Annotated in this window: 58 protein-coding genes, 1 tRNA gene, 1 other RNA gene, 1 pseudogene and 1 riboswitch (1 of these 62 running past the window's edge); of the genes and pseudogenes, 8 read left to right on the plus strand and 53 right to left on the minus strand. The window is 43.5% G+C overall.

Annotated elements, in window-relative coordinates; translation table 11 throughout:
* The 7 genes from O3621_RS07710 to dnaG all read right to left on the minus strand — a co-directional run.
* The coding region (locus O3621_RS07710) for an accessory Sec-dependent serine-rich glycoprotein adhesin (protein WP_371514035.1) at positions 1 to 2,792 on the minus strand (2,792 nt) is incomplete at its 3' end.
* A 208-nt stretch (positions 2,793 to 3,000) separates the two neighbouring features.
* Positions 3,001 to 3,088, minus strand: a tRNA-Ser gene (locus O3621_RS07715).
* A 38-nt stretch (positions 3,089 to 3,126) separates the two neighbouring features.
* Positions 3,127 to 3,966 carry a DUF695 domain-containing protein gene (locus O3621_RS07720; protein ID WP_125352060.1) on the minus strand — a complete coding sequence of 280 codons (840 nt, stop codon included), beginning with the start codon at positions 3,964 to 3,966 and terminating at the stop codon, positions 3,127 to 3,129.
* 166 nt (positions 3,967 to 4,132) lie between these two features.
* Positions 4,133 to 4,481: a transfer-messenger RNA gene (gene ssrA / locus O3621_RS07725) on the minus strand.
* An 81-nt stretch (positions 4,482 to 4,562) separates the two neighbouring features.
* Positions 4,563 to 4,901 carry a metal-sulfur cluster assembly factor gene (locus tag O3621_RS07730; RefSeq protein ID WP_002897870.1) on the minus strand — a complete coding sequence of 113 codons (339 nt, stop codon included), beginning with the start codon at positions 4,899 to 4,901 and terminating at the stop codon, positions 4,563 to 4,565.
* Between the two features lie 126 nt (positions 4,902 to 5,027).
* A complete protein-coding gene (gene rpoD, locus O3621_RS07735; RefSeq protein WP_002897871.1) occupies positions 5,028 to 6,140 on the minus strand; it encodes an RNA polymerase sigma factor RpoD in 1,113 nt (370 codons plus the stop codon).
* A gap of 2 nt (positions 6,141 to 6,142) precedes the next feature.
* On the minus strand, positions 6,143 to 7,927 hold the full coding sequence (gene dnaG, locus O3621_RS07740) for a DNA primase (protein WP_371514036.1): 1,785 nt from the start codon (positions 7,925 to 7,927) through the stop codon (positions 6,143 to 6,145).
* Positions 7,928 to 8,081: 154 nt separating this feature from the next.
* On the opposite strand from dnaG, the gene mscL reads away from it, so the two are divergent.
* The gene (gene mscL / locus O3621_RS07745; RefSeq protein WP_371514037.1) at positions 8,082 to 8,465 is read left to right on the plus strand and encodes a large conductance mechanosensitive channel protein MscL; all 384 of its coding nucleotides are present in this window, start codon (positions 8,082 to 8,084) and stop codon (positions 8,463 to 8,465) included.
* Between the two features lie 113 nt (positions 8,466 to 8,578).
* Here mscL and rpsU read toward each other — a convergent pair whose 3' ends face one another.
* From rpsU to O3621_RS07775, 6 genes are all read right to left on the minus strand, one after another.
* Positions 8,579 to 8,755 (minus strand): 30S ribosomal protein S21, encoded by a 177-nt coding sequence (gene rpsU, locus O3621_RS07750; protein ID WP_000048054.1) that lies wholly within the window; start codon positions 8,753 to 8,755, stop codon positions 8,579 to 8,581.
* Positions 8,756 to 8,902: 147 nt separating this feature from the next.
* On the minus strand, positions 8,903 to 9,586 hold the full coding sequence (locus O3621_RS07755; RefSeq protein WP_371514038.1) for a DUF4956 domain-containing protein: 684 nt from the start codon (positions 9,584 to 9,586) through the stop codon (positions 8,903 to 8,905).
* An 11-nt stretch (positions 9,587 to 9,597) separates the two neighbouring features.
* Positions 9,598 to 10,329, minus strand: a complete 732-nt coding sequence (locus tag O3621_RS07760; RefSeq protein ID WP_371514039.1) for a polyphosphate polymerase domain-containing protein — start codon at positions 10,327 to 10,329, stop codon at positions 9,598 to 9,600.
* 377 nt (positions 10,330 to 10,706) lie between these two features.
* Positions 10,707 to 12,176, minus strand: a complete 1,470-nt coding sequence (locus tag O3621_RS07765; protein WP_371514040.1) for a M56 family metallopeptidase — start codon at positions 12,174 to 12,176, stop codon at positions 10,707 to 10,709.
* Positions 12,177 to 12,191: 15 nt separating this feature from the next.
* On the minus strand, positions 12,192 to 12,569 hold the full coding sequence (locus O3621_RS07770) for a BlaI/MecI/CopY family transcriptional regulator (protein ID WP_002910143.1): 378 nt from the start codon (positions 12,567 to 12,569) through the stop codon (positions 12,192 to 12,194).
* A gap of 114 nt (positions 12,570 to 12,683) precedes the next feature.
* A complete protein-coding gene (locus tag O3621_RS07775) occupies positions 12,684 to 13,040 on the minus strand; it encodes a DUF1304 family protein (RefSeq protein ID WP_314449732.1) in 357 nt (118 codons plus the stop codon).
* A gap of 189 nt (positions 13,041 to 13,229) precedes the next feature.
* Between O3621_RS07775 and O3621_RS07780 the strand changes: the two genes are divergently transcribed.
* Positions 13,230 to 14,546, plus strand: a complete 1,317-nt coding sequence (locus O3621_RS07780; protein WP_371514041.1) for an FAD-containing oxidoreductase — start codon at positions 13,230 to 13,232, stop codon at positions 14,544 to 14,546.
* Between the two features lie 111 nt (positions 14,547 to 14,657).
* Positions 14,658 to 15,626: an NAD(P)/FAD-dependent oxidoreductase gene (locus tag O3621_RS07785; RefSeq protein ID WP_314449734.1), complete on the plus strand. Its 969-nt coding sequence runs from the start codon at positions 14,658 to 14,660 to the stop codon at positions 15,624 to 15,626.
* A gap of 33 nt (positions 15,627 to 15,659) precedes the next feature.
* Here the strand turns inward: O3621_RS07785 and whiA are convergent, their stop codons facing one another.
* From whiA to O3621_RS07805, 4 genes are read right to left on the minus strand one after another with little or no spacing between them, the layout of a single operon-like run.
* Complete coding sequence (whiA, locus tag O3621_RS07790; RefSeq protein WP_125338203.1) at positions 15,660 to 16,571, minus strand: DNA-binding protein WhiA; 912 nt, start codon at positions 16,569 to 16,571, stop codon at positions 15,660 to 15,662.
* The gene (locus tag O3621_RS07795; protein ID WP_002895961.1) at positions 16,568 to 17,545 is read right to left on the minus strand and encodes a YvcK family protein; all 978 of its coding nucleotides are present in this window, start codon (positions 17,543 to 17,545) and stop codon (positions 16,568 to 16,570) included. The genes whiA and O3621_RS07795 overlap by 4 nt, the downstream gene beginning before the upstream one ends.
* Entirely contained in the window at positions 17,542 to 18,432 is an 891-nt protein-coding gene (gene rapZ, locus O3621_RS07800) for an RNase adapter RapZ (protein ID WP_002900704.1), read from the minus strand. The genes O3621_RS07795 and rapZ overlap by 4 nt, the downstream gene beginning before the upstream one ends.
* Positions 18,433 to 18,486: 54 nt before the next feature.
* The gene (locus tag O3621_RS07805; protein ID WP_002895964.1) at positions 18,487 to 18,867 is read right to left on the minus strand and encodes a RidA family protein; all 381 of its coding nucleotides are present in this window, start codon (positions 18,865 to 18,867) and stop codon (positions 18,487 to 18,489) included.
* 133 nt (positions 18,868 to 19,000) lie between these two features.
* A riboswitch (PreQ1 riboswitch) is annotated at positions 19,001 to 19,045 on the plus strand.
* Between the two features lie 120 nt (positions 19,046 to 19,165).
* Between O3621_RS07805 and O3621_RS07810 the strand changes: the two genes are divergently transcribed.
* Positions 19,166 to 20,137 (plus strand): nucleoside hydrolase, encoded by a 972-nt coding sequence (locus tag O3621_RS07810; protein WP_314449736.1) that lies wholly within the window; start codon positions 19,166 to 19,168, stop codon positions 20,135 to 20,137.
* Between the two features lie 13 nt (positions 20,138 to 20,150).
* Entirely contained in the window at positions 20,151 to 20,702 is a 552-nt protein-coding gene (locus tag O3621_RS07815; protein WP_314449737.1) for an ECF transporter S component, read from the plus strand.
* Between the two features lie 87 nt (positions 20,703 to 20,789).
* On the opposite strand, the gene O3621_RS07820 is transcribed toward O3621_RS07815, so the two are convergent.
* The 7 genes from O3621_RS07820 to cdaA all read right to left on the minus strand — a co-directional run bounded on the left by O3621_RS07820 (position 20,790) and on the right by cdaA (position 27,464).
* The gene (locus O3621_RS07820) at positions 20,790 to 20,951 is read right to left on the minus strand and encodes a hypothetical protein (protein WP_002912108.1); all 162 of its coding nucleotides are present in this window, start codon (positions 20,949 to 20,951) and stop codon (positions 20,790 to 20,792) included.
* 11 nt (positions 20,952 to 20,962) lie between these two features.
* Positions 20,963 to 22,273, minus strand: a complete 1,311-nt coding sequence (gene obgE / locus O3621_RS07825) for a GTPase ObgE (RefSeq protein WP_314449738.1) — start codon at positions 22,271 to 22,273, stop codon at positions 20,963 to 20,965.
* 50 nt (positions 22,274 to 22,323) lie between these two features.
* Positions 22,324 to 22,452, minus strand: a complete 129-nt coding sequence (locus O3621_RS07830) for a DUF4044 domain-containing protein (RefSeq protein ID WP_002895969.1) — start codon at positions 22,450 to 22,452, stop codon at positions 22,324 to 22,326.
* Between the two features lie 117 nt (positions 22,453 to 22,569).
* A complete protein-coding gene (locus tag O3621_RS07835) occupies positions 22,570 to 24,345 on the minus strand; it encodes an Ig-like domain-containing protein (RefSeq protein ID WP_371514042.1) in 1,776 nt (591 codons plus the stop codon).
* A gap of 66 nt (positions 24,346 to 24,411) precedes the next feature.
* Complete coding sequence (gene glmM, locus O3621_RS07840) at positions 24,412 to 25,764, minus strand: phosphoglucosamine mutase (RefSeq protein WP_009660006.1); 1,353 nt, start codon at positions 25,762 to 25,764, stop codon at positions 24,412 to 24,414.
* A gap of 99 nt (positions 25,765 to 25,863) precedes the next feature.
* Entirely contained in the window at positions 25,864 to 26,628 is a 765-nt protein-coding gene (locus O3621_RS07845) for a YbbR-like domain-containing protein (protein WP_002912103.1), read from the minus strand.
* Positions 26,616 to 27,464, minus strand: a complete 849-nt coding sequence (cdaA, locus tag O3621_RS07850) for a diadenylate cyclase CdaA (protein WP_060976264.1) — start codon at positions 27,462 to 27,464, stop codon at positions 26,616 to 26,618. Before cdaA ends, O3621_RS07845 begins: the two co-directional genes overlap by 13 nt.
* Positions 27,465 to 27,696: 232 nt before the next feature.
* On the opposite strand from cdaA, the gene murT reads away from it, so the two are divergent.
* The 3 genes from murT to O3621_RS07865 are packed head-to-tail and all read left to right on the plus strand — an operon-like array spanning position 27,697 to position 30,101.
* Positions 27,697 to 29,040 (plus strand): lipid II isoglutaminyl synthase subunit MurT, encoded by a 1,344-nt coding sequence (gene murT / locus O3621_RS07855; RefSeq protein ID WP_314449740.1) that lies wholly within the window; start codon positions 27,697 to 27,699, stop codon positions 29,038 to 29,040.
* The gene (gatD, locus tag O3621_RS07860) at positions 29,040 to 29,825 is read left to right on the plus strand and encodes a lipid II isoglutaminyl synthase subunit GatD (RefSeq protein ID WP_314449741.1); all 786 of its coding nucleotides are present in this window, start codon (positions 29,040 to 29,042) and stop codon (positions 29,823 to 29,825) included. The genes murT and gatD overlap by 1 nt, the downstream gene beginning before the upstream one ends.
* Positions 29,826 to 29,843: 18 nt before the next feature.
* The gene (locus O3621_RS07865; protein ID WP_002902722.1) at positions 29,844 to 30,101 is read left to right on the plus strand and encodes a LapA family protein; all 258 of its coding nucleotides are present in this window, start codon (positions 29,844 to 29,846) and stop codon (positions 30,099 to 30,101) included.
* Between the two features lie 18 nt (positions 30,102 to 30,119).
* Here the strand turns inward: O3621_RS07865 and O3621_RS07870 are convergent, their stop codons facing one another.
* The 29 genes and pseudogenes from O3621_RS07870 to glgA form a co-directional block, all read right to left on the minus strand.
* Positions 30,120 to 31,301, minus strand: coding sequence for an MFS transporter (locus O3621_RS07870; protein WP_314449742.1), 1,182 nt, complete (start codon positions 31,299 to 31,301; stop codon positions 30,120 to 30,122).
* A 78-nt stretch (positions 31,302 to 31,379) separates the two neighbouring features.
* A complete protein-coding gene (locus tag O3621_RS07875; protein ID WP_314449743.1) occupies positions 31,380 to 32,243 on the minus strand; it encodes a MutR family transcriptional regulator in 864 nt (287 codons plus the stop codon).
* A 201-nt stretch (positions 32,244 to 32,444) separates the two neighbouring features.
* On the minus strand, positions 32,445 to 33,332 hold the full coding sequence (locus O3621_RS07880; protein ID WP_371514079.1) for a hypothetical protein: 888 nt from the start codon (positions 33,330 to 33,332) through the stop codon (positions 32,445 to 32,447).
* 145 nt (positions 33,333 to 33,477) lie between these two features.
* The gene (locus tag O3621_RS07885; RefSeq protein WP_002902718.1) at positions 33,478 to 34,137 is read right to left on the minus strand and encodes a hypothetical protein; all 660 of its coding nucleotides are present in this window, start codon (positions 34,135 to 34,137) and stop codon (positions 33,478 to 33,480) included.
* A gap of 58 nt (positions 34,138 to 34,195) precedes the next feature.
* Positions 34,196 to 35,092, minus strand: a pseudogene (locus O3621_RS07890) (hypothetical protein).
* Positions 35,093 to 35,307: 215 nt separating this feature from the next.
* Positions 35,308 to 36,012, minus strand: a complete 705-nt coding sequence (locus O3621_RS07895; RefSeq protein ID WP_314449887.1) for a hypothetical protein — start codon at positions 36,010 to 36,012, stop codon at positions 35,308 to 35,310.
* Positions 36,013 to 36,081: 69 nt separating this feature from the next.
* Complete coding sequence (locus O3621_RS07900) at positions 36,082 to 36,987, minus strand: beta-carotene 15,15'-monooxygenase (protein WP_314449888.1); 906 nt, start codon at positions 36,985 to 36,987, stop codon at positions 36,082 to 36,084.
* A 169-nt stretch (positions 36,988 to 37,156) separates the two neighbouring features.
* Positions 37,157 to 37,828 (minus strand): hypothetical protein, encoded by a 672-nt coding sequence (locus O3621_RS07905; RefSeq protein ID WP_314449890.1) that lies wholly within the window; start codon positions 37,826 to 37,828, stop codon positions 37,157 to 37,159.
* A 90-nt stretch (positions 37,829 to 37,918) separates the two neighbouring features.
* Positions 37,919 to 38,656 carry a hypothetical protein gene (locus O3621_RS07910; protein WP_268697845.1) on the minus strand — a complete coding sequence of 246 codons (738 nt, stop codon included), beginning with the start codon at positions 38,654 to 38,656 and terminating at the stop codon, positions 37,919 to 37,921.
* A gap of 146 nt (positions 38,657 to 38,802) precedes the next feature.
* Complete coding sequence (locus O3621_RS07915) at positions 38,803 to 39,360, minus strand: hypothetical protein (RefSeq protein ID WP_314449892.1); 558 nt, start codon at positions 39,358 to 39,360, stop codon at positions 38,803 to 38,805.
* Between the two features lie 136 nt (positions 39,361 to 39,496).
* Entirely contained in the window at positions 39,497 to 41,392 is a 1,896-nt protein-coding gene (locus tag O3621_RS07920) for an ABC-F family ATP-binding cassette domain-containing protein (RefSeq protein ID WP_314449894.1), read from the minus strand.
* Positions 41,393 to 41,644: 252 nt separating this feature from the next.
* Positions 41,645 to 42,010, minus strand: a complete 366-nt coding sequence (locus O3621_RS07925) for a hypothetical protein (RefSeq protein WP_314449896.1) — start codon at positions 42,008 to 42,010, stop codon at positions 41,645 to 41,647.
* 4 nt (positions 42,011 to 42,014) lie between these two features.
* On the minus strand, positions 42,015 to 42,734 hold the full coding sequence (locus tag O3621_RS07930; RefSeq protein WP_314449898.1) for a matrixin family metalloprotease: 720 nt from the start codon (positions 42,732 to 42,734) through the stop codon (positions 42,015 to 42,017).
* 177 nt (positions 42,735 to 42,911) lie between these two features.
* Positions 42,912 to 43,772 carry a DNA/RNA non-specific endonuclease gene (locus tag O3621_RS07935; RefSeq protein ID WP_314449901.1) on the minus strand — a complete coding sequence of 287 codons (861 nt, stop codon included), beginning with the start codon at positions 43,770 to 43,772 and terminating at the stop codon, positions 42,912 to 42,914.
* Between the two features lie 58 nt (positions 43,773 to 43,830).
* Entirely contained in the window at positions 43,831 to 44,013 is a 183-nt protein-coding gene (locus tag O3621_RS07940; RefSeq protein ID WP_314449902.1) for a DNA-directed RNA polymerase subunit beta, read from the minus strand.
* On the minus strand, positions 44,006 to 45,286 hold the full coding sequence (murA, locus tag O3621_RS07945) for a UDP-N-acetylglucosamine 1-carboxyvinyltransferase (RefSeq protein ID WP_314449903.1): 1,281 nt from the start codon (positions 45,284 to 45,286) through the stop codon (positions 44,006 to 44,008). The genes O3621_RS07940 and murA overlap by 8 nt, the downstream gene beginning before the upstream one ends.
* A gap of 67 nt (positions 45,287 to 45,353) precedes the next feature.
* Positions 45,354 to 45,584, minus strand: coding sequence for a DUF1146 family protein (locus O3621_RS07950; RefSeq protein ID WP_314364708.1), 231 nt, complete (start codon positions 45,582 to 45,584; stop codon positions 45,354 to 45,356).
* A gap of 172 nt (positions 45,585 to 45,756) precedes the next feature.
* Positions 45,757 to 46,179 carry a F0F1 ATP synthase subunit epsilon gene (locus tag O3621_RS07955; protein ID WP_223337571.1) on the minus strand — a complete coding sequence of 141 codons (423 nt, stop codon included), beginning with the start codon at positions 46,177 to 46,179 and terminating at the stop codon, positions 45,757 to 45,759.
* 7 nt (positions 46,180 to 46,186) lie between these two features.
* Complete coding sequence (gene atpD / locus O3621_RS07960; protein ID WP_314449906.1) at positions 46,187 to 47,593, minus strand: F0F1 ATP synthase subunit beta; 1,407 nt, start codon at positions 47,591 to 47,593, stop codon at positions 46,187 to 46,189.
* 38 nt (positions 47,594 to 47,631) lie between these two features.
* A complete protein-coding gene (locus O3621_RS07965; protein ID WP_002895995.1) occupies positions 47,632 to 48,513 on the minus strand; it encodes a F0F1 ATP synthase subunit gamma in 882 nt (293 codons plus the stop codon).
* A 15-nt stretch (positions 48,514 to 48,528) separates the two neighbouring features.
* A complete protein-coding gene (atpA, locus tag O3621_RS07970) occupies positions 48,529 to 50,034 on the minus strand; it encodes a F0F1 ATP synthase subunit alpha (protein ID WP_002895997.1) in 1,506 nt (501 codons plus the stop codon).
* 15 nt (positions 50,035 to 50,049) lie between these two features.
* Complete coding sequence (locus O3621_RS07975) at positions 50,050 to 50,586, minus strand: F0F1 ATP synthase subunit delta (protein WP_314449908.1); 537 nt, start codon at positions 50,584 to 50,586, stop codon at positions 50,050 to 50,052.
* Entirely contained in the window at positions 50,586 to 51,080 is a 495-nt protein-coding gene (gene atpF, locus O3621_RS07980) for a F0F1 ATP synthase subunit B (protein ID WP_002906932.1), read from the minus strand. Before atpF ends, O3621_RS07975 begins: the two co-directional genes overlap by 1 nt.
* An 18-nt stretch (positions 51,081 to 51,098) precedes the next feature.
* Complete coding sequence (gene atpB, locus O3621_RS07985; protein ID WP_314364719.1) at positions 51,099 to 51,815, minus strand: F0F1 ATP synthase subunit A; 717 nt, start codon at positions 51,813 to 51,815, stop codon at positions 51,099 to 51,101.
* Positions 51,816 to 51,850: 35 nt separating this feature from the next.
* Positions 51,851 to 52,051: a F0F1 ATP synthase subunit C gene (locus tag O3621_RS07990; RefSeq protein ID WP_002896005.1), complete on the minus strand. Its 201-nt coding sequence runs from the start codon at positions 52,049 to 52,051 to the stop codon at positions 51,851 to 51,853.
* Between the two features lie 264 nt (positions 52,052 to 52,315).
* Complete coding sequence (gene manA / locus O3621_RS07995) at positions 52,316 to 53,257, minus strand: mannose-6-phosphate isomerase, class I (protein ID WP_371514043.1); 942 nt, start codon at positions 53,255 to 53,257, stop codon at positions 52,316 to 52,318.
* A 125-nt stretch (positions 53,258 to 53,382) separates the two neighbouring features.
* Entirely contained in the window at positions 53,383 to 53,883 is a 501-nt protein-coding gene (locus tag O3621_RS08000; RefSeq protein ID WP_314449913.1) for a phosphatase PAP2 family protein, read from the minus strand.
* A gap of 142 nt (positions 53,884 to 54,025) precedes the next feature.
* Positions 54,026 to 56,422 carry a glycogen/starch/alpha-glucan phosphorylase gene (locus O3621_RS08005; protein ID WP_314449915.1) on the minus strand — a complete coding sequence of 799 codons (2,397 nt, stop codon included), beginning with the start codon at positions 56,420 to 56,422 and terminating at the stop codon, positions 54,026 to 54,028.
* A 214-nt stretch (positions 56,423 to 56,636) separates the two neighbouring features.
* Positions 56,637 to 57,671 carry the 3' portion of a glycogen synthase GlgA gene (gene glgA, locus O3621_RS08010; RefSeq protein ID WP_371514044.1) on the minus strand. Its footprint extends 396 nt past the window's final position, so only the last 1,035 of its 1,431 coding nucleotides appear in the window; its start codon lies off the right edge, out of view — the gene reads right to left on this strand; its stop codon occupies positions 56,637 to 56,639.

Below are 57,671 nucleotides of genomic sequence, written 5' to 3' on the forward strand. Positions count from 1 at the left end.
GCACTCGTTGAGGAGGACGTACTTGCAGATACTGACGCGCTAGTCGACGCAGACGTGCTTGCACTTGTAGACGCGCTCGTTGAAGCTGACGTACTTGCAGATACTGACGCGCTAGTCGACGCAGACGTGCTTGCACTTGTAGACGCGCTCGTTGAAGCCGACATACTTGCAGAAACAGATGCGCTAGTCGATGCGGACGTGCTTGCACTTACGGACGCACTTGTGGACGCGGACGTACTTGCGGATACAGATTTCTGTGCTGAAGTTGATGCACTAATGGAAGCCGATTTACTAGCCGCCGTAGATTGGCTCGCAGACGTAGAAGCGCTTACTGACGCACTCGCTGATAAACTAGGACGTAAATCTTGAACAGTCCTATCAGCTGTAATTGTATCTCTTGAACGGCTAGCAGGAGTATCATCTGGATAAATAACCGTTACAGAACCATCATTGTTAACAACATATTGGACATTGTTGGGCAGATTCCCTGTATTAGCCGCCCTAACTTTTTCTTCAATAGCCGTTTTTTCAGTTGTTGATAGTTGCTGAGGATTCAGAACCCCAGTTAAACTTCCAGGATTGTTTGGAGTATATTTATCTGTCTGATTAGCAATAACAATTCTGAAAGTTTTTATAGTTGTTGACTGTCCGCTGGCATCTGTCGCCTTGACTTTCAAAGTGTAAAATCCACCTTCTCCAGCAGGCTGACTGATTGGTATTGTTCCTCTGATATGAGTAATCAGGGGATTTGACTCTGTAGCATTGTTAGGATTATTTAAATTTGGTGTTTCAAATGTAAAACCAAAAGCTCTTAAAGCATTAAAAGTTCTAAATGCCCCAGCATCACCATTGAAATCTATACTAGAGATTTTCCCACTATTATCATGAAAACGTAGTTCAGCTGTAGATTCTTCACCACGATAGAAAATAAAATCCCTGTCCTCGTCAACAAATACTGGAGCTACCCTGTCTGTATCAATTGTCTGTGCAGCAGCAATCGTATCAGTTGAGCCATCCGGATAGGTAATTGTTACGGTACCATTTTCTGAAACCGAGTAAGTTGATGATGCAGGAAGATTGGGATTAGCAGTTTTGACTGCGGCAATGACTGCATCTTTGTCTGTCTGGGTTAGACTATTTGCATTCTGAACATAGGTTAAAGCTGGAGCCTGAGGAGTATATTTTTCAGTTTGTGCCTTAATTCGAATAATAAATCTTTCTTGACCATTTCGATTAGCGTTATTGATTGCTGAAACGGCATTCCCCGCAGCATCCCATGCAATCAAATAGCGAGTATACATCGCATTAGCACCTTCAGTCTCCGGAACTCTACCATACAATCTAACTCTGAGAGGATTTGCTGCCGTAGCATTATTAGGTTGACCTAGATTTTCTGCTGAAGATTGCAACCAGCCAGGATTGTTATAATTACCTTCAATAGTTCGAACACCAATTCTATCAACTTGTCCACTATTGTCAGTTACTTCCGCATAATGCTCAAATTCTTCCCCACGATAGATAATATATTCTCCGGAAGTTGTCGTGACTTGCGGAGCCACCCTATCTCTAAACGGCACATTGGTATTCAGATCTATCTTATCCCAACTTCCTGCGGTCTTGCTCGCAACATCCCTATATTCAAGAGGAAAATTATTAGTTGTAATAGTTCGAGTGCTTGTAGCCAATCTCAGAGCAATAGCCGGATTAGTTGTAGCATCAGCTACTCTAGTGACGATTCGCAGAGTTGTAGATGCTGCTGAACTGCCCGTATAAAGGTTCCAAGCTCCAGATGACTGAACAGTCCCAGCGTTAGTAGCTTCTCGACCATTAAAAGTAACGCTTGTAGTTTCCTGACCTTCTCCGATAGATACAAGCGCCCCAATATTGCCAGTCTGTGCTTTGTTAGGTGACAAGGTAATAGTCCAAGTCAGCAGACGAGTCTGATCATCAAAGCTTGTAGTGATATTGTCAATCATATCACCGTTGACTCTATCACGGTTACTCTCATTGAAATTGGGCTGTGTCACCGCCCGACGGCCCCTTCTCCGCCCTGTCTGGCTAGAAGCTTCTGTTGACTGCTGGTTGCTTTCGGATCTAGCACTCTCTGATGTAGAGGTAGTAGATGTCTGACTGGCTGAGACTGACTCTGATGCACTAACGGATGCACTAGTGCTTGCACTCACTGAATCAGATGCACTTGAAGACACTGAAAGAGACTCAGATACACTTAAGGAATCTGAGACTGACTGAGATGTGCTGGCACTGATAGAGGCAGAACTAGACTGTGACATTGACTCTGAAGCTGAGATGCTGGCTGAGATAGATGCACTGACAGAAGCACTGACAGAAGCACTGGCACTGGCTGAGGATGTATCTGATACAGACTCTGACTCAGTATGTGAGCTTGCCGTTGCGGTTACTGCCTCAGCAGCACTGCTTTCTTCTCCTAAAACTGTTTCACCACGTGTCGCTAAAACGTCTGTCCTATCAATGACCTTTTCCAGAGCCTGACCTTCTTCTGCATGGACAGTTGTGCTTGTCACAACAGCTCCGCCCAGCGCGGCCCCCGTGGCGACAATGCCCCTCAAAAAGTCTATGCCACTCTTCTTATCGGTAACTTGTTCTTCCGTTACCTTGAGCTCGATCGATGAAAGGCCTCCCCCTTTCATTGATCTAAAAAGGCCGAACTGTGATGTCGCAGCACGCAGCCAATGCTTGCCCGATTTAATCAGCTTAAAACGAGTCACACGCTCTACTTCGTGGTACTTACCTTTTTGACGTTTAAAAAACATAATTCTCCCTTTAATTTATATCCTTTTTAAAAATCCATTAATCCCATTTTACCACACTATTTGATAAAGTGAACAATAATTTACTCATTTTTTTGTTGAAATTGTTTTCAAGCATTTCCAAAAATATTCATATTTAAAATAATTAGGTTGCTTTCATCTCCTTTTACAAATAGAAAAAACGCTAAACAGCGTTTCTTGCATATGATGACGGAAGACATGGGATTCGAACCCACGCACGCTTTTACACGCCTACTGCGTTTCCAACACAGCCTCTTAAGCCTCTTGAGTAATCTTCCACAAGAGAGAAAGCCCAGCTTTCTCAAAACTTTAATCATTATACCACATTACAGCCCCAACCGCCATAGTTTCCGTTAAATTTTTTCACAAATTCGACTAAAGTCCAAACATTCTGGTTCAAATCAAAGATTTCTGTCGTATCCATACGAATCACATGCAGCTGATATGGTTTGTCAGCATCTTCTATCTTTTCAGCTGATACGAGGCTATAGCCCAGTTCTTCGACTTCCTTTAGGAAACCATCTCGATCTTCCTCAGACGCAAAATAGGCCCAATGGTCAATCTCGCGCTCCTGACTATGATCATCGCCGTCCTGCTCCAGTTTGTACCAGACCCTCTGGTTAAGAATGGTCTGATACTCGTATTCATTAGGATAGAGAAAGTCAAAGTACTGATTCCATTCCTCGTCTTCTAGGGTTGCCGAGTCATAGCGGCGATCTGGAAAGTCGCGCATCACGTTCGCAATTGGCTCTAGATGGCTTTTCTTGTCTTGCAGATAATAGTAAAACTCAATATTTCCATCTGTCGTAATCACACCAACATGAATGCCACCGACCTGCCCTAAAGCCTCAGAAAGCCGGTCCTCAATCACATTCAGCTCTTTAAACTCATCACTAGATGGAAAACCTGTCTCCCCATCGTACTGGAGGAGCGTTACCTTGAGCCTCATAGCATAGGCGTATAGAGGATAGGGTGCCTCATCAGCCAAAGCAAGATTCAGACGGATACTAGCCAACTTGTCATCTATATAGGTTGAGAAAGAGCCCCACTCACTAGGAAAAGGATCTTCAGAAGGCACATCAAGCACTGCTTCTTCAACCTTTTCTACTTTCTCTTCCTCTTGCTTCTTACCAAACAGATTCTTAAAAAAACTCATATCAAACTTCCCTTAATACTTATGAAATCAACCCAATAGAAATACAAATATTTCCTTTGTCATCACTAACATCATTGTATTACTTTTTCAGATAGAAATCAAGATTTCCTGAACATCGTAAAAGCAAAAAACGCTGATTTCTCAACGTTTTAGAAAGACTTTAAAATAATGGAGCCGGTGGGAGTCGAACCCACGTCCAAACACCTGCTAACACATTTGTCTACAACCATAGGCTATGTATTGGTTTGACTTAACTTTGACACATAGCTCAAGCCCAAGTCAAGCGAGTCTATCAATCTCTTGCAAAATCCCTAGACCAGATTTTGCCGTAGCTTGCTCATAATAAGACCTGTCATCAGACACAAGCAATCCGAATCGGGTCACGCTGGCTGGTTTTTAGGCAGCTAAAGCGTAAGAATTGTTATTTTTTGCAGTTATATTTAACTGGCGTTTTACATCCGCTAGATGGGTTGCAAAATGTGCCGCATAATGCCTGTCGAATCCGTAACGACCCCAAGACAATAAGAACATTATAACAGAATCTGCTAAAGAAAGCAAAAGCCTGCACGCAGCAGGCCAGCACTTACTATCTGTTCTTAGCGAATCCCCAAAGCAATCCGAGCATAACGGCTCATCTTTTCCACCGTCCAAGCTGGGTACCAAACCAACTTAACATCCGTCTTGGTAACCTCTGGAACATCTGACATGGCATCATAGATCTGGTCAGTCAGAAGATCCGCCAAAGGGCATCCCATGGTTGTCAGGGTCATATCGATTTCCGTTTCCCCATTGGTCTCGTCAAAACGGATTTCATAGATTAGACCTAGATTGACAATATCAATTCCCAATTCTGGGTCAATGACTTGCTCCAAGCTCTCTAGAATACGTGTTTTAATCTTTTCAACTTCTTCAGGGCTGTATTTTTGTTCTGACATGCAATATCCTCCTTATTAGATATAGCAGAAATTTCAAGTTAGCTCGAGGGGCTTTTGTTTTCAGCTAGGATTGCCGACTTTATGCTTCCTACTGAAAAATTTCTGCCCCTTCTTACTCTTCACTTCTTAATCTTCGATAAAGTCTCTGAGTGGTTTACTGCGGCTTGGATGGCGAAGTTTACGCAGGGCCTTGGCTTCAATCTGGCGGATCCGCTCGCGGGTTACATTGAAGACCTTACCGACATCTTCCAGTGTCCGCATTTTCCCATCGTCCAGACCAAAGCGCAGACGCAAGACGTTTTCCTCGCGGTCTGTCAGCGTATCCAAGACCTCATCCAGCTGCTCACGAAGAACGACACGTGTTGTGTAGTCGACTGGATTTTCAATCACTTCATCTTCGATAAAGTCTCCCAGATGACTGTCATCTTCCTCACCGATAGGTGTCTCCAGCGACACTGGCTCTTGAGCAATCTTGAGAATCTCACGAACTTTGTCAGGCGTCATATCCATGCGCTCAGCGATTTGCTCTGGTGTTGGGTCTTGACCCAATTCCTGCAAGAGATTGCGTTGCTCACGGACTAGTTTGTTAATGGTTTCCACCATGTGGACCGGAATCCGAATAGTCCGAGCTTGGTCAGCAATCGCACGGGTAATGGCTTGACGAATCCACCAAGTCGCATAAGTTGAAAACTTAAATCCTTTGGTGTAGTCAAACTTATCAACGGCCTTCATCAACCCCATATTTCCTTCTTGAATCAAATCAAGGAACTGCATACCACGGCCGACATAGCGCTTAGCAATGGAAACAACCAGACGAAGATTGGCCTCAGCCAGACGCTGCTTGGCTTCCAAGTCTCCCTGCTCTACCAAGATAGCCAGCTCCTGCTCTTCTTCATTGCTGAGAAGGGGCACAACCCCGATTTCTTTCAGATACATGCGGACTGGGTCATTAACCTTAGCTGAATTGCTGCCCAAGAGCTCTTCATCCGTCAGTTCTGCTTCTTCCTCTTCGTTATTTAAGACACGCGCGCTGGGATTTCCTTCTTTATCTGTAATTGAGATACCCGCATCCTGGATGCGCTGCAGCAAATCCTCAATCCCATCAGCGTCCAAAGTGAAAGGAATGACCAGTTGGTCATTAATCTCATCATCTGTCGCAACCCCTGTCTGCTTATGGTTGCGGATGAATTCTGCAATTTGAACGTCTAATGTTGTTACTTCTTTTTGTTTTGTAGCCATTCCTACTCCATTCTTCTTTTTTGCTCAATCAAGCGCTCCAGCTCGGACAGGGCTGTATCCGTATCTCCGCTGTGAGAGGCTTCTCGAATCTTCTTACTAATAAACTGATTATGCTTGCGCAAAATCTCCCGCTCTCTGGTTTCTTCCACTTCTTTCAATTCATCTTCTAAAAACTCATCCGGCAAGTCTTCTTCTAAAACGCGGTACCAAGCCTGCTGAACATGATCCGGCAGCTGGGACAAATCCTGTGGTGTCACCTCGCCATTTGCCAGTAAAATCTCATACAAGGCCTGCAATTCTTCCGAGTCAAAGGCAAAGTCTTCTCTCAGCCGGTATTGGTTCAAAATCAAAGGATGATGCATCATGCGGTGGAAGATATGATTTTCCGCCTTCATGAGACGATTCAGCCGGTTCGAAGGCGAAAACTGCATAACGACTGGTTGAGACTGCTGAGTGGGCACCTCCTGACTGCGACTAGATCGCTCAGCCAGCCGACTGTTATTTACCGTCTGCTCCACCTGCTGATAGTCAAAGTCCGGCAGCAACTCAGCCAGCATGTAAATATAGGAGTTCTGCGCTGTGATAGACTTGGTCTTCGCAATAATCGGTGCCATCTTCTCTACAAACTCAATCTGAGCCTGCAGATTTTCAATATTATCTGGTTTCAGATGATGCAGCAGAAACTCCACATTACTTATTCGCGTTTTACTCAGCAAATGCTGTAAATCTTCCTCAGAATTTTTAGCGAGAAATTCATCGGGGTCCAAATTATCCGGAATCCGAACAATTTCCACCGTCATATCTTTCAGCTCATCCAAAGCCTTTGCAGTCGCTGCCTGCCCTGCCCTATCTCCATCATAGGATAGGATAATCTTCTTGCAATACTTGCTCAGATGCTGGACATGCTCAGGCGTCAGAGCTGTTCCCATCGAGGCAACCGCATTTTCAATCCCGGCCCGATAAGCCGCAATCACATCCATGAAACCTTCCATCAGATAGACCTCATGGCTCTTCTTGATAACCGGCTTGGCCTTATCCAGATGATAGAGCTCGTAGCTTTTATTGAAAATAGCGGTGCTGCGACTGTTTTTGTACTTGGCCTGATGGCCGTCTGAAGCCGCCGCTTGCCAAATCCGTCCGGAAAAGGCCACAACCTGCCCGCTGTCATTGGTCAGGGGAAACATAATCCGGTTCTGAAAAGCATCATAGACCAGATTATTCTCCGCCAGATTGAAGAGGCCCGAGTTCATGATGGTATTCTCATCAAACTTTCCAGCCATACTCTTATGAAGATAATTGCCTTCATTTGGAGCCAGGCCGATTTGAAAATGCTTAAGAACATCATCTGTCAGACCCCGCTGGTAGAGATAAGCCCGCGCTTCCTCTCCCATCTTGGTCGTCATCAGAACCGCATGATAAAATTTCGCTGCCTCGGTATGGATATCGTAGAGAGCCTGGTGCGGATGGCTTTGTCTCAGTCGGTCATTGCCCGCTGTCTCTACAGCCAAGGGAATCCCTGCCCGATCTGCTACAATCTGCACAGCATCCATAAAGGAAACGCCTCGATAATCCTCAATGAATTTGAAGACATCGCCCGACTTGCCGCAGCCAAAACAGTGATAAAACTGCTTGTCCTCTACAACGTTAAAAGAGGGCGTCTTTTCGCCATGAAAGGGACAGAGTCCCAGGAAATTCCGCCCAGCCTTGGTCAAGGCCACCGTTTCTCCTATGACATCGACGATATTGACGCTGTTTTTAATTTCAGAAATGATTTCTTTATCAATCAAGAGACAATACCTCCAATTTATCATAGAATATCATTCTATATTTTATACTAAAATGAAGCAAATGTAAAATATTTGACAAACAAATATCTTGTAGATGTCATATAAATAAGCTATAATATAATCTCATTAATAAATTCTTGAAAGGAAAGAAAGAATGTTAAAGGAATTAAAAAACTTTTTACTTCGTGGCAACGTAGTTGACCTAGCTGTTGCCGTTATTATCGGTGCTGCTTTCGGTGCAATTGTTACTTCATTGGTAAATGACATTATCACACCACTTATTTTGAACCCAGCCTTGAGTGCTGCTGGTGTAGATAAGATTGCTGAATTATCTTGGAAAGGTGTTGCTTATGGTAGCTTCCTTAGCGCTGTCATCAACTTCCTTGTAATCGGTACTGTTCTCTTCTTCATCGTTAAGTCTGCTGAAAAAGCACAAAGCCTTGCTAAGAAGAAGGAAGAAGCTGAAGAAGCGCCAGCTGGACCAACTGAATTGGAAGTCCTGCAAGAAATCAAAGCTTTGTTGGCTGAGAAAAAATAAAGAGAATTCACTGATGAAAATCAGTGTTTTTTCTTTCCTTATTGCAGATAATCATCCTCTTCTCTCCAAAGAGTGAAAACAAAAAACAGACCGGAGTCTGCTTTTTTGTTCAATTAGAATTTTTTACGTTTACGAGCTGCTTCTGATTTGCGTTTGCGTTTTACAGAAGGTTTTTCATAGAATTCACGTTTGCGTGTTTCTTGAAGAGTACCAGCTTTAGTAACCGCACGTTTGAAACGACGAAGTGCATCATCAAGTGATTCATTCTTGCGTACTACTGTTTTTGACATTTTTTTCACTCCCTTCAAGTCCAAAATCTATATAATCATACCACATATAGAAAAGAGTGTCAAGTATTTTCTGTAAGTATGATGTAGCTTCTTTTTATTATACAAACAAGAAAACCAACTGCTCTGCTGCAGCTGGTCTTCTTTTACTTAGAGAGTTTTACGCTTCTTAGCGGCTTTGGAAAGGGAAATATCCTGTACCTTATCATAGAACAGGAACTGCTGAATGAGCTCCCTGTCGCTCATGTCAGGATTCAAGTCAACAACATAGTCCAGCTTGATAGACTTCTTTTCAGCCGACTTGAGAGAGGTCAATTCAGCCGATTTACAAGTCGTTTCAAAGATAGCATCAAAGAGTACTTCGTAGTCAAAGTCAGCTGGAACCTGAACCTGAACATAACGTCTGGTCTGACTGACTGAAGTAAAGCTCATCTTTTCAAAGAGCATCCAGATGCCTGAGATAGCTAGAGTAAAGACAATTCCCAATGCTACAAATCCCATCCCTGTTGTAATCCCGATAGCCGTCGCCATAAAGATGGCTAAAAGCTCCTTGGAGCCACCTGCGGCCGACCGGAAACGAATCAAGCTGAAAGTCCCTGCTACGGCGACACTGGTACCCAGATTTCCATTAACTAAGAAGATGATAATAGAAATGATGGCTGGCAAAAGGGAGAGGGTGACGACAAATTCCTTGGTATAAATGGTTTGGCGCTTATAGACCTTGGCCAAGATAATTCCTAAAACCACACTGGTAGCTAGTGAAAAAATCAATGCCAAAGGATTAATCTTGACCTCCGTGGAGGAGTAGATACTGTTAAATAACTGATTGAGCATAGACTACCCCCTTAGGCCTTGACTGTTTGAGTCAGCCTTTCTTTAGTTTGCAGGTAGGCTTTGCCGTATTTTGAGAAGGACTGGTCTTCTAGTCCATATTTATTGAGAATATCAGCCAGCCACTGAGGATACTGACCAGGAACCTTGATTTCCATAATCACCTTGTCGTCATCCAGCAAGGGCAGTCCATAGCGGTCTAAAGCCAAGTCTACATCATAATCTCGGTAGCGGATGTTGGAATCAACTGTCACACGTACCTTTTTATCTTCCAAGCCTCTCATAGAGTAGCGGTCATAGCTAATCACCATTTTTGGCTTCAAGTCTAGATAGCGCTCCTGTAACTGTTCTACTTCTGCCTTGACCCGGTCATCAGAAATAGTATGGTCTGCCACACCATTCACAATATAGTTGGTCACAGAGAGAGGATTGGAAACTAAACGATATTTGAAGCCTACTTCATCGCGTTTCTTCTTGATTTCCAAGAAAACTTGACTATCATCATTTGGCTGCTCAGCATAAGTGCGCATCCGCATCTTTTCGCGACCACCTTTTCTGGCAATGGAATCCTGAATCATCTGGAACTCATCATTATCAAAATACACATTGGAAATGGTTGAAGTCGCATAATCATCTGCGGTGAGGTAAGGTCTCATGTCAGCCTCAAGACGAGCTAGCATTGCTCGGTCAAGAATATACTTCGTTTCGATTCGTTGGAAGTTTGTTTGGATTTGCTTTTGTTTCATTTGGATTCTCCTTTAATTCTACAAATGTAGTTTTTGCTTTTAAAAGAAATAGAGCTTCCGCTCTGCAACTACAAGCGTCTGGATAAGCTTTGCTTTCTTCTCCTTTCCAAGCAGTATTTTTTGAAATCATTCTACAAATGTAGTTTATAAGTATATTCTACACTTGTCGTTTATAAATGTCAAGAAAAAAGATAAATAATCTTTCAGTTTTTTTAGCATTAGGAAATGAAGTGCAAACTGTAAGCAAAATCGACCTAAAATAAAAGATAAACTGATGACTAACTGCTCTTGGAGGATTGCCAAATCCCCCTTTGAGAAGATAATAAAATTCTACCAATCTAAGCTTTTAAGAAACTTAAACTGGCAGAATCCTCTATTTAATCGTCATCATGGTCATCATCATCATCTGGATCATCAGTGTCTGTCGTATGAGAGGAACTGTTCTGAGACGGAGTTTGAACTGTCGCTGTACTAGCTCCAGTATTTGCTCCGGTCGAGCCCGCTGCTCCCGTATTCCCTGCGCCTGCAGTAGCGCTGTTGTCAGCTGGAGTTGATGCAGCAGACGAGGATGGACTGACTTCTTTTTCAACCGTTACTGTCTTTTCGACAATGGTATGTTGCTTGGATTTGACCAGTTTTCCATCCTTAGCATTGACAATGGTTTCATGAGCCGTTTGCCCGTGAGAGAAGCGAATCTTATAAGTGTCTTTCTCACGCGAAATCTGGAGGTCCTTAATATCCTTTTCAGAAAGAGACAGCTCTTTTAAGACGGATGCTAGTGCCTGACGCTGACTGAGTCCTTGAGGCTGTTTTTGACCCGCCACAGGTCGGCTTTGTTGAGCAGCTGGGCTTTCTAAGGCAAAGACCGAGCTAGTCAAGAGCAAAAGGAGAGGAACTGCTACTACAAAGGCAGCAGACAGAAACCTCTTAGGCAGGCGGTTATCCATAATGCCGACAATCCGCCGCTTGAGATTAAACTTGTCAGAGTAAAAGCAAGTCGTCAGGGCAATTGGGGTCTTCTTACTGCGATCTATCATGGTCAAAATCGTTTCACCGTAGAAAGTCCGATACTCTGTATCTCTACAGCTCAGAACATCGTAGTCACAGTACATTTCTCCTGCTTCCTGGGTTTCACGGCAGGCAAAGCGGACAACCGGATTAAACCAGTGCAGACTCTTGGCAAAAATCCCTAAGAGATTGATTAAAACATCACGGTGTTTGTAGTGGGTCAGCTCATGCTTGAAAATCAGCTGCAGCTCTTCCTCTGTATAGTCCAACTCTGGCAGCACGATCAAAATATCTCTAAAGCCAAGCAGCATAGGACTTTGGGACATAGGATAGTGGAGCAGACGAATCTGGCCCTTAACTCCCATCTCCTGCTGAACATCCCGCAGCTGAGCCATCGCTTCTTCGTCCTGAAACTCCGTGCCCCAGCGCTTCAGCATCTTTCTGAAGCGAATATAAGAATAAGCGTATCTTCCTATACTAAAGACAAAGCCAATCAGCCAGACGGCAAAGAGAATCTCAAACCAAGGCAGACCGAGAAAAGCCTCCCACAGATTTGGCTGGGCAGCTTTTTCAACTGCTGGAGAAGTACTCTGAGCTCCACTTGTCTGGGTAGCAGTCACTGCTGTCTGAACTACCGATCCTGTATTCAGCCGAATCAGACCTGAGCCGAACTGAGGACGGAACGGAAACAGAAAACTCAGCAATATCAGAAACCAAATAAAATACTTCACTCTGACCGAAATCTTAGTCTTAAAGGCCGTAAAAAGCAGACTAAGCAAAAGCACCAAAATGGATGTCGAAAGACTGGTCAGAAGAAAAGAAAGAAGGAACTGTTTCATGCTTATCCCTCCATCCTACTTTCCTTGGTTGAGCAAACTGCGCAGCTCATCCAATTCATTTTCCGAAAAGGAGTTAGAAGAAAAGAGTGTTTTGACAAACCCGCCCATAGAACGGCCACTGTGACGCTTCAAGAAATCCGAAGCCTCAACTTCCAGATACTCATCTTCTGAGATCAAGGCTGTATACTGCCTTTCACGTCCCTTGCGGACACTGTCTAAAAAGCCCTTCTCCGTTAAGCGAGCCAAAACTGTCAGCAAAGTCTGAGGCTTCCAGTGATTGTCTGGTCCCAGCTTTTCCATGATACGGGCAGAGGTCGTCGGGGTAGGCAGCTGCCAAATTACCTTTAAAATAGTAAATTCCCCGTCTGGCAAACGTTTAATAGATCTTTTCATCGTTCCCACGCGCTTTCTAAATTAATGCTATTTCTAATTTTATTCTACACTTGTCTAATAAAAAAGTCAATCATTATATAAAAAAAGAGTGGGAAATCAATTTTCCTCACTCTATTAGAAAAATAAACTAAGCAGGGTCAGCATAGCCAGCCCTCCCTGCTTGAACAAGATTTTAGGGTCACTGGTCACTGCACCGTATGCTGCCACCAAGATGATATAAACCATAAAAATTCCCAGCCAAACCGGACTAGGCTGTACAAAGGCCGCAATCAAGACCAAAACAGCTATCAATCCGTTGTAAACTCCTTGATTTTTGAAAAGTGTATTGACCGACTGCTGCTCCAACTCCTCTTGTAACATACCGAAAACCCGAGCTGTTGCTGCAGAAGTCGTCGCAATGGTCTCCAAGTACAGGATGTAGAAAAATTCCAAGGCAACCAAACTTGCCAAAATCAGTGTAATAATAGGCATTTTACTCTCCTAAAATAAATAACGAAAATCAGTATAACACAGAATGACTGGAACTGCGAAAATCTTGCTCAAAAATGGACATTATGTATAAAAATAAATACTAAAAATACTGAAGAAAAAAAGCGTAGCAGAAATCAGCAATTTCTGACTAGATGTGATACAATCTTTTTTGAAAAATGGAGGTAAATTATGTTAACCTATGATTTAATTGTCATCGGCTTTGGGAAAGCCGGTAAAACATTGGCAGCCAAAATGGCGGCTCAAGGAAAAAAAGTTGCTTTGATTGAGCGAAGCAAAGCTATGTACGGGGGAACCTGTATCAATATCGCCTGCATCCCAACCAAGACCCTGCTTGTCGCAGCTGAAAAAGGCCTGGCTTTCGACCAAGTCATGGCTGAAAAGAATGCTGTTACCAGCCGTCTCAACGGGAAGAACTACGCAGCAATCAGTGGCGCTGGTGTCGACATCATTGATGCGGAAGCTCATTTTCTTTCAAATAAGGTCATCGAAATCACAGTTGGCGATGAAAAAGAGGAACTGACTGCTGAGACTATTGTCATCAATACCGGTGCTGTTTCCAATGTCCTGCCGATTCCAGGACTGACTGAAACCGAACATGTCTATGACTCAACTGGCATCCAAAATCTGAAGGAACTTCCTAAACGCTTGGGAGTTCTGGGTGGCGGTAACATCGGCTTAGAATTTGCTGGACTCTACAATAAATTGGGCAGTCAGGTGACTGTACTGGATGCTGCTCCTGTATTTCTCCCTCGAGTAGAACCTTCTATCGCTGCTCTAGCTAAGCAATACATGGAAGAAGACGGAATCCAGCTCCTGCAAAATGTGCAAACCAAGCAGATTAAAAATGATGGTGCTGAAGTTGTCGTTGTAACAGAGGATGGAGAATTCCGCTTTGATGCCTTGCTCTATGCTACTGGCCGTAAGCCAAATGTTGAGCCCCTGCAGTTGGAAAATACAGATATCGAGCTGACAGAGCGCGGAGCAATCAAGGTCAACAAACACTTGGAAACATCTGTACCCGGCGTTTTTGCAGTGGGCGATGTCAATGGCGGTCTGCAGTTTACTTATATCTCACTGGATGACTTCCGTATCCTTTATAGCTATCTGGCTGGCGACGGCAGCTACACATTGGAAGACCGTAAAAACGTCCCTACCAGCATGTTCATCACACCGCCATTGGCTCAAATCGGATTGACTGAAAAGGAAGCCCAAGATCAAGGACTGCCGATTGCAGTTAAGGAGATTCCAGTCGCAGCAATGCCTCGTGGACATGTCAATGCTGACTTACGCGGTGCCTTCAAGGCTGTTGTCAATACAGAGACCAAGGAAATCGTCGGAGCGACTATCTTCTCAGCAGGGGCACAGGAAATTATCAATATCCTGACTGTAGCCATGGATAATAAGATTCCTTACACCTACTTGAGCAAGCAAATCTTCACCCACCCGACGCTGGCTGAAAACCTCAATGATTTATTTGCTATCTAATTTTAAGCCCCATCAGGGGCTTTTAAGATGGTTTCAAAACATTTGCTTACATTTCAACCCCTTTTTGTGGTACAATAATGCTAGTTTATTTTAAAAAGATTGAGGAAGATTATGTCTGAACTGTATGATATTACGATTGTTGGCGGCGGTCCAGTTGGCCTATTCGCAGCTTTTTACGCTCATTTGCGCCAAGCCAAGGTTAAAATCATTGATTCCCTGCCTCAGCTAGGTGGTCAGCCGGCTATTCTCTATCCAGAGAAGAAGATTCTGGATGTGCCGGGCTTTACCAATCTAAGTGGCGAAGAGCTGACACAACGTCTGATTGAGCAGCTGGAAACTTTCCAGACTGAGATTTGCCTCAATGAAACGGTTCTGGATATCACTAAATCTGATGATGGCCTCACCATCACGACTTCTCAAGCCCAGCATCAGACCAAAACCATTATCATCGCCATGGGAGGCGGCGCCTTCAAACCGAGGGCTTTGGAGTTAGACGATGCTGAAAGCTACAGCAACCTTCACTATCACGTTTCAAACATCAGCCAGTACGCTGGCAAAAAGGTCGTTGTTCTGGGCGGTGGCGACTCAGCTGTTGACTGGGCACTAGCTTTTGAAAAAATCTCAGAAACTAGTCTGGTTCATCGTCGGGACAACTTCCGGGCTTTAGAGCATAGCGTGGAAGAACTCAAGGCTTCTAGCGTTGAGATTAAGACACCATTTGTACCCAGTCGATTGGTCGGCGAAAATGGCAAGATTACCCACTTGGAAATCAGCCAAGTCAAGGGGGAGGAAAGTCAGCTTCTGCCTCTGGATCACCTCTTTGTCAACTACGGTTTTAAATCCTCTGTCGGCAATCTCAAAGATTGGGGCTTGGAGCTCAACCGTCACAAGATTTTGGTCAATAGCAAGCAAGAAACTTCTGTGCCAGGTATCTATGCAGCCGGAGACTGCTGCAGCTACGAGGGTAAGATTGATTTGATTGCGACTGGGCTGGGTGAGGCACCTACTGCTGTCAACAATGCCATTAACCATATCTATCCTGAGCAAAAAGTCCAACCCAAACATTCTACAAGCCTATAAAAAAACAGCTGCCGAGCTCAAGCTCAGCAGCTTTTATAATTCATCTGCGATTTTATTGATTTTCCTCAAGCGATGATTGACACCGCTCTTAGTCAGAGGTCGGCTCAGACTATCAGCTAGCTGCTGGATGGAGTAGTCCGGATGCTGAATACGAAGTTGAGCTACCTCCTGCAGGTCTACAGGTAAACTCTCAATGCCGATATTATCGCTGATTTTGGCAATATTGTTGATGGTTTTCATACTGGCTGTGACCGTACGGGCGATGTTCGCTGTCTCCGCATTATTGGCACGGTTGAGGTCGTTGCGCGCTTCCCGCATGAGCTTAAGAGACTCAAACTCAGCCATGGCTTCCATAGCCCCGATGACAATGAGAAAATCCATGATATCTTCAGCCCGCTGCAGATAAGTGACAGCCCCCTTCTTGCGCTCAATGGTCTTGGCATCCAGCAGAAAACGGCGCATCAAGGCAGCCAAATCCTCAGCATGATCCAGATAAACGGACAGAATTTCCAGCTGGTACTTACCTGAGTCTGGCTCCCGCATGCTACCATTTGAGAGAAAGGCTCCTCGTAGATAGGCTCGACTGGCTTCGTCATCTGACAAAATGGCCTGGTCAATCCCAGCCTCGATACCAAAAAAGGAGTCAGCCAAGTGCAGGTCAGAAAGGATTTCTTCCACTTTCTGATCCAGAAATACTGTATAAACGCGATTCTTGCGCAAGTTGGTCTTCTGATGGTGGCGGATTTCTGACTTGACCTGATAGAGGTCCGATAGCAACTCATAGAGATGGCGGGCAATCTTGGCATTTTCTGTTGTGACAGACAGGGTCAAACCACTGCTGGCCAAGCCCAGACTGCCAGACATCTTGATCATGGCTGACAGCTCATTTTTATCTCTGTTTGCCAGACTCAACAGTTCTTCTTTTACTTTTACTGTAAAGCTCATTTGCGTACCTGTATAATCTGCATCAATTCGTCAACAACCAACTCACCATCATGGAAAGCTCCGCCATTTTCCAAACGCAGAAAATTCGAAGAAATAACGCGCGGAACCTGCTCTTGCAACCCTTGAAAATCATGCTCCACCTGTACCAGATATTCGTCAAACTGGTTACTGTCCATGTACTCATGAGGGACAGGTTCGATATTGACCAAGACTGTATCTACAAACTTCCTGCCTAAATGACGGTGCAGGACTTGGACGTGGTCGCTGTCCGAAAAATGCTCTGTTTCGCCACGCTGGGTCATGATATTGCAGACATAGGCCACTTCTGCCTTGGTGTCTAGAAGAGCCTGGCCGATTTCCTCGATAACGAGATTAGGCAAGATAGAGGTAAATAGCGAACCTGGTCCCAGAACCACCATATCGCTCTCAAGGATACTTTCAACCACCTTTTTACTGGCAGCAGGCTTCTTGTCATCATAGGTATTGGTCACATAGACCCGCTCAATCATCCCACTCTTACTGGTCAGATTGCTTTCACCGACAACTTCCGTCCCATCTGCAAACACAGCATGCAGAGTTAGGGGGGTGTCGCTAGAAGGGTAAATTTTTCCTGTCGTATGGAAGAACTTGGTCAAAAGCTGCATGGCATTATAGGTTGAGCCCTGCATTTCAGAAATACCGGCAATAATCAGATTGCCCAAGGGATGCCCCGCTAGAACACCATCTCCTTCCGCAAAGCGATACTGGAAGACCTTCTCATAGAACTTTGGCATGTCGGACATGGCTACTAAGACATTTCGCAAATCACCCGGCGGTGTCAGCTGCTGGATGTTTTTCCTCAGCTCACCAGAACTGCCTCCATCATCTGCTACTGTGACAATGGCTGTAATCTCTACGTCCTTTTTACGCAGGCTGTCTAAAATAACTGAAATTCCTGTTCCACCGCCGATGACTGTAATTCGTGGCTTTCTCATGAGCGATTCACCGTTTCTTTCCGACGGTTTTTGTCGCGGTGACTAGCATTGACCGGCCAATTTTTAGCCAAATCATCCGCTAAGCGCTGAGCAAAGGCTACACTGCGGTGCTGACCGCCCGTACAGCCCACAGCAATAGTCAGGATAGACTTGCCTTCCTTTTGATAGCCCGGCAAGATTGGCTCAATCAAGCCCAGCAGATGCTGGTAAAATTCTTCTGACTCTGCATGGTTCATGACATAGTCAAAGACATCCTTGTCCAAGCCTGTCTGATTACGCAGCTCAGGTTTATAGTAGGGATTAGGCAGAAAGCGCACATCAAAGACCAAGTCTGCATCCAAAGGCAGACCATATTTGAAACCAAAACTCATGACCTCAATGCGGAAACTGTGCATCTCGTCCTGATTTGAAAATTGCTCAGAGATGGTCTTTCTGAGCTCCCGTGGTGTCAAATCAGTTGTGTCCACAACATTTTGACTGAGATTTTTCAGAGGGGCCAAGAGCTCACGCTCCAGCTTAATCCCATCTAAAATCCGGCCATCAGCTGCCAGCGGATGGCTACGACGCGTTTCCTTGTAACGAGCCACTAACTCCTTATCCGCCGCATCTAGGAAAAGAATCTTAAAATCAATGTTCTCGTTTTGCTCTAAATCATCCAAAACGTTCTGGATTTGCAAAAAGAAGGAACGGCTCCGCATATCGACAACCAGAGCCAATTTATCATTGTCCGTGGTCCCTTCGACCAACTGCAAGAACTTTGGCACCAGAGTTGGCGGCATATTGTCAATGGTAAAATAACCTAAGTCTTCAAAGGACTGGATGGCTACGGTTTTCCCCGCCCCGCTCATTCCAGTCACAATGACAAGCTGAATTTTCTTCTCAGACATAATAATCCTTTCATCAGATAGAATTCGTCAAAAAGCTCTTTTCCCTGCTCTTTTTTAGAGAATCTCGGCAATAACCTCAATCTCAATCTTCACATCCTTAGGTAGGCGAGCCACTTCTACTGCCGAGCGAGCTGGAAATGCTTCTGTAAAGGCTGTTTTGTAAACTTCATTAAAGGCCACAAAATCATTGATATCACTCAAGAAGCAAGTAGCCTTGACCACATGGTCAAAGTCTGTTCCAGCGGCTTCCAAAATGGCTGAAACATTTTTCAGCACCTGCTGAGTCTGCTCTTCAATAGTTGTCCCAATGATTTCTCCAGTTTCAGGAGACAGAGGAATCTGCCCACTCGCAAACAAAAGATTGCCTACAATTTTTCCTTGAACATAAGGTCCAATCGCTGCTGGTGCTTTATCTGTATGAATCGTTTTTGCCATAATTATCACTTCTCCTACTTATTTTTTTCATTATACCATAAAAAGATGGGGGTGGCCATGTTAGGCTTACTCCCATTGACTTTTTCCTTATTTTTATTTATGATAGAAAAAACAGAGAAATCAAAACCTCGGTTTTGGACTGGTTCGAAAACTTCCCAGAATAAAAAACTAAGTGCCTTTATATTGTATATAAAATGTCTTGCGCATAGTTTTTTTGCTGTCTCCTCGATTAATCAGACAGTTAAGAGGTTGGGACCGATTGTCTCAACCTCATTTTTATATAGGCAAAGGAGAACTCATGAAAAGAAAAGTCATTATCGACTGCGACCCTGGTATAGATGATAGTCTAGCCCTAATCTATGCCATTCAACATCCCAATCTAGAAGTAGTAGCACTGACCATCGTCGCTGGAAATGTCCCAGTAGACCTTGGTGTTGAAAATGCCTTTAAAATATTAGAAAGACTGAATCGGTTAGATATCCCAGTCTATGCAGGGGCAGACAAGCCCCTAGTCCGCGATTTCGTTTCAGCTCAAGATACCCACGGTATGGATGGTTTAGGCGAGAGCAGAATCAATCGAACAAGCAATTGTCAGCCCCAGCCTCAGAAAGCCTCTGAATTTTTGGCTACCTATTTCCAGAAGACTCAGGACACTTCCCTAATAGCCTTGGGACCATTGACTAATCTAGCAATGGCAATAAAGCAACATCCCCAAATTGGAAAACATATCAAACGCTTTGTCAGCATGGGCGGCAGCTACAAATCTCATGGCAACTGCTCACCTGTAGCCGAGTATAACTACTGGTGTGACCCACACGCCGCTCAATTTGTCTATCAAAAGTTAGGCCGAAAAATTGAGATGGTGGGACTGGATGTCACACGCTCCATTGTCTTGACTCCCAATCTATTAGAGTACATGCGTTTCCTGCAGCCAGAAGTAGCTGAATTTGTCGGCCGTATCACACGTTTCTACTGGGACTTCCACTGGGAATACGAGCATATCATCGGCTGTGTTATCAATGATCCGCTGGCTATTGCTCATTTTCTGCATGAAGACCTTTGTACGGGCTTTGTCTCCTATGTCGAAGTCGTGACCGAAGGCATTGCTCTTGGACAGACCGTGGTTGATGCTTATGACTTCTATCATCAACCAGCCAATGCCTATATTGCAACTCAAGTCAGTCCCTCACTCTTCTTCCAAGAATTCTTAGCTATCCTCCTGAATCAGCCTAAGGAAACGATTGCTCGAGACCTATCATCACTTTTATGAGGAAAATTTTATCATGAAAAAATCAACACCCCTTATCCTAAGCTTCTTGTCTATCTGTATCACTCTTAACTACGTGGGAGCTAATATTGCACTATTTCTGAAATTGCCTATCTATCTAGATACCTTTGGAACGATTCTGGCTAGCTTGACTTTAGGGCCTCTAGCTGGAGCTGGCGTTGCCTTTCTCAGCGCCCTCATCGGCTGGATGACAACCGATATCTTTTCTCTCTACTACTCGCCAGTCGCTATCATCATTGCTCTTTCAGCAGCTTGGTTTTTTAAAGAAAAAGGAAGCTTAAAGTTCAGTCTTCTCTGGAAAACCCTTTTGGTAGCCCTTCCGGGTACCCTAGTAGCCTCTGCAATCACTGTCATGCTTTTCGGAGGCATAACATCCAGCGGATCCAGTCTCATCGTCCAAGCCCTGCGGGGAATGGGAGTCAACCCCGTCCTTAGTATCGTCCTCGTCCAAATACTGACTGATTATGCAGACAAGCTTATCGTTCTATGTGTCTGCCTAGCTGCTCTCCCTCGAATAAAAGCAGTCAGTCCTAAAATCTTTGCTTAAAACAAAGGTTAATTACCTTAACGAATACATCTTTGGCGCAAAAAAAGCAGCTGAGTAGAATTATTTCCTACTCAGCTGCTTTTTATCTTATTCCTCTTCCTCTTTCGCTAATGCTTCTCTTTCCAGACGCAGCTTACGCTTGGGATTCAGTTTGTTAAAGAGCTCTTCTAGCTTTTCTGCATTCCAAACGTCGGCTGCAGAGACAAAATTTCCATTTTCATCTCGGAAGGATATTGGTTTATCACCCATTGCAAGCCTCCTTAGTCAACGAATTCAAACTCAAACTTGCCGATGCGAACCAGATCGCCATCCTTGGCTCCGCGAGCACGAAGTGCTTCATCAACGCCCATACCACGTAGCTGACGGGCAAATTTCATAACTGCCTCATCACGGTCAAAGTTGGTCATATTAAAGAGTTTCTCAAGCTTGTCACCCGACAGCACCCAAGTCGCATCATCATCACGAGAGATTTCAAAGGCTGGTGCTTCTTCGTCAAAGCCATAGTAAGCTTCTTCTTCCATTTCAGACTCATCGTAAAGCAAGAACTCTGGCGTCTTATCCAGTAATTCTGCGGTCGCATCCAAGAGGATCGCAAGTCCCTGCTTGGTCAAGCTAGAAATCGGGAAGATTTGCGGTAGTTCCGCAAATTCGTCATAATTAGCCGCTAATTTCTCTTTGAATACCTTGAGATTTTCAGCACTATCTGGCATATCCATCTTGTTAGCGACAATAATCTGCGGGCGCTCCATGAGACGAAGATTGTAGGATTCCAACTCTTTATTGATCGCTAGATAGTCCTCATAAGGGTCACGCCCCTCACTAGCTGACATATCGATAACATGCAGGATAACCCGTGTCCGCTCAATATGACGGAGAAACTGGGTTCCCAGTCCTACACCTTGGCTGGCCCCTTCGATCAAACCTGGCAGATCTGCTACTGCAAAGGACTCTCCAGAGTGAGTGCGAACCATGCCTAGATTAGGCACGATGGTCGTAAAATGATAGGCACCAATCTTAGGCTTAGCTGCTGTGATAACACTGAGCAAAGTGGATTTCCCGACAGATGGGAATCCGACCAGACCAACGTCCGCTAAGACTTTGAGCTCCAGCAGAAGCTCTCGCTCTTGACCTGGTTCTCCGTTCTCAGAAATCTCCGGAGCAGGATTTTTAGGCGTCGCAAAGCGGATATTTCCACGACCGCCTCGGCCACCACGCGCTACGATAAATTCTTGACCATTTTCTATCAGGTCCGTCAGCACCTTGCCAGTCTCTGCATCACGAACTGTCGTCCCCTGCGGCACTCGAACAATCAAGTCCTCAGCACCACGGCCATGCATGCCCTTAGTCATGCCCTTTTCACCAGACTGAGCCTTGAAATGGCGATTGTAGCGAAAATCCATCAGGGTACGAAGACCCTCGTCTACGACAAAAACAACATTGCCGCCACGACCGCCATCACCGCCCCAAGGACCGCCGTTAGGAACATATTTTTCACGGCGAAAGGCCACCATGCCATCGCCACCATTGCCAGCCTTAACTTGAATCTTGGCTATATCTAAAAACATACTCATTTTTTCTATTCTCTTTTTCTAGTCTAAAAAAACGCCCTGAAGCGTTTGGATTAAAAGATTGCACTGAGAGCGGAAGCAAAGATAGCTCCAACTGTCACGATGAGCATGATAATCACGACCAGCATCGTCAATTTTTCAAATCCTGTTTTTTTGCGTTGTCCGTTATCTCCAAAAGCCACGATAACACCTCTATCCTTTAAAAATTACTAGGTCTATTCTAACATGATTGCTCCGTTTTTTCAAATGGAAAAGTATGCAAAAAGGCTTTAAGAGAAAACTCTTAAAACCTTTGAATATTATCTAGTCTTCTTTTGAAGAAAGACATAGCTTCCAAAGCTAACTAAGATTGCCAAACCTGCAAGTGACAGCCAAAGTGTCGTTTCTTGACCAGTCTTAGGCAGAACCTTTTTGTTGCCTCCTGCAGCACCCGGATCATTGGTACCATTGTTTGAATTGTTATTTCCATTCCCTGGATTGTCTGTTCCTCCCTTTGGATTGTCGGAACTGTTACTAGGGGTATTGTTACCATTGCCTGGGGTATTATTTGGGTTGTTGTTTGGATTATTATTTGGGTTGTTGTTTGGATTATTATTTGGGTTATTGTTAGGGTTGTTATTTGGATTGTTGTTATTTCCAGGGTTAGGTGGCTGAACTGCCTTGCCTGGATCATTACCTCTATAGGTATTTGTAAAGACTGGATCCAAATCATATTTAACAGATCCCAAAAACTCACCATTCACATCTTTAACAGTAACTGTCAGCTGAGCTTCCTTGTCATCATAGATGTAGTTAGCATCATTGCCCGGAATTTCCTTAATGCTGTAGCGGTAGTCACCAGCTGCATTATAGTTCAAGGCTTTGAAATTGATAGAACCATCAGCTTCATTGGTAGCTGTTTGAAGTAAAACACCGTTTTCGTCAAAGAGACCAAAAGTAAATTGACCCTTCTCTAACACTTTATTAACAAGTTTTTTCTGTGCCTGAATCTTCACATCTTTTGCTAGCACAGCGCTTCCTTTACCAGAGCCCTCTTCCAAGCGGACTGACTTAGTAATAGTGCGTTCTGGGAAGCCTTTTGCTGTCCAAGATAACTTGTTATTAACCACATCGCCCACTTTTGTACCTTCTGGTACGCGAGTAGAGTACTCGATGTACATTGGCCAGTTATAGTTATCACCAAAGTTGATGGTAAAACCGTTAGCATCGCCATTAGCGTTTTGGGTTAGGACTGCTTTGTTAGTAAAGTTATCAACTACAGGCAGAGTCAGGATATGAGCTTCATTGCGGATACCACCAGCAACTGGAGCATAACGAACTGCCCGCAGCGTACCAGGAACCAAGGTCAGACCATCACCAAAGGTGTCTGAAATTACCATGTTGCGAAGCATGTCCTGTCTTGCATTCAGGATAATACGCCATTTAACAATACTCGGATCAGTGCTGTCCTGGTAGCCATATTTCATTTCATACTCACCAGCAGTTCCTTCTTCTTTCTGGTATTGGAAAGAAAAGTCTGTCTGGCCAAATTTGAAGGAAACAGGACCTGTTTCTTTGACTTTTTCGTTATTGATACGAACATTAAAGCCCAAAGATAGCTCTTTCTTTTGGGTATAGTTTGTGAAATAGTTACTGAAAGTCACTGTAACTGACTGAGTCGCCGGGTCAGTTTGAGCCGTACCGACTAACTCTCCCGTATGATTAACAACATCATAGACATCGAAGTTTAAGGCAGTAATCAGACTTAATTCTTCCGGAAGTTTAAAAGTCAGGGTATCCCCTTCAGCTATATTTTGAGCCGCTGGAAATGTGAAGTTGGTTGTTACAGACAAGGTTTCATTAGTCTTAACAGTTGAGTCACTTGTTAATGGCTCACCATCCTTAGTAATGCTGGTTTGCTGACTGTATTCAGTTACTTCAGAAGCCTGAGTTCGATCAGCAAAACCTAAACCTGTAACAATAGCTGTTAATAAGATAAGAATTTTAAAAATAATTGTATTTTTATTTTTCATCTTTTTCTCCTTTCGTAGCTTATTATACCAAGAGTATTGCAATTTATCAACATTTTGTATCAAAGTGTTTAAATATTCACACAAATGTAAAAAAACCAAGACGTTATGTCTCAGTTTCTTTACTTTTTATTACTCAATTCCAATTTCATCTCGAACAACATTGGCAATGGTATCTACATAATAATTTACTTCTTCGTCAGTCGGTGCTTCAGCCATGACCCTCAGCAGAGGCTCTGTTCCGCTCGGACGAACCAAAATCCGGCCATTACCAGCCATTTCGGCTTCCATTCTCTCAATCACCGTCTTGATAGCAGGGACTTCCATCGCCTTATCCTTCATGCTGTTTTCCACACGGATATTGACTAGTTTCTGCGGATAGATGGTTACTTCAACGGCCAATTCGGATAGTTTCTTACCTGTTTCCTGCATGACCTTGGTCAATTGCACAGCTGAAAGCTGACCGTCACCTGTCGTATTGTAGTCCATGATGATAACATGTCCAGACTGCTCACCACCAAGATTATAACCATTCTTACGCATTTCCTCTACTACATAGCGGTCACCAACTGCTGTCACAGCCTTTTGAATACCTTCGCGATCCAAAGCCTTATGGAAGCCTAGGTTGGACATGACAGTCGTAACAATGGTATTATGCGCCAGCTCGCCTTTCTCAGACAGGTACTTACCGATGATGTACATAATCTTGTCACCATCTACTAGCTCACCATTTTCATCCACTGCAATCAAGCGGTCACTATCTCCATCAAAGGCCAGACCAATCGCTGCACCAGACTCACGAACAACTTCCTGCAAAGCTTCTGGATGCGTAGAGCCAACATTCAGATTGATATTGAGGCCGTCTGGATTTTCTCCGATAATCGTCAACTGTGCGCCGAGATCCGCAAAAATCTGACGGGCGCTGGTAGAAGCCGCACCGTTGGCCGTATCTAAGGCCACATGCATTCCTTCTAGTTCCAAACCAGTTGAAACCAAGTATTGTTGGTACTTGCGCAGTCCTTCCGGATAGTCCACCAAGTCACCCAATCCTTCTGCGCTTGGACGTGGCAGGGTATCTTCTGCTGCGTCCAACAAAGCTTCGATTTCCAACTCACGCTCATCATCCAGTTTATAGCCATCACCACCAAAGAATTTGATACCATTATCCAAAGCTGGATTGTGGCTGGCAGAAATCATGACTCCGGCGCTGGCCTTCTCTGACTTGACCAGATAAGCTACACCAGGCGTTGCAATGACACCCAATTTATAGACATGAATTCCAACGGACAAAAGTCCTGCAACCAAGGCGCTTTCCAGCATTTCTCCTGAAATTCGAGTATCCCGGCCAACAAAGACCCTAGGAACTTCACTTTCGTGCTGGCTCAGAACATAACCACCAAAGCGGCCAAGTTTAAAGGCCAATTCCGGCGTTAATTCCACATTTGCTTCTCCGCGAACACCATCGGTTCCAAAGTATTTACCCATTATAAATAGTTTCCTTTCATATCATAAGACCTGGATGTAAAGATTTAGGCTACAAGCAAGGCAGACCGCTTTAATCCAAGTTTATTTTCAAAATTTTAGTTAGTTTTTATTTGATGAGCTCGTATTTGAGCTGCTGTTAGAGGAGGACGAGCCAGAGTTGTCTGCTGTTTTAGTGTTGACACGCATAGTCGTTTCAAATGGTGTCACCACGCTTGGCATGACATTCCCCTGTCCATCAACAGCCTGCAGCGGCGCTGTCCCGCTGTAGTTGCCGGTGATAATGACATTGGTCGGGAGAATAGCTACGACATATTCAATCTTAGATAGGGTCTCCTCGTCACTGGTTACTGTAGCTTCCTTATTTTCCAAGGTTACACCACTGATAGACACATTTTCAGCCACCTGACTGTCTGTGATGAGGTAGCGGACCTCAACCTTCTTGCTGGCTTTTTTACCAATCTTAACAGAAATCTTCTGCGGAGTGACTGCAGCAGTCAGACCGCTCGGTAGGTTTTCCACTTTCAGAGGAATCTCTACTGTGCCTTCTGTAGCTTTGGAAAGATCAGCTACAACTCGAAACTTCCGAGTACTTTCCTGCATTTCACTGGCTAGATTGACTCGGTTGGAGCCTGTCAAGGCAACGGAAACTTCAGAAGTAAAGCCGCTGATAAAGTAATTCTCGCTGTCATATTTGATGTCAATTGGCACATTGGAAACCGTATTGGTATAAGTTTCAGAAGTGACCTGTCGAACTCCGGTATTGTTTTGATAACTGCTAGAGGTTGCATAGACAAAAAGCACTAGGGCAAAGAAAAACGAAGAGATGATATAAAGAATTTTTTTACGTTTTTTCATTTCTTCCATCCTCCCATGAAGCGTTTTTTCAAACCTGCTGGCTTGTCCTGCTCTGATAAGAAGACCTTTCTCAGCTCTGTCTCAAACTCATCCAAAGTCAGATCATGCTTGAAAATCCCATTGTGTGTGGTGGAAATACCGCCTGTTTCTTCTGAAACGACAAAAGTAAACGCATCTGATACTTCAGACAGGCCAATAGCTGCACGGTGCCGGGTTCCAAACTCCTTAGAGATGCCGCTGCTTTCTGTCAGAGGCAGGTAGGCACAGGAAGCCGCAATTTTATTGTTTTTTATGATGACAGCTCCATCGTGCAATGGCGTATTGGGGATAAAAATGTTGATTAGCAGCTCTCCGGACACATCTGCATCCAAGGGAATCCCTGTTGCAATATATTCCTGCAAGGTGCGGGTTCCCTGAATGGCCACCAAAGCCCCGATTTTCCGCGGACTCATATAGGCAACAGACTTAACAAAGGCCTGAACCATTTTTTCTTCGTTACTGATGGGCGTCGCAGAAAAGATATCAGTTGCTCGGCCAAGCTTTTCCAATCCTGCCCGAATCTCAGGCGAGAAAATCACCACAGCCGCAATAACCCCGTAAGTGATAACCTGATTGATCAGCCAAGAAATGGTGGTCAAGCCAATGATATTGGCAAAAAACTGTGCCAAGATAAAGAAGAGCACCCCGCGGACCAAAATCATAATCTTGGTACCGGCAATGGCCTTGATTAGATAATATAGAATCCATGCGACGATAGCGACGTCAATAATATTAATTACAATCCTCCAAGGGTCAGAAAACAAACTGGCCCAATATTGGAGATTGGTTAGTTGTTGAAAATTCATACTTAGACTTCCTACTCCTCTACAAGCAAAATCAAACAGCTGTAGCAACAAATCGAACTTATTAAATCTGGTATCAGCCTGATTTTATCTTGTAATTAGAGTTTACTCAATTAACTTCTCTCTTTTTATTTTACAGTGGGTCTTAATGCTTAAAGACTTACCAACCCATTATATCACGTTTGTCAATATTTTTCTGTAACCTTCTTTACTTTTTTATGATAAAATATTTCTTATGAAGATAAATACAGCATTGGGCCTCTTGGCGGGCAAGTCCTCCCACTTTGTTCTCAGCAAAATGGGGCGTGGATCGACTCTGCCGGGGAAAGTTGCCCTTACATTTGACAAAAATATTTTACAAAATCTAGCGAAGAACTATGAGGTTGTGGTTATTACCGGAACCAATGGGAAAACACTGACTACAGCTCTGACAGTGGGCATTCTCAAGGAAGCTTTCGGAGAAGTAGTGACCAATCCCAGCGGTGCCAATATGATTACCGGTATTACCACAACCTTCCTAACCGCTAAAAAAGGCAAATCTGGCAAGAATATCGCTGTGCTGGAGATAGACGAAGCCAGCCTATCTCGGATTTGTGATTATATCAAGCCTAGCCTCTTCGTCTTTACCAATATTTTCCGAGACCAGATGGACCGCTATGGGGAGATCTACACAACCTACCAGATGATTCTGGATGCTGCAGCTAAAGTGCCTGAAGCGACTGTACTGATGAATGGTGACAGCCCCCTCTTTAACTCGGTCAGCCTAAAGAATCCTGTCCGCTACTATGGATTTGATACCGAGAAAGGCCAGGCTCAGCTAGCTCACTACAATACAGAGGGCATCCTCTGTCCTAAGTGTGAGCATATCCTCAAGTATGAGCTCAACACCTATGCCAATCTGGGAGCTTATATCTGTGAGGACTGTGGCTTCAAACGTCCTAAGCTAGACTACAGCCTGACCGCTCTCAAAACACTTGAGCATAACCGATCTGCCTTTACTATTGATGGACAAGACTATCAAATCAATATCGGCGGTCTCTACAATATCTATAACGCTCTAGCAGCAGTGTCAGTAGCTCAGTTCTTTGGTGTCGAGCCGGCTACTATCAAGGCCGGCTTTGACAAGAGCCGAGCTGTCTTTGGCCGTCAGGAAACTTTCAAAATCGGCGATAAGGAATGTACCTTAGTCTTGATTAAAAATCCGGTCGGGGCGACCCAAGCACTGGATATGATTGGACTTGCACCCTTTGACTTTAGTTTGTCCGTCCTGCTCAATGCAAACTATGCGGACGGCATTGATACCAGCTGGATCTGGGATGCTGACTTTGAAAAGATTTTAGAGATGGACATCCCTCAGGTCATTGCAGGTGGTGTCCGCCACTCTGAGATTGCTCGTCGACTGCGGGTAACGGGCTATCCAGCAAATCAGATTACCGAAGTCAAAGATTTGGAAGCAGTCTTTAAGACCATTGAACAGCAAGAAACCAAGCATGCCTATATCTTAGCAACTTATACTGCCATGCTGGAATTCCGCGAGTTGCTGGCAGAACGACAAGTAGTCAGAAAGGAGATGAACTAATGGTATACAGATCCCTCACTTCTCCTGAAAACCAGGACTATCGCTACGAAGTAAAGATTGCCCACCTCTATGGCAATCTCATGAATACCTACGGCGACAACGGCAATGTCCTCATGCTCAAGTATGTGGCTGAAAAGCTAGGCGCTAGAGTTGAAGTCGATATCGTCTCTCTAGAAGATGACTTTGACAAGGACAGCTACGACATCGTCTTCTTTGGCGGAGGTCAAGACTATGAGCAAACGATCGTGGCTCGTGACCTGCCAGCTAAAAAGGAAGCTTTGGAAAGCTTTATCAATGAAAATGGTGTTGTGCTAGCTATCTGCGGTGGTTTCCAACTCTTAGGCCAATACTATATCGAAGCTTCTGGCCGACGAATCGAAGGTCTGGGCATCATGGGCCACTATACCCTCAACCAGACCAAAAACCGCTATATTGGTGACATTAAGATTCATAACGAAGAATTCGATGAAACTTACTACGGCTTTGAAAATCACCAAGGACGAACTTTCCTCTCGGACGATGAAAAACCTCTGGGCAAAGTCGTCTATGGAAATGGCAACAACCACGATGATGGTCGCGAAGGCGTCCATTATAAAAATGTCTTTGGCTCCTACTTCCATGGTCCCATCTTGTCCCGCAATGCGAACTTGGCCTACCGTCTGGTGACCACCGCTCTGAAAAACAAGTATGGCTCAGATATCAAATTGCCAGCTTATGAGGACATCTTAGCACTGGAAAAACAGGAAGAATACGGAGATATCAAGAGCAAGGCCGAGTTTGAATAAATAAACAGGAGAATCACTATGAAAGAAAAATTGCATTATATCCTGCTTTTAATTACCATTCTATTGGTTGCCGGTATTTCCTTGGCCAATATGCAGAGCGTCAATGTTAGCTTTATCTTGTTCAGCTTCAAACTTCCCTTAATCATATTGATTTTGGTCTCAGTGCTCCTAGGCTCTGTCACGACCTTTCTCATCAGCATGTTGAAAAACTTCTCGCTGAAAAAAGAGCTTAAGAAAACCAAAGAAGCACTTAAAAATTCCCATACAGAAAACTAGGTTGGAAATTATTCCAGCCTAGTTTTTTTGTATTTTCTTTTGATAAAGGTAGGAAATCAAAGCCAATCCCATCACTCCGAAACCAATCAGAAGAAAGGAAAGGGTGTGGACACTCGGCAGAAGAGTCATCAGAAAAGTCGCAGGAGGCACGAAAAGAATTGCCAGCGTGTAGATCGTTGAGAAAACGCGGCCTAGATACTGCTTGTCCACCTTGGTCTGAACCTGGCTGAAGAAATGAATGTTGAAAACAGTCATAAATAGCTCGCAGATAAGATTACCAGAATAAGAAAAATAGGGATGAACTGGTAGCAAGGCAGAGACACCCATGACTGCGACTCCGACACCTGTCAATAGCAGGGCTACAAGTAAGTTGCCCATACTGGCCTTAACCTTGCTGGCTAGAATGGCTCCGATGATTGAGCCTATAGCACCCAAACTCAAAATAGTCGCATAAGAACCGGTCTTTTCATAGAGCTGATTAGTAAAAGGCAATAGATAATTAAAGGCCGCAAAGAAAAAGTTGACTGCAGAAGCTACCAAAAGCAGAAAGAAAATTTCTTTTTGCTGACGGATATAAACTAAACCTTCCTTGATATCTCTCAGGATATTTCCAAAATTGATAGGAGACTTCTGCTTGCTTGGCTCATGATTAGGCAGAAAGTAAACCAAGGCAAAAGCTAGAAAGAAACTAAGGGCATCCAGCTGAAGAGTCACGCGCAGATTTGCATACTGCATTACGATAAAAGACAAAACTGGAGCTGAGACACTGATAACCTGCAAGGCCAGTTCCAGATGAGAATTGTAAGCCACTATGTCTTCCTTGTCCACAATCTCTGTAATATAAGACTTATTAGCTGGCCGAGAAAAAGCAAAGGCTATAGCCTGAACTACATTGGCAAAAATCAGCGCTCCAATCATGAGCTGGTCATTAGAAATAAAGGAAATCAGTAGACAAAGACCAGCACAAATCAAGTCCGCTACCATCAGAACCTTACGTCTGGAAAAGCGGTCCGTAATGGCTCCCCCAAAAGGATTGAATAAGATAGAAGTGACTAGCTCTGATATCTGGTAAATGCCCAAGACCGTCTGTCCCAGAGCTCCCAAAGAAGCAAGCCAGATGCTATTTCCATAGTCATAAAGCATATTCCCAATTTTATTAATAGCAGCCCGTGTAATCAGCTGTGCTGCCTGTCGATTCATAAAAATACCTCCTTCCATTTCTGAAACTATTGTATCAGGAATGGAGGGAGGTTCTTTATTTTTCCCATATTTGGGAAATTATACTTTTACAAACTTATCGAAGTGCTCTTGATAATAGGCGACTTGCTCAGGTAGTTCGAGCACTTCAAAGATATGCATGGCTTCCTGCATTTGCTTAATTCCCTGCTTCTTCTGTCCCTTCTGATAAGCTGCAAAACCCTTGAGATAGAGGAATACATTGCGTTCATAGAGTTTGATGCCCTTGCCAATGATTTTCTCTACGTAAGCCTCAAAATAACTAGCCTTATCAAAATAACGACTCTCCAAACAATGCTGGTAACAATTGAGGGCTAAAATCAAGACCAATTTCTTATGGCGACCGATTTCTTTATAGTAGTCCTCTCGCTCCATGACTTCCCTGCCCAGACGGTAAACGTAGTCCACATCATAGAAACTATAGAGATTGCGAAAGAGAATCAGCTCATACATAGTCCAATCTTCCACTTGAAAGAGATAATCAGCCACCTTATCTAAATCCTCTTGCCTCATGCGAAACTGACTGTCCCGCTGACAAATCAAGCCCTGCATCAAAATCCAATTCAGCTCATAGTAAAGAGGCGCACTTCTGGCCTTGGCCTTTTCCAACTGCTCCGCTTGCAAGTCTTGAAATCCCTTGATGTCATTTGAGTAGTAAAGAGGGATAATTTTACCCATCATGGCCACGTGCTCATGCTGCTGGAAATTCCGGGCCTTGTCCATAAAATTTTCAAGGGTCACATGAATATTATCCAAGAGATCTAAAAATTTCGAGAGGGTCATGTCCGACTCACTCAGCTCAAAACGAGACAGCTGAGAGGTCGAGCAAACCTGGCCCGCCGCTTCCTTCAAAGAATAATGCCCATTTAAACGAAAATCACGAAAAACTTTACCTAAATCTTCCATTTGTTTACCACTTCAATTCCTTTAATTGCTGTTTCGCTTCCCTAGTCGCTTCTTTCAAAACTACCTTCACCGCCCCTTGTTCGGATTTTATTTTCAGACGAGGCTTCTTTCGTCAAAATCTTATCGGCTGAAAATCGGAAAAGGCAGATTCTACTAAGAATCCTGTCTACTTTTCTCTATTACCCATACCAATCGTTCTTTTTATCTGTTTTTTAATAAATCCTTGTGTTTTTTTAAATATTTTTTTCCATACCACTCTTCTACAGTTTTCCCTTCCCACTCACGGTATTCTTCGGGATATTTCCATTTGTAGAAAGCTTGTAAATAACTAGGAAATTCGATGTAGATCAGCATAGCAATCACAGCAATATTTAGGATAATCCATGTTATCAAAAGACCTAAGCCTTCCAACGAAGTTGAAAATTTTATGGAAAAACCCTTTATTATAAAGTTTATAATTACTCCAATTCCCAAAAAGATCATTCCATAAATCGCTATCTTATTGGCAATTTTATTGCGAAGAGAAGAGCCACTTCCATTACCATACATCAGTTTTTTAAGACTTTCAATTTCAAGGCTAAACATAAAATAGGCTAATATAGAAATAAAAACAAAAATAGCAGCAATCATCCAAATAGATAAAGTTGGTAATGATATATCAATAGCTAGCAGGTTAAATTCAAAACTAAGCCAAATTAAAAATGTGATAACATGAAAATGATAACGATAGGGCAGTATAAAAGCTTTTCTAAAAACTTTACCAATCAATATGATAAATACCCAAATTAAGAAACAGACTAGATATACCTCAGCTGTTAGTAATGGATGTTGATAGATAGGCAATCTTAAATCTTTAGGATCAGAGTCGTGCAAGGATAGCGAGAAAACAAGAATCATAAAGTTTATAATGACAGGACCGATAAGAGTTAAAACAATATTCTGAATATGAAGAACTAGTTTAGACTTTCCTTCCCTATAATATATTTCTAACTTAGAGAAAACATTTCCTTTCTGGTACTGTACAAACCCATCATCTTCCAGATTCAAACTCTCTTCAAAACTAGCCTTAAAAATAGATTTTTTCTTCATTTTTTCAATCAAAATACCAATATATTTCCTATTCCATAAGATGTCTAGAAATTACCGCCATAACGCCCACACCTTCATAAGGGTTCAAATAATCTTTCATTTTGGAATTCATTACAGCAAAACTTTTCAAAACTCATATTTTCTATTATGAAATTTTATTGTATCTATTCTTTCTATATCTTTCAACAGCCATAAACCATCTAACCATATTGTTTTGCCATAATAACAGAACTGCTGCAGCTGGTAAAATACCCATAAAGCTTAAAGTGATAATCTCACTGCCGATAGGTGTCCCTATCATATTAAAAACTAGAATAGATATGACTAAAATTGGACCAATCAGTCCCATTAAAGCCATAAATACTGTGAAAATCCAAGCGAATATCTTCTTGCCAAGAGTAACCTTCTTATCGCCAAAATTACCCCAAATAAGATTAGTATCAACTGCCCGTCTAAAATTTTCTTTACTGGTTGGCTGTGCCAACTTAACATTCTTATAAAGGGCTCGCTCTACTATGACCAGCAAAAGAGTACCTTCCAGAAACCAAACAATTAGAAAATAAACCAAAGTACCATAGCCATAGACACCACCAAACAATCGTGTCTCAGGAAAAAGCTGCATCACACCACTAAAAGCAATCAGAAATGATGTAATTAAAATGATTTGTTTCCGATTGCCACGCGATGCCTCTGTATTCAATAGTTTACTTTTAGGAGCTGCTAAGGGGTCTCTTGGCTTTTCTACATTTACATAAATAGCCTGACCATCACTTTCCCCTATATAAATAACTTTCCTAAAAAACATCCTTCATCCTTTCCTCTCTATATACCAACAATTAAAACAAGTCAGGTTGATATAGTTCTCAGCATTTTCTTTTCTTCCTCTTTTTAAACTGATAATAAATAAAACTCCCCGTAGCATCCAAGACAATCGTATAGCCAAAAATTCTAATAAACCATATTAGCCAAATCGGACTATTTTCAGCATCTATATGCAATAATTGCAAACAAGCAATAATACCAAGAAATAGAATAACCTCTGTAATCAAACGGGGCTTAGTCTTTTTGAAATCTAAAGTTTTTAAAAAACTCTGATTATATAATTCTTCTGGTACTTCTTCCCAGTAAGTCTTATCTTTCGCTCTCAACTTAAGTAAATATCCGACTTCGACAATGAGTCTCGAGAAAGCTGATATAAACACTAGATTACCAAAAATACCTAATATTTGCTTAGAATAACCGGATATCCAACCAACCATCATTCCCCCAAGCAAGGTAGCTCCTAGAATTATCCAGATAGAGGGTTTACTATAGACACTCGAAGCAGCAACATAGTTGGCATTAGTCCGTTGCTCGGAAAAGCCTGTTTCTAATTGTTTCTTTAGCTATCTTACATTATAAAGGATTAAACCCAAAAATAGAATCAGAGAACTAAGCCCAAAAATAATGGTATATATAAAAGAATTTCTCAATAAATTATTAGTGAGTACAACAATAACATAATCCGTTAAAACTAATGACAGAAGTAATCCATTAATCATTGCAAAAAGCATGGCTGTGCCAAAAAATTGATGCCTATAAATCAATTTTTGATTGAAAGAAACAATTTGACATATCGTCATAAAAAGAAAGTATACACAAAAAAATAGGAATATAAGATTAGAAAAGGGATTCAATTTGAGTTGATCTTTTATAAAATAATACACATGCGACAAGGCAATACTTAAGACAAATATACCGGACCAGGCCAAACCAAGCATCCCAACGGAAGCTCGTATCGCACCTAGTGATTGAAAATAGTTCTTGTTTAATTCTTCTGGTCCTAAAACTATATTTTTTTCACTCATTTTCTACCTCAAAAAATTTAGTCTCTGTATCTCTGAAAGCCGTTTGTTAGTCAAGTATAGTTACTAACATTGTATGGATAAGTCTAGACTGGTTTATGACAACCGAACCAATTGGTAAAATAGGGTTATTATTTTCCATTTTCATTCTCCAATTCATAATTTAATTTATCTAAAATTTTATTATTTATAACAGTTTTGACTATGCCATTCCATATAATATTTGGAACTAAAGAAAGTAATATAGCAAGCACAACTAATTTTATTATAAACTCTATGATTGTACTTGGCATAAAATAAAACCAATAAACAAAAGGAATAACTGCAAAGACAATAAACAACACTACTAAAATGTTTGCAAGATAAGGTGTTTTTATCTGTTTCAAAACATCATTATGTTTTAAAGTTATATCGTGTATAACTTCAAAATATTCTTTCTGGATAGTACTACTTGGAGCTTCAATCAAAGGATAGGTATTTCTAATTGAAATCATCCATAATTCAAAAAGTATAAACAACCAAATTCCTAAGATCATCGGTAACAGAAAAGAAAAAAGACCGAACTCAATTTGAGGAACAATGTAATTATCAGAATAACCAGCGATAAAAGCCATAATCGGGACAATCAAAAATGGCGAAGACATCCAAGTTAATCTGCCAATTTTCTTAGCTATGTTTTGGTGATTCCCTATTTTTTCCTTATCGAGCCTTCTCCAAACAATATCTCCTGATAAAAAATAGTACTCTGCAGCTAAGCCTGTTCCTTTTAAATTAGTTCCCATCCCATTATCAACAGCAAATAATAATCTTATCTTTTTCACAATGGACAGCTCCATATTAGCTTTTTAGACTTAATATTTCGATCTAGTTCTTTATTGACATCACTTCCTAAAAGCAATAATTTTTTACTCATTTTCTTCTCCATTCTCTTGTGTTGTTTCTTCTTCTAGCTTGCCACTTTTGACCAGCTTTTTATAATATCGTTTGCTGTACCATTCTCGGTCTGAAATCTTTAAGTAGGATTTATACTCTTCTGGGTACTTGTGGATATAATAGGCTTGAAAAATATGCACATTCATCATAAAAGCTATAAAATAACCGCTAATGACAAACCAAACCACTAAAAATAATCCCAAAATATAAAAATACCAAAGGACCGGAAGTTGATTCATTAGATGATAGACCAGTGATACCGGAAAGAGCACTACCATCGTTCCGACTGTAATCATCATCACTTTCTTAAGAATTGACTTTTCTTCTTCATCGTTCAGTCTCCTTTTCAGATTCTGGATACTATTCGTAATAATCCAGAAAAAGAGAACGATTCCTAAGACGAACTGAAACCAGAATCCCACCAATGTATAAGCATCGTAAGCTACCGCACTAGCAAAATAAAACCCCGATATAAAAGCACAAATTGACATTGAAAAATAAAAAGGAAAGTAAGTCCAAAGCTGACTGTTCAAGCGTTTCTTGGGCCAAAAAACAGGGATAGATCCAAAAAGGAAAGTTAGATAGAAAACTATACTGATTGGTCGCATTATTTGCCCAATTGTGTGAAACAAAGAAACCGATTGATGAGAAAGATAGTGTACTTCTCCACTTTGACCTACACTACTTGGCAAAGCAATTAATAGAAAGTAAACCATAATTCCAAAAAAGATAAATATGCAAAACACGACCGTAAACAGCCGATTGATCATCCCCATATGAATAGGATTTGGCATACCGGAGGTTAAGGCAAACTTTCCGTTCGTTACGATTTTCTTACTTCGTTCAAAGTCTGCACCGAAAATACTGATTTTTTTCATTTTTAATCTCCAAATTTCATCTAGTAGAAAGGCTCATATTCTTGGGAATCTTCCATTTGAGGATAGGAGACAAATTGTGTCACAAAACAGCAACTGTCGCAACAACTACTCCTCGCTCCGTTAAAGATATAGCACTTGCTTTCTGCGATTCGACTGTTTTACCTAACACCTAGTTACAAGTTTCGCTCTCTGTTTCTTTCTTAAACAGGATTTTCCCTTGGCTGTATAGCTTCATAATCTTCACAAAACGAATCGGGTTGTTTTGGTTGTACAACAAAAAGAGCATGAAGAACATTAAACCTGCTCCCCAAAAATCATAGCCTTGTTCAATCGGTTGCCCGAATTTTTGAGTGCAGTCGTAAAAAACATACAAATAATAGATCGCAAAGGCAAGTATGATGTAACGAGTGATTCGATAAATCGTAGCAGATGCCTCAGCTGGATCAAAGTGTTCGTCCCTCACCATCAAATTATGTGACACTGCATAATAAAACACCTTCTCTGTTGTCGGCTGAGCCTTGCGCACATTTTTATAAAGTCCTCGCTCAAGAATTGCGGTAAACAATAGAAACTCAGCCAGCCACAATAGTAACACATAGCTCAAACTAGTCCAGTTATAGACACCAATATCCAAGGCTGAAAGGAGGCCATAGAGACCAGGTCCACCAGCCATTAGAAAAATAACCATTTCAGGAATGTAAGCATTGGTCTTATAAGCACCTTCCGTATTGAGCAGGAAACTTTTGGGAGCTGCTAAAGCCTCTCTAGTCTGCTGGTCATAATAGACCGCCTGACCATCACACTCGCCAATAAATACTCGACGACGTCTAAGAAAAAACATTCTAACCTCTTTCCAATTACTTATTGAAGTTCTGTTACCAAACTTTATAATCTCTACTGCTTCACTGACTTTTATTTAATTTCAAATCAGCTAAGCCCCAGCTTTATAATCATGTAGCTCTTTTGTCACGATAGCTCCATCCGATCCGACATTAATTTCTAAATATACATCAGGATTATCGTCAGCTCTACATACTACACTCAGTTTTCCACCATAGAATAAATCCAATATATCAAAACTCTTAGTAAGATTATTTTGATTATATAATACAAAAGAAACACCTAATAAAAGTCCAGTTGCAATAATTTTAAATATTTCTCCTCCAATAGGATTACCTAACAAGTCTTGATAATTAAAAATGAAATCATAGGCATAGAAGAATCCAACCAAGGGGACTAGAAAAATCAATCCTTTTATCAAGCGTGTACCATTTCTATTCTCTTTCTTGCTCAAATCCTTCTCCACCTTCTGTTCTTCGTCCAATGTCTCCATAATAACCAAACTAATTGTTTGAGAGGTCACTTGTGCTCTGTTGATATTTCGATACAAGGCACGTTCTACGAGGATAGTAATAAAGGCAAACTCAGCTATCCAAATAAGAATAACACTCCAAAAAGTTGTCATGGTATATGTTCCATGCAAGAATAATCTAAAGAAAGAAATTATTCCTCCTCCACTAGACAAAAACAGGACAACTAAAAGAGGTATATGCCGATTCATCCTGCTTGATTTCTCTGTATCTAATAGTTTACTCTTTGGTGCCTCTAAAAGTTCGTGGGTCTTACAATCAAAATAAATAGCTTTATCGCCATATTGATTAAAAAACATACGACGTCTTATAAAAAACATATCTCTCCTCATTTCTAATTCTTATTCTAGTTCTGTCAGCAAACCTCTGTTCCCAAAACTGAATTAGCTAACTTTTTCATTCAACATCTGTATTGTAGAAAAATTCTTATTTCATATTCCTAAACTTATTTTGTACTTGCAATATAAGCCAATTTCTCAATTCTCTCGTGAATCGTTTCTACATTCAAATTTTCTCGAAGGTATTCACAGAGCACTCCATTTTCATAAAACATTTGCTCTGAAAGCTGACCTTTTGGTTCATCGGGGCACTGAATCATAACAATGCTGAAAACACCACCAGGACCAGAATTCTCAATCACATTCCCTTCAAAATGATAGGTGAAAGCCTGAAATTGAGAACCATTGTAGTTACCTGAAATTATATAGGCAACCTTTACCATATTTCCACGACCAAATGGATAATGACTAAAATTAGCATATTTTTCTACATACGGATTCTGGGAAAGTTTTAGTGTGAGATCATTACTTGTTTTTTGCTTGGAATAATCTCTGTAATAGTCATTCCCTTGTGCTTTGTCAAATTGATAGCCGTGCTCGGAAGCGAAGGCTTGGTATACTTTATTCTTTTTAGCGGAATGACTAATCGCCCAATAAACTATCCAACCTACGAAAGCAAAAATTGCTAGCATTAAGACAATAAAAATTATTACAAAATCCATCATTTTATCCTATTTTTCTTAAATAAAACGATTCAGTCATCAAAATCTTTAGTAATACGATAACTGAACCACATTGAATATCAATTTAATTTTTCCTGTAAGCTCTAAGAAGCTCATTTCTCACAGAAACTGCATACTCCTACACCTTCTCCGCCAGTTCTTCCCATTCTAGCATGGCTTCTTCTTGGGTGGAGGTCAGCTGGTCGATTTGCTGCTGGCTCTCCATGAGTTCAGCGGCGTCGTTGGTAGCCTGCATGGCTTCCTGTAGCTGACTGATCTGGCTGTCCAAGTCCTCGATTTGTGCTTCCAGTTGTTCTAGGCGGCGGGCCAGCCGGCGCTGTTCTTTCTGGTTTTCCTTTTGAAGCTGATAGTCATTGGTAGATGATGGCTTATCAGAATCAACCTGCTCCGTCTCCTCACGCAAGGCTTCCTGCTCTGCCTTTTTCTCCAGATAGTAGTCATAATCACCAAGATAAAGGGTGGAGCCTGTCTCAGAGAGCTCGATGATCTGGGTGGCCACGCGATTGATAAAGTAACGGTCGTGGCTGACAAAGAGCAGGGTGCCGTCAAAGTCAATCAGAGCATTTTCCAGCACTTCCTTGCTGTCAATGTCCAGATGGTTGGTCGGCTCGTCTAGGATGAGAAAGTTGTTGTTTTCCATAGACAGCTTGGCTAGGAGCAGGCGTGCTCGCTCTCCACCTGATAGCATGCCGACAGACTTCTTGACATCGTCTCCCGAGAAGAGAAAAGCGCCTAAGCGATTGCGAATCTCGACCTCTGGCGTCAGCTTGAAGTCATTCCATAGCTCATCAAGAACCGTATTGCTGGCAGTCAGTTTACTCTGGGTCTGGTCATAGTAGCCCACTTCCACATTAGCCCCCAGCTGCTCCTTGCCTCTGATGAAGGGCACTTGACCGATTAGTGATTTAATCAAGGTCGTCTTTCCAATCCCATTTGGTCCGACAATAGCGACCGCATTAAACTTGCGAATATCAAGGTTAATTGGCTCCGATAGGACTTCCTCGCCATAGCCAATAGCCGCATCTTCCAGGGTCAGAACAACATTGCCCGAAACTTTATCAGATTTGAAGGTCATATTAGCCGAGCGGCTGCCGGTCTCCGGCTTGTCCAAACGCTCCATCTTTTCCAGCTGCTTACGACGGGACTGAGCCCGCTTGGTAGTAGAGGCCCGGACTAGATTGCGATTGACAAAGTCCTCCAGCGCAGCGATTTCTTTCTGCTGCTTTTCATAGTTCTTGGCTTCAGTAGCCAGCTTCTGCTCCTTTTGGACCACAAAGCTAGAGTAATTGCCCGCATAGCGATCCAAGGAATGCTTGGTCAAATCCAGCGTGATGGTCGCAACCTTATCTAGGAAATAGCGGTCGTGGCTGACAATGATCAAGGCACCGCTGTAGTTAATCAAGTAAGCCTCCAGCCAGGCAATGGTCTCAATATCCAAGTGGTTGGTCGGCTCGTCCAGTACCAACAACTCTGGCTTTTCCAAAAGCATCTTAGCCAGCGCCAGACGGGTATTCTGCCCTCCTGAAAGCTCAGAAATCTTCATCTGCCACATGGACTGGTCAAACTTGAAGCCATTCAAAATCGCTCGAATATCAGCCTCATAGGTAAAACCACCTTTCTGGCGAAAGTCCTCTGACAGCTGGTCGTACTGGGTCATGAGAGCAGTCAGCTCTTCCCCTGACAATTCTCCCATTTGCAGCTCCATCTGCCGCAAGCGCTTCTCTTGCTGACGCAGACTATCAAAGACCAGCAGCATCTCATCGTAGATGGTATTCTCCGACTCAAAGCGGCTGTCCTGAGCCAGATAGGACAGGGACAGGTCTCGTTTTTTATTGATCTGACCAGAAGTAGGCTCTTCCTCGCCCACCAAAATCTTGAGCAAGGTTGACTTCCCAGCTCCATTTTTACCGACGAGGGCAATCCGATCACCCTCATCCACTTGCAGGTTAATATTGTCAAAAAGAAGCTCCCCTGCAAAAGAGCGCTCAATCTTGCTTGCTTGTAAAATAATCATAAGACCATTATAGCAGATTTCCAGAAGCACAGCTATCAGAATTCAAGAGAAAGCGAACTCAGCTCCCCAAAAGAAAAAGAGAGTGGGAGAGAAATCGGTAATTCGTTAGAATTCGATTTCGTCGTCCCACCTCCGCACAGTTGAGTAGGGCTGTAAAAGCTGATGAAATCAGCGTAGTAGAGCCCACTCAACCACTGCGTCTTGCTCGACAATCCAAAGACAATTGAGAGGCTAGGACTTTTGTCCCAGCCTCTACATAAAACTATTGAGAATAGATTGATTCTGCAAAATCAGATAAATTCCCAGCAGAATCAGAACCGCAAAGACAACAAATTTAATCATTCCCTTGATCAGACGAATAACCAGAAGGATAATCATGGACCCGACTAGCCACATAAAGGCCGAATTGTGAAAAAATCCCTGAACTGCCTCAATATTCTGACCGAAGAAGACCTGAATGGGCGCCGGAACATGATTTTCCCAAGCCGCTGTCACTCCTAGCTGGTTGGCAATTTCATTGCCGCTTTTCCATAGCCAGACAAAGATTCCTGAGTTAAAAACAAAGAGAAAAACTTGCTCTGGAAAGTATCGAATCAAGTAAAAAATAGATTTTAACATAGGCTTACGATTGATACAAGTCTTTTACAGCCTGGATATCTGTCAGCTGGATACTGTAAAACGAGCCTGCTGACTGCATCACTGATTCCTCCTCATTATGGTCTAATCCGATAGCATGGCCCAATTCGTGCGCAGCTGTATTGACAATCCGCTCATGAGAATAAGCATAGCGACTGTCCAGCAGGTAGTAACTGTTAAGGCGAACCGTGACATGGGTAAACCGCTTGGTTAGGAGATTGGTCTGCGACTCAGCTTCACCAGCTGCACTGATGTTGCCATCGTTCATCTCCGTTGCAACAATGTCCGCCTTGTCTTTGTCGTTGATGATTTGAAAGGTGAAGGCACCTGTTTGATTCCAAGAATCAATGGCCTCCTTATAGGCTGAACGGAAGGTTTCATTATTTGTATCGATATAAATCGTGGCGCTTGGCTGATCCCAACGAGCCCCTGTTGTTTCATGCTCATCTGTCAGCTGATCCGTCTGCGTCTCCTCACTGCTGTGAAGCCCTGTGGAAATGCCTTGGTGATTTAAAAATTGATCCACTCTGCCAACAGCCGTCTGAACAGCCTGCGTCAGTCCCTCTGTACCCGGTTTTGTCGAAGTGGTAAAATAGAAAATTCCGACAATAACCATAAAGCTCAGGACAAAGGACCAGGCAAGTCCCCAAACCACGCGCCCAATCAGACGCATGAGGAACCGGATGCTTTTAAAAATAAGTCCCATCGCAACCTCCTTTACTAGATTGTAAGAGAACGTTGATTTTACCACCGCTTTCTTAAAGAAGACTGAAAAATTCGCCTTCTTTCTATCTATTAGTATAAAAGAAAATGACTACAAATCTGCAACCATTTCTTTTCATACTATTGAATACTCTTTGCAAAACCATTTTTGAGTATAAAATTAAGAACCTCTATCCAGACTGACCCTGCCACTATTATAGTCCAAGCGAATCCCTTTTTGCACATTCGGGATAAAGACATTGAATTCCAGACTACCATCGCTGGACTTGGCCTCTAGGTGAGAACCAACCGGCACTAAATCCGTCTCCGTAGCATAAATCAAGGTTACCCGGTAGCGCACCCGCTTGTTCTTATCCAGGGCCTTCCGGATCTTTGTCTCGTAGTAATTCTGCCCTGTCGAGTCCGCTTCATTGGCTTGGTTGGACCAAGCGGTCTGCACAGCGATATTGGCAGGATTGCTAGTAGAGGCATCAAAGCCCTTCAAACCACCAATCAGCGAATAGGCCAAGAGATGTCCTCGGTCCACAGCATGATTGTACTCACCAGGGAGGTTCTTGAGTTGATGCCAGCCTGCCGGTACCCATGAAGTGTTGGCATTTCCAGTTTCTTCCCGTTTTTTGTACTGGCGGGTTGACTTGGATAAAAAGGCATTCGCCATCGTTGGGATCGTTTGCCCTTGAACAAGCTTGGTCTTATTGTCAGCATAGGGCTTACTAGAAATCCCCGCATCCAAGTCTGTCTTATTTCCATTCACGATAAAGGCGCCAGCTCCGTTCCATTCAATGCTGCCTTTGAGCTGAGCTCGGACAGCATCCATCAGAACGCTCTCAGCTAGTTCCTGACTAGGGGTGCCCTGATCTTGGACTTGCCCAACTCTGATTTCTGAATTTGGACTTTGAAGCAGCTGCTGACCATCCTGTCCCCAGAAATAGCCAGCCAGAGCCAAAATCAAGGCCAGAGTCAACCCAGCCCAGCCTTGCAGGCTCTTAGAATTCCTTTTCTGACTAGTCTTTCTTTTCATCTTCTTTCTTTCAACTTAGCAAACTGGAATCATTTCAGCCAGTCTTTTCGACTAGGAGCTAGTTTCCAGTAAACTTCCCGATTAATTCTTGCCAGGTTTCTGGTGACCAGATAGAGCCCTTACCGTTTCCGATAATGTTATAGCCAATCATCAGAGACACGAAAAAGAGAATCACTGCTACCAGGAGAACCAGTAGAACAAGGCCAATCTGCCGGCCTAAATATTTAAGATTTTCACTCATCGTCTTCTTCCTTTACACGCTTTACTTTGGCTCCCAAGGCTGCCAATTTTTCATGGAATTTATAGTAGCCTCGGTCTAAGTGTACAAGCTTGCTGACCTTAGTCTCGCCTTCAGCAATCAAGCCCATCAGAATCAAAGTTGCACTGGCCCGGAGGTCTGTTGACATGACTTCAGCTCCCTGAAGACTGCCGCCGCCCCAGATGCGAGCTGTGTCACGCATGATATCAGAGTGCAACCCCATCCGACGCATTTCCTCCAGATGCTGGAAGCGGTTCTCAAAGACGGTCTCAATCATCGTAGACTCGCCCTTAGCCATAGCCATCAGTGCCGTAAACTGAGCCTGCATGTCGGTAGGGAAGCCCGGATAAGGAAGGGTCTTGACCGAAACTGGTCTAAGCTTCGAAACATCGGAACGAACCCGAATCCCTTCATCTTCCTCTGTCACTTCCACTCCCATTTCCTGCATTTTGGAAAGCAGGGGACGGTTGTGCTCCCAAATGGCATCCTCAATCAGCAAATCACCACTGGTCATGGCTGCAGCAACCATAAAAGTTCCTGCTTCGATACGGTCTTGAACCACATTATGCTTGGCCCCACGCAGCTGATCCACTCCGACAATGGTCAAAGTTTCGGTACCTGCTCCTCTGACCTTGGCCCCCATTTCATTCAAAAAGAGGGCTAGGTCAACAATTTCAGGCTCCCGAGCAGCATTTTCAATCACTGTCGTGCCTTGAGCCAGCGTTGCAGCCATCATGATGTTTTGCGTTGCTCCCACACTGGGAAAGTCCATGTAAATGTGAGCTCCCTTGAGCCGCTCTGCCTTCGCTTCGATGTAACCCGCTGTTTGGGTAATCTGAGCACCCATGGCTTCTAAGCCCTTCAGGTGCAAGTCAATAGGCCGACTGCCAATCGTACAGCCGCCGGGCATGGAAACTTTAGCATGACCATTACGAGCCAGGACTGGACCCAAAACAACGATAGACGCCCGCATTTTGCTGACGTATTTGTAAGGCGCCTCCTCTGACAGAGGTTGAGTGGCGTCCACCACGACCGTATTTTCTTCCTGATTAAAGTCTACCTGAGTGTTTAAACCGCGGACCACATTGTTCATGGTAAAGACATCAGACAAGACCGGAACATTTTTCAAAACAGACTGGCCCTCGCTAGCCAATACTGTCGCTGCTAAGAGAGGCAGCACCGCATTTTTTGCTCCTTCAATCTTGACCTTTCCGACCAAGCGATTATCTCCACCTTGAATAATAATTTTTTCCATACCGATTCCTTACTCTAAATTTTTAAAATCATCCATACTATCATACCATAAAATCAAAAATATGACCTTATAAAGTACCATTAAAAATCGCCCGACTCATATCGTAAATACCAATGAAGAAAAGGCTGACTAAATAGCCCAAGGCAATGCTAAACAAGAGAATCAAAAAGCGAATCTTCACCGCATTATCGGCATTAACCTTGAAAAATCTCTCCCACTCAACAACCGTTGACAGCAGATGAAAGGCAAAGAAAATAAAGAGCAAATGACTGCATAATTTAAAAACAACTTCTACCATAACTTTTATTATACCACAAGACCCGAGTGAGAGACGAACTAAACAGTCCTGTCCTTTTTTTGGAAAAGAAAACTGAGACAGATCTGCCTCAGTTTTGCATATTCATTTTGTATTCATGAAAGCATCTTACCAGATGATCAATGACTTCCATCAATCTATGTAAAATAGCTTCTTATAATCTTGTTCCGACATTGATCCGGTTGATTGCCCGCTGCAGGGCAATCTTAGCCCGGCGTTCTTGGTCAATCAAATGCTTATCATGTGCTTCTTCGATTTCTTGCTCAGCTCGGAGCTTAGCTCGCTCAGCCCGACTAATATCGATATCTCGCGCACGCTCAGCTGAATCCGCCACAATGGTAATGACATTGTCTGCAATTTCAATGATTCCGCCGTTGACCGCGATCCAGTCGATATGCTTGTCATCATCAACCCGGCGTACTTTGACCTGATCTACTTCTAAAACAGCAATGGTATTGATGTGGCGGGGCAAAATCCCCAGCTCACCATCAATGGTCTTTACGGAAACAAATGCAGCATGGTGATCATAAATAAGACCATCCGGTGTCACGATTTGTACTGTCATTTGAGCCATCATTCACCTCTTAGAATCCCATTTTCTCAGCCTTGGCCAATACATCCTCCATGGAGCCCACACCACGGAAGGCATCTTCTGGCAGCTTATCGTGCTTACCTTCAAGGATTTCCTTGAAGCCACGAACCGTTTCAGCTACTGGTACATAAGAGCCAGGCTGGCCGGTAAACTGCTCTGCCACATTGAAGTTCTGTGATAGGAAGAACTGGATTCGCCGTGCACGCGCAACCAGCGTCTTCTCATCGTCAGACAACTCATCCATACCAAGGATAGCAATGATGTCCTGCAATTCATGATAACGTTGCAAGACCCGCTTAACCTCTGCTGCCACTGCATAGTGCTCTTCTCCGACAATCTCTGGTGAAAGGGCACGAGAGCTGGAAGCGAGTGGATCCACAGCTGGATAAATCCCCAGCTGAACCAATTTCCGTTCTAGGTTGGTCGTAGAGTCCAAGTGAGCAAAAGCTGTCGCTGGTGCTGGGTCAGTATAGTCATCCGCTGGTACATAGATAGCCTGGATGGAAGTAACGGAACCTTTCTTGGTCGATGTAATCCGCTCCTGTAACTGTCCCATTTCTGTCGCAAGTGTTGGTTGGTAACCAACGGCTGATGGCATGCGACCCAAAAGGGCAGACACTTCCGAACCAGCCTGCGTAAAGCGGAAGATGTTGTCAATAAAGAGCAGCACATCCTGACCTTCCACATCACGGAAATATTCCGCGATGGTCAGTCCGGTAAGAGCAACCCGCATCCGAGCTCCTGGCGGCTCATTCATCTGACCAAAGACCATAGCGGTCTTTTCGATAACGCCAGACTCTTTCATTTCCCAGTAGAGGTCATTCCCTTCACGCGTCCGTTCACCAACACCTGTGAAGACAGAAATCCCACCGTGCTCTTGGGCAATGTTGTGAATCAATTCCTGAATCAGGACTGTTTTCCCTACTCCGGCACCGCCAAAGAGACCGACTTTCCCACCTTTCAGATAAGGAGCTAGAAGGTCGATAACCTTAATCCCTGTTTCCAGGATTTCTGATGAAGTTGATAGTTCATCAAAGGTCGGTGCCTTCTTATGAATCGGCTGACGCTCTGCATCTTCTGCAAAAGGCGCATCCAAGTCAATAGTATCCCCAAGGACATTGAACACCCGACCTAGAGTTTCCTTGCCGACCGGCACAGAAATCGGACGACCAGTATCTAAAACCTCCAAACCACGCGTCAAACCATCGGTCGACTCCATGGCAATGGTCCGCACCACACCGTCACCAAGCTCAAGAGCTACTTCAAGGACGATTTTTGATTTTTTCTCATCATTTTTATAGACTACAAGTGCATTATTTATCTCAGGTAGTTTGTCTCCGGCAGCAAACGCAACGTCTACGACCGGCCCGATAACCTGAGCAATTTTGCCTGAGCTCATGTTTTTTCCCTCGTTTAATTTCTAATTCATTTGTGGCCTTATTCTAGGGCACTTGCACCCGCCACGATTTCAGTAATTTCCTGCGTAATAGCAGCCTGCCGAGCGCGGTTATACTGAATAGTCAAATCACTGATGACTTTTTTAGCATTGTCTGTCGCTGTCTGCATAGCAGTCATACCAGCAGCATTCTCAGCTGTTTTGGCATCAATAATGGCACCGTAAATCATACTCTCCGCAAACTGGGGCAGCAGTTGGTCCAAGATAGAATCCCGACTGGACTCCAGTTCCAGATTCAGCGTATAATCTTCATCAGCTTCATTAGGGTCCAAGTCAATGATTGGCAGCATCTGCTCCACCCGCATCTGACTGGTCAGACTGTTGACATGGTGGTTATAGCAGACATAGAGCTCATCAAAGAGCTCATTCTGATACATCTCAATGGTCTTGCTAATGATTTTACGAACCTCATCAAAGCTAGGCTGATCTGCTAGACCTCGCAGCTCATAAACCGGCTGAATGCCACGAGCTCGGAAGAAATCGGCACCGACACTTCCGATACAGATGACTTCAAAGTCCTCTCCAGTCGGATGGTACTCAGCTTTCAGCTCCATCAAAGCTTTGAGAATGGTCGCATTATAGCCACCTACCAGACCGCGATCAGAAGTAATGACAATATAGGCTGATTTCTTGACTGGCCGACTAATTAACATTGAGTGATGACGGGCATTTTCTGCCTCGTGGCCATGCAGCATATCCGTAACCAACTTACGCACTTTCTGGGCATAGACCTGAAAGTTCTTAGCTGCTTCCTCAGATTTTCCCAGCTTAGCAGCAGAAACCATCTGCATGGCATTGGTGATTTGACTGGTGTTTTTCGTGGATGCAATTTTATTTTTAATATCATTTAATGAAACTGCCATCTGACACCTCGATTCCTATTTGAAGCTAGACTGGTCAATAAACTCAGTAATGGCAGCATCCAAGACTTCCTCACTTGGAAGGTCTTTTGTTGTCCGAATGGTTTCATAAATGCTTTCTTGATGTGCATCAAAATAGGCAAATAATTCTGACTCAAAGCGCAGAATATCGTCTACTGGCACACTGTCTAAGAAACCATGGGTCAAAGCATAGAGAATCACTACCTGCTTTTCAACCGGCAGCGGCTCGTGAATCGGCTGCTTCAATACTTCTACAGTCCTGCGGCCACGATTGAGCTTGGCCTGCGTTGCCGCATCCAAATCACTACCAAACTTAGTAAAGGCCTCAAGCTCCCGATAAGAAGCCAGGTCGATACGCAAGGTTCCGGCTACTTTCTTCATAGCCTTGATTTGGGCAGAGCCCCCAACCCGTGATACAGAAGAACCTGCATCAATGGCCGGACGTACCCCAGCATTGAACAAACTATCGCTGAGGAAAATTTGTCCGTCAGTGATTGAAATCACGTTGGTTGCGATATAAGCCGAAATGTCTCCTGCCTGCGTTTCAATAAATGGCAGAGCTGTAATCGAACCACCTCCCAGTTCATCAGAAACCTTGGCTGAACGCTCCAAGAGACGGCTATGCAGATAGAAAACATCTCCAGGAAAGGCCTCACGGCCTGGCGGACGACGGAGCAGGAGAGACAGTTCACGGTAGGCCACAGCCTGCTTAGACAAGTCATCATAGACAATCAAAACATGCTTGCCATTGTACATGAACTCTTCTGCCATCGCTACACCAGCATAAGGCGCCAAGAAAAGCAAAGGCGACGGCTGTGAAGCAGAGGCTGTCACGACAATCGTATAGTCCAAAGCACCATACTGACGGAGCGTTTCTACCTGTGTACGGACTGTAGATTCTTTCTGACCAATTGCCACATAGATACAAATCATATCCTGACCTTTTTGGTTCAGGATGGCATCAATGGCAATGGTCGTCTTCCCAGTCTGACGGTCTCCGATAATCAGCTCCCGTTGGCCGCGGCCAATCGGAACCAGGGCATCAATAGCCTTGAGACCTGTCTGCAAAGGCTCAGATACTGACTTACGCTGCATGACACCCGGAGCCGGTGTTTCAACCGGACGTGTCTTGTCCGTGACAATGTCACCAAGTCCATCAACAGGACGACCCAGCGGATCAACAACCCGTCCAATCAAGGCCTCGCCCACAGGAACTTCCATGATTTTACCAGTCCGGCGAATGGTATCTCCCTCACGAATGTCTGTAAAGTCTCCCAAGATGATAATCCCAACATCGGTTGACTCTAAATTTTGCGCCATACCATAAGAGCCATTTTCAAAGATTAAGAGCTCTCCGCTCATAGCCTTATCCAGACCATGAGCACGCGCGATTCCATCACCAATATAAGTGACGACCCCTGTTTCTGTGACGTCAAAATTTGGCTGGAAATTTTCAATTTGTTGCTTAATTAAAGCGCTGATTTCTTGTGCGTTAATCGCCAAAATTCACACCACTTTCTATTTCAATTTTTCTTTTACGACTTGCAATTGACGTTTGATGCTTGCATCAATTGTTTTGTTATTGGCAGAGATGACAAAGCCGCCAATCAAGCTGCTGTCCAATTCTTCCTTGAGCGAACGGACTTTTAGACCCATCTTCTGCTCAATAATCGGCCGAATCTTCTCCTTCTGACTGGCTGTCAAAGGCTGAACAGAGCGCAGCGTCACCTCAAACTCATTGCTGATCTTTTCAAGCTGATGCTGGCTCTCCATCACGATCTCGTAAAAGAGGTCTTCACGATGATTGAGAATGACAATTTCAATCAGATTATCAAGCAATTGCGAACCAGAGTTTTGAAAAAGTCTCAGACTCTTCTCTTTCTCATGGTCACTGATGCCGATATGTGACAAAAAGTCAGCAAGGCCGGTCTCCGCGAAAACAGCCTTAATCTGACTCAGTTTTTCAAAAACATCTTCTTGCTGACCTTTTTCAAAGACCGTCTGAACAAAAGGCAAAGCATATTTCTCAATGATTGCATATTGCTTCTTATCCATCAGGCATCTCCTAACTGTTTGATATAGCGGTCAATGAGCTCGCTTTGAGCTTCCTTATCCAGCTCCTGGCTCAGAATCTTACTGGCCAGAGTCACAGTCAAATCAGCTACTTCTCCTTTGATGCTGCTCATAGCCTCTGCCTTGTTTTGGGCAATTTCCTGATTGGCTTTAGCCTTCAAGCGCCCTGCTTCTTCTGCTGCATTAGCTAGGATTCCAGCCTTATTCTTCTCAGCTGTCTCCTTAGCAGTCTCAACGATAGAAACTGCTTCGACCCGACTGCCTGCCAGAGCTTCCTCACGCTTTTGCGCCAAGTCTTCAGCTTTCTTACGGGCCGCTTCCGCACCGTCAATATCGTCTGAAATCTTTTGAGCACGCTGATCTAAAATCCCGATAATATTGCCCCAAGCAAACTTCTTAATGAGAAATACTAAAAGAAGAAAGGAGCCGGCAATCAAGATAAAGTTGCCAATAATTTCACCTACGGTTATATTCATGTTATCTATCCTTTCTTTTTATTCTACCTCACCATTAATCTTTTTACCAAGATACATAGATGTTAGCATGGTAAAAACATAGGCTTGGATACAGGAAATAAAGATGGAAAAACCAGTCCAAACCATGTTCATAATAAAGGCAATCGGATACCAATACGCCGCTTGATGTGCCCAAGTCAAGAGCAAACCAGCCAATACTTCACCTGCAAAAATATTCCCATAAATCCGCAAGGCTAGAGAAGCAAAATTGGTAAATTCTTCCAAGATATTCATGGGTGTCATGATACCCGGAGTCACAAAACCTTTTAGATATCCTTTTATCCCTTGACGTCGAACTCCTTCAACATGACAGAAAATCGTCACCAAAAGAGAGAAGCCCAAGTCAAAAGCGAGATTGGCTGTCGGCGATGTCCAGAGATTGAAACCATTGGTTGTCTGAACCTTGGCCATCAATCCCAAGTTATTAGCCACAGCCACGAAAAGAAAGAGGGAGAATAGAAAAAGCGAGTAATTCTTCATATAATGCTCGCCAACGTTTCCCTTGGTAAAATCAATGACAAAATCATAGATATATTCCAGAGCATTCTGCTTTCTTGACGGCTTAATCGTCATCTTTCGACTTGCCCAATAAACAAGTCCAAAAGTTACAAACACCGTCAGCAGAGTCATGGCCAGCAGGGTCAAATCAAAGGTCACAGGACCTACATTGATAGTTGGATTCATACTTTCTTCCAACAGATGACACCCCCTTTTCTAAAGAGAATCCTTTCTCATTTGATAACAAAGGACATAGCCAGCGTTACAAAGAAAGTACCTTCAACAAAGGCTACTCCCAAGATTAGGAGGCTTCGCAATTGACCGATAATTTCTGGCTGACGAGCTGCTGCTTTAAATAGATTACTCATAATCATACCTTCAGCAATTGATACGCCCAAGCAGGCCAAACAAAGTCCTAAATATGTTAAATTCATGATGACTTCTCCTTTATATTTTAAAATTTACTTCCTTAGTTTACTCCTAAAATATCGAATAGTCAATCTTTTGCCACCATTGTAAGCGTTTTTTGTTTCATTCTTTTGATTTATAAATTTTCCTGTCAAAACAATTGAATTATTGTTGATATACAAACTATTCTGCTATATAAATAAGAAGAAACTGTCTAGAATTTTACTTATTTCCTATATTTTTAACAGAAAAAAGAGCAAAATGGTTATTTGCTCTTGATTTTTCTATGATTATGGATGGCTGATAATCAGCTGCAAATCTCCAGACAAGGTCCATTCTGTGACATCGCTAGGCAGGATGAAATGCTCCCCTTTTTCAAAAGGATAAACTGCCCCACCAACTTCTAGCTCACCGACACCTTCCAAGACACTGATCAAGCTATAGTCTGCTGTCTTTTTAAAATTGACCGAACCAGCGATATCCCACTTGTAAACAGCAAAGAAGTCATTGGCCGCCAAAAGAGTAGAAGTCAAACTATCTGCCTGAATGGTAACAGGACGGCTATTAGCAGGCTCACCGATAGTCAAAACATCAATAGACTGCTCCAAATGTAGCTCACGAAGATTGCCAGCATCGTCCTTGCGATCAAAGTCATAAACACGATAGGTTGTGTCACTGGACTGCTGAGTCTCCAAAATCAGAATCCCCGATCCAATGGCATGCATGGTGCCACTTGGTACATAGAAGAAGTCACCAGCTTTGACTGGGATTTTGGTCAGAAGATGGTCCCAGTCCTTGCTCTCAATCTGCTGGCGCAGCTCTTTCTTGCTCTTGGCATTGTGACCATAAATAATCTCTGCTCCTTCGTCTGCAGCAATGACATACCAGCATTCAGTCTTACCAAGCTCCCCTTCGTGCTCTAATCCATAGGCATCATCAGGATGGACCTGAACACTGAGCCAGTCATTAGCATCTAAAATCTTCGTCAAAAGTGGAAAGACAGGTTCCGGACGATTGCCAAAAAGCTCACGGTGCTCGGCATAGAGAACATCTAACTTCTGGCCGGCAAAGCGTCCGTTCTTGACGGTTGACACACCATTAGGATGAGCGGAGATAGCCCAATACTCCCCTACATGGTCGCTGGGAATCTCATAGCCAAAGACATCGCGCAGCTTGGTTCCGCCCCAAATCTTCTCCTGCATCACAGACTGTAGAAATAATGGTTCTGACATGGTATTCTCCTTAAATATTTTTTAGATCCAGCAAGGAATAACCTTTGGTGTCGAAACGGTTGTTACTGCTTCTATTATAATATAGCTGGAGGTCCTTTGTCTACTCTCTTCCGAAAACAGGTCCTTTATAATAAAAAAAGTAAAGCTCCCCAGCAAATGCCGCAAAGATAGCCTACCAGCACATCCTTTGGATAGTGCACTCCGCCAATCACGCGCACTAGGGCCAGCCCTACTGAAAGCAAGAGGCAGAGGAGTCCCGGCAACCAGAAAAAGTAGAGTAGGCACATGGAAATCACTGTCGCCGAAAAAACATGGCGGCTGGGCATGGACTTGCCTGATGTATCCTTGGTCAGCAAGGGCTGAATATCCCATTTTTCGTAAGGGCGTGGCTGATTCAGTCGTTTACGAATAGCTGACAACAGGCCAAATCCAATGGCTGGTAAGAAGAAAAAAGTAAGCAACCCTTTCCAACCTTCCGTCAGAAAGGCACTGATTAGAACGAGACCATAAACGATAGGTATGAAGAGGGTCATTCCCCGATTGAAGTAAGCCAACCCTTTCAGCCACTGAGGGCGACTGCGAAAAGGAGCCGTTAATTGTTGATAAAAAATTGTGTAGTCTTTCATGCATGCTTACCCTGCTTTTCTAAAAGTTGGACTCTCATACTTTCTCTACTATAGCATATTTCTAGACAAGATGGTAGATAGATAGTAAAAGAGACTGAGACCCAGGCCCCAATCTCTCAGTATTCATGTTTTCTGAAGAGTATTATTTCTCCAAATTCCAGATTTCCTTGGCATATTGTTCAATGGTATCATCTGAAGTAAACTTGTCTGATGTAGCAATGTTAATCAAGCTCATGCGAGCCCATTTTTCTTTGTCACGATAGAGAGCATCAATCTTCTCTTGAGCTTCCACATAGGCATGAAAGTCTTCCAAGAGGAAGTATTCATCATTGTGGGTGATGAGGGCTTCGTAGATTTCAGAGCCTTCTTCACGGACGTTTGGAATAGTGCCGTTGACAAAAGTATCGACCACTCGGCGAATATCTGGATTGCTTTCATAGACACCGCGTGAGTAGTAATCATGGCGGGCATAATGCTCATAAACTTGGTCCTTGTCCATCCCGAAGATGACAATGTTGTCGTCACCGACCTCGTCCTTGATTTCGATATTGGCTCCGTCCAGAGTAGCCAAGGTAATGGCACCTGTCATCATGAACTTCATATTGGAAGTACCAGAAGCTTCCTTGGAAGCCAGAGAAATCTGCTCAGACACATCTGCTGCTGGAATGATGAGCTCAGCCAGGCTGACCCGGTAGTTTTCTAGGAAAACAACCTTGAGTTTGCCTTGCAGGCTTTCATCCTTGTTGACCAGATTGGCCACTTCATTGATCAGCTTGATAACAGACTTGGCAAAGTGGTAGCCCGGAGCAGCCTTGGCACCGAAAATAAAGACACGTGGCACCATATCCTTGTCTGGATTGTCCTTGAGGTCCGAGTAGAGCTTGATGATATGAAGCAGGTTGAGCAGCTGACGCTTGTAGGCGTGGAGGCGTTTCACCTGCACATCAAAGATAGCTTCTGTAGAGACTTCTACTCCTGTTGATTCCTTGATGAAGTCAGCCAGACGAGCCTTGGCTTCTTGCTTCACTCGATAAAAATCGCCCAGCACTTGCTGATCATCCTTGAATTCCAAAAGCTTGCGCAGCTCATGGATATCACTTCTCCAACCCTGACCAATCAGCTTATCAATCTCAGCCGATAAAGGCTCATCCGCAATCTGCAGCCAGCGGCGCTGGATAATCCCGTTGGTTTTGTTATTAAACTTCTCTGGGTAAATGCTGTAGAAATCACGCAAGGTGTCTTCTTTGAGCAGTTCGGTGTGGAGTTTGGCAACACCATTGATTGAATGACCGCCAATGATAGCCAAGTGGGCCATGTGGATTTGATTGTCCTTGACGATCCGAGTGTTTTCGATGACTTGTGGATCAAGGCTGCGTCCAGCCATTTCAGCCACATAGCGGTTGTCGATTTCTAGGATAATCTGATAAACCCGCGGCAGGACATTCTTAAAGAGCTCCGCATCCCATTTTTCCAAGGCTTCAGACAAGATGGTATGGTTGGTATAGCTCATGGTTTTAACCGTAGCATTCCAAGCATCTGCCCATTCCAAATCGTACTCATCCATCAAGAGACGCATAAACTCAGCCGGTGCAACCGCTGGGTGGGTATCGTTGATATGGACAGAGACCTTCTCATGAATATCCTTGAGCGGGCGACCTTGCTTGAGGTAGGATTTGATAATGGTCTGCAGACCTGCACTGGTCATAAAGTATTCCTGGATCAAGCGCAGCTCTTTTCCTTCGTAGCTAGAGTCGTCTGGATAGAGAATGGCAGTAATGTCTTGCACCCGGCGACGAGCTTCAATGGTCGGATAATCCAGTTCATGCTCTTCTGGGATTTCAACATCCCAAAGACGGAGATTGTTGACATTATCATTGCCAAAGCCAATCTGCGGCACATCATAAGGAACCGCCCGCAGGATTTTGGAATTCTCATAAAGAGGCACAATCCGGCCTTTTTCATTAGCATGTAGGGAAACATTTCCGAAGATTTTAACATCAACAATATCATGGTCCTTACGGGTTTCCCAGACATTGCCCAGACTGCCAAACCAATCATCAGGAATTTCTACCTGATAGCCATCTACGATGCGTTGCTTAAAGAGACCATAGCGATAGCGAATCCCATTTCCAAAACCAGGATAGCCAGTGGTTGCCAGCGAGTCCATAAAGGCAGCCGCCAAGCGGCCCAGACCGCCATTGCCCAAGGCCATGTCATACTCAGCATTCTTAACATCCTCAAAGTCAACACCCAAATCAGCAAAGCCTTCCTTGACCGTATCGAGGATACCTAAGTTGAGCAGATTGGTTTCCAGCATGCGTCCTGGAAGAAACTCGATAGAAAAGTAATAAGCTGTCTTTTGCTGCTGCTCAATCAAGTGATTGCGGCGCTCCAGCCACAGGGGCGTGATATACTTACGGACAGTGCTGGCCAGAGCCTGAAAAAGCTCCACTGAAGTCGCATCAGCAACCTTAATCAGCGTCCGCTCGTGCAGCATGTCCTTAAAATCTCTAATAAAACGTTCTTTTTTCAGTTCCATGGTGGGTGGTTATCTCCCTTTCTTAATAGCGGGAAACAGTTTTTAAACGCAGGAATACTTTTTTCAATCAAGATGGGAAGCGCTCGCTTCAGCCACAAGCTGCAAACAGGGCTCCAATACAGTATGATAATATATAAAAATGTAATTCTCACGGAAATCCTCCCTTGTCCATCGGGCAAGAGAGGATTTTCTTATACTGATTCCAAAGTAAATGTTACAGCAGTGATTGATATAAATCACTGTAAGCCTTGCTGGCTGTATCCCAAGAGAAGTCTCTCTCCATCGCCTGCTCTTGCAGAGATTTCCAAGCTTCCTTGTCATCGGCATAAAGCTTGAGTGCTTCCTTGAAGGTCCAAGTCAGCCAGTAGCCAGAAAAGTTATTGAAGCTAAAGCCAGTTCCCTGTCCTGTATAGACATTGTAAGGCTCGACGGTATCACGCAGACCGCCCACTTCATGCACCAAAGGCAAGGTTCCGTAGCGCATAGCCATCATTTGTGACAGACCACAAGGCTCGAAGCGGCTTGGCATGAGGAAAATATCGCTGGCTGCATAAATCTCCTGAGCCAAGTTCACATCAAAGAGGATGTTAGCTGAAAGCTTATTAGGATAGGCATGACCAAACCAAGCGAAAGCCTGCTCAAAAGCTGGATCGCCTGTTCCCAAGAGGATAATCTGCACATCTTCCTGGAGGAGATTGTGCAGCTCTTCCACTACCAAATCAAAGCCTTTCTGACGGGTCAGACGAGAAACAATCCCAACAACCGGCACATCATCACGCACAGGCAGACCAACTCGCTCTTGCAAAGCTCGCTTGTTTTCTAGTTTACCAGATAAGTCAGATTTGTCAAAGTGATGGGCTAAGAGCGGATCCGTTTCTGGATTATAGATATCTGTATCTATACCGTTGACAATTCCGACCAGCTTACCCGATTCCATCCGCAGAATTTGATCCAAATTACAGCCAAATTCTGGTGTACGGATTTCACCTGCATAGCTTGGTGATACAGTTGTCACTCGGTCCGCATAGAGAATGCCCGCCTTCATCCAGTTGAGACAGTCATTCCAACGCAGAGTTCCGTCCGCATAGCGCTCATAGCCCACTCCAAACAATTCCCAAAGCATGCTGTCAGGGAATTGACCTTGGAACTCCAGATTATGGATGGTCAAGACGGTTTTGATATTCTGATATGCTTGAATCCAATGGTATTTTTCCTTAACCAAGAAAGGAATCATAGCTGTATGATAATC

This window comes from Streptococcus sp. 20925_1_22 (assembly GCF_041431685.1).
In the GTDB taxonomy this organism is placed as follows: Bacteria; Bacillota; Bacilli; order Lactobacillales; family Streptococcaceae; genus Streptococcus.

Bases quoted from the DNA above. Each gene is read 5' to 3' on its own strand.
- O3621_RS07720 (WP_125352060.1), bottom strand. From the start codon at position 3,966: ATGAGTTTTTTTAAGAATCTGTTTGGTAAGAAGCAAGAGGAAGAGAAA.
- O3621_RS07730 (WP_002897870.1), bottom strand. From the start codon at position 4,901: ATGTCAGAACAAAAATACAGCCCTGAAGAAGTTGAAAAGATTAAAACA.
- rpoD (WP_002897871.1), bottom strand. From the start codon at position 6,140: ATGGCTACAAAACAAAAAGAAGTAACAACATTAGACGTTCAAATTGCA.
- mscL (WP_371514037.1), top strand. From the start codon at position 8,082: ATGTTAAAGGAATTAAAAAACTTTTTACTTCGTGGCAACGTAGTTGAC.
- rpsU (WP_000048054.1), bottom strand. From the start codon at position 8,755: ATGTCAAAAACAGTAGTACGCAAGAATGAATCACTTGATGATGCACTT.
- O3621_RS07755 (WP_371514038.1), bottom strand. From the start codon at position 9,586: ATGCTCAATCAGTTATTTAACAGTATCTACTCCTCCACGGAGGTCAAG.
- O3621_RS07760 (WP_371514039.1), bottom strand. From the start codon at position 10,329: ATGAAACAAAAGCAAATCCAAACAAACTTCCAACGAATCGAAACGAAG.
- O3621_RS07765 (WP_371514040.1), bottom strand. From the start codon at position 12,176: ATGAAACAGTTCCTTCTTTCTTTTCTTCTGACCAGTCTTTCGACATCC.
- O3621_RS07770 (WP_002910143.1), bottom strand. From the start codon at position 12,569: ATGAAAAGATCTATTAAACGTTTGCCAGACGGGGAATTTACTATTTTA.
- O3621_RS07775 (WP_314449732.1), bottom strand. From the start codon at position 13,040: ATGCCTATTATTACACTGATTTTGGCAAGTTTGGTTGCCTTGGAATTT.
- O3621_RS07780 (WP_371514041.1), top strand. From the start codon at position 13,230: ATGTTAACCTATGATTTAATTGTCATCGGCTTTGGGAAAGCCGGTAAA.
- O3621_RS07785 (WP_314449734.1), top strand. From the start codon at position 14,658: ATGTCTGAACTGTATGATATTACGATTGTTGGCGGCGGTCCAGTTGGC.
- whiA (WP_125338203.1), bottom strand. From the start codon at position 16,571: ATGAGCTTTACAGTAAAAGTAAAAGAAGAACTGTTGAGTCTGGCAAAC.
- O3621_RS07795 (WP_002895961.1), bottom strand. From the start codon at position 17,545: ATGAGAAAGCCACGAATTACAGTCATCGGCGGTGGAACAGGAATTTCA.
- rapZ (WP_002900704.1), bottom strand. From the start codon at position 18,432: ATGTCTGAGAAGAAAATTCAGCTTGTCATTGTGACTGGAATGAGCGGG.
- O3621_RS07805 (WP_002895964.1), bottom strand. From the start codon at position 18,867: ATGGCAAAAACGATTCATACAGATAAAGCACCAGCAGCGATTGGACCT.
- O3621_RS07810 (WP_314449736.1), top strand. From the start codon at position 19,166: ATGAAAAGAAAAGTCATTATCGACTGCGACCCTGGTATAGATGATAGT.
- O3621_RS07815 (WP_314449737.1), top strand. From the start codon at position 20,151: ATGAAAAAATCAACACCCCTTATCCTAAGCTTCTTGTCTATCTGTATC.
- O3621_RS07820 (WP_002912108.1), bottom strand. From the start codon at position 20,951: ATGGGTGATAAACCAATATCCTTCCGAGATGAAAATGGAAATTTTGTC.
- obgE (WP_314449738.1), bottom strand. From the start codon at position 22,273: ATGAGTATGTTTTTAGATATAGCCAAGATTCAAGTTAAGGCTGGCAAT.
- glmM (WP_009660006.1), bottom strand. From the start codon at position 25,764: ATGGGTAAATACTTTGGAACCGATGGTGTTCGCGGAGAAGCAAATGTG.
- O3621_RS07845 (WP_002912103.1), bottom strand. From the start codon at position 26,628: ATGGAAGAAATGAAAAAACGTAAAAAAATTCTTTATATCATCTCTTCG.
- cdaA (WP_060976264.1), bottom strand. From the start codon at position 27,464: ATGAATTTTCAACAACTAACCAATCTCCAATATTGGGCCAGTTTGTTT.
- murT (WP_314449740.1), top strand. From the start codon at position 27,697: ATGAAGATAAATACAGCATTGGGCCTCTTGGCGGGCAAGTCCTCCCAC.
- gatD (WP_314449741.1), top strand. From the start codon at position 29,040: ATGGTATACAGATCCCTCACTTCTCCTGAAAACCAGGACTATCGCTAC.
- O3621_RS07865 (WP_002902722.1), top strand. From the start codon at position 29,844: ATGAAAGAAAAATTGCATTATATCCTGCTTTTAATTACCATTCTATTG.
- O3621_RS07870 (WP_314449742.1), bottom strand. From the start codon at position 31,301: ATGAATCGACAGGCAGCACAGCTGATTACACGGGCTGCTATTAATAAA.
- O3621_RS07875 (WP_314449743.1), bottom strand. From the start codon at position 32,243: ATGGAAGATTTAGGTAAAGTTTTTCGTGATTTTCGTTTAAATGGGCAT.
- O3621_RS07880 (WP_371514079.1), bottom strand. From the start codon at position 33,332: ATGAAGAAAAAATCTATTTTTAAGGCTAGTTTTGAAGAGAGTTTGAAT.
- O3621_RS07885 (WP_002902718.1), bottom strand. From the start codon at position 34,137: ATGTTTTTTAGGAAAGTTATTTATATAGGGGAAAGTGATGGTCAGGCT.
- O3621_RS07895 (WP_314449887.1), bottom strand. From the start codon at position 36,012: ATGGAGCTGTCCATTGTGAAAAAGATAAGATTATTATTTGCTGTTGAT.
- O3621_RS07900 (WP_314449888.1), bottom strand. From the start codon at position 36,987: ATGAAAAAAATCAGTATTTTCGGTGCAGACTTTGAACGAAGTAAGAAA.
- O3621_RS07905 (WP_314449890.1), bottom strand. From the start codon at position 37,828: ATGTTTTTTCTTAGACGTCGTCGAGTATTTATTGGCGAGTGTGATGGT.
- O3621_RS07910 (WP_268697845.1), bottom strand. From the start codon at position 38,656: ATGTTTTTTAATCAATATGGCGATAAAGCTATTTATTTTGATTGTAAG.
- O3621_RS07915 (WP_314449892.1), bottom strand. From the start codon at position 39,360: ATGATGGATTTTGTAATAATTTTTATTGTCTTAATGCTAGCAATTTTT.
- O3621_RS07920 (WP_314449894.1), bottom strand. From the start codon at position 41,392: ATGATTATTTTACAAGCAAGCAAGATTGAGCGCTCTTTTGCAGGGGAG.
- O3621_RS07925 (WP_314449896.1), bottom strand. From the start codon at position 42,010: ATGTTAAAATCTATTTTTTACTTGATTCGATACTTTCCAGAGCAAGTT.
- O3621_RS07930 (WP_314449898.1), bottom strand. From the start codon at position 42,734: ATGGGACTTATTTTTAAAAGCATCCGGTTCCTCATGCGTCTGATTGGG.
- O3621_RS07935 (WP_314449901.1), bottom strand. From the start codon at position 43,772: ATGAAAAGAAAGACTAGTCAGAAAAGGAATTCTAAGAGCCTGCAAGGC.
- O3621_RS07940 (WP_314449902.1), bottom strand. From the start codon at position 44,013: ATGAGTGAAAATCTTAAATATTTAGGCCGGCAGATTGGCCTTGTTCTA.
- murA (WP_314449903.1), bottom strand. From the start codon at position 45,286: ATGGAAAAAATTATTATTCAAGGTGGAGATAATCGCTTGGTCGGAAAG.
- O3621_RS07950 (WP_314364708.1), bottom strand. From the start codon at position 45,584: ATGGTAGAAGTTGTTTTTAAATTATGCAGTCATTTGCTCTTTATTTTC.
- O3621_RS07955 (WP_223337571.1), bottom strand. From the start codon at position 46,179: ATGATGGCTCAAATGACAGTACAAATCGTGACACCGGATGGTCTTATT.
- atpD (WP_314449906.1), bottom strand. From the start codon at position 47,593: ATGAGCTCAGGCAAAATTGCTCAGGTTATCGGGCCGGTCGTAGACGTT.
- O3621_RS07965 (WP_002895995.1), bottom strand. From the start codon at position 48,513: ATGGCAGTTTCATTAAATGATATTAAAAATAAAATTGCATCCACGAAA.
- O3621_RS07975 (WP_314449908.1), bottom strand. From the start codon at position 50,586: ATGGATAAGAAGCAATATGCAATCATTGAGAAATATGCTTTGCCTTTT.
- atpF (WP_002906932.1), bottom strand. From the start codon at position 51,080: ATGAATATAACCGTAGGTGAAATTATTGGCAACTTTATCTTGATTGCC.
- O3621_RS07990 (WP_002896005.1), bottom strand. From the start codon at position 52,051: ATGAATTTAACATATTTAGGACTTTGTTTGGCCTGCTTGGGCGTATCA.
- manA (WP_371514043.1), bottom strand. From the start codon at position 53,257: ATGTCAGAACCATTATTTCTACAGTCTGTGATGCAGGAGAAGATTTGG.
- O3621_RS08000 (WP_314449913.1), bottom strand. From the start codon at position 53,883: ATGAAAGACTACACAATTTTTTATCAACAATTAACGGCTCCTTTTCGC.
- O3621_RS08005 (WP_314449915.1), bottom strand. From the start codon at position 56,422: ATGGAACTGAAAAAAGAACGTTTTATTAGAGATTTTAAGGACATGCTG.